Source organism: Lacimicrobium alkaliphilum (assembly GCF_002591895.1).
GTDB lineage: Bacteria > Pseudomonadota > Gammaproteobacteria > Enterobacterales > Alteromonadaceae > Lacimicrobium > Lacimicrobium alkaliphilum.
In genome coordinates, this window is the sequence record NZ_NISX01000004.1 from 114888 (window position 1) to 172558 (window position 57671).

General features: G+C 50.2%; 53 protein-coding genes (2 of these 53 cut by a window edge). 22 read left to right on the plus strand and 31 right to left on the minus strand.

The window, feature by feature from the left end; genetic code table 11:
• The 9 genes in view from rsxA to glpQ are tightly spaced (at most 27 nt apart) and all read left to right on the plus strand, a layout consistent with a single transcriptional unit that may run on beyond the window.
• A protein-coding gene (gene rsxA / locus CDA54_RS05285) for an electron transport complex subunit RsxA (protein WP_099033960.1) crosses the window boundary here: on the plus strand, nucleotides 1-557 show its 3' portion. 25 nt of this gene lie to the left of the window's left edge; only the last 557 of its 582 coding nucleotides appear in the window; the start codon falls outside the window, past its left edge; the stop codon is at nucleotides 555-557.
• Nucleotides 557-1111 carry an electron transport complex subunit RsxB gene (rsxB, locus tag CDA54_RS05290; RefSeq protein WP_099033961.1) on the plus strand — a complete coding sequence of 185 codons (555 nt, stop codon included), beginning with the start codon at nucleotides 557-559 and terminating at the stop codon, nucleotides 1109-1111. Before rsxA ends, rsxB begins: the two co-directional genes overlap by 1 nt.
• A gap of 27 nt (nucleotides 1112-1138) precedes the next feature.
• On the plus strand, nucleotides 1139-3223 hold the full coding sequence (rsxC, locus tag CDA54_RS05295) for an electron transport complex subunit RsxC (RefSeq protein ID WP_229748069.1): 2085 nt from the start codon (nucleotides 1139-1141) through the stop codon (nucleotides 3221-3223).
• Nucleotides 3220-4296, plus strand: a complete 1077-nt coding sequence (rsxD, locus tag CDA54_RS05300) for an electron transport complex subunit RsxD (protein ID WP_099033963.1) — start codon at nucleotides 3220-3222, stop codon at nucleotides 4294-4296. Before rsxC ends, rsxD begins: the two co-directional genes overlap by 4 nt.
• Nucleotides 4293-4949 carry an electron transport complex subunit RsxG gene (rsxG, locus tag CDA54_RS05305; RefSeq protein ID WP_099033964.1) on the plus strand — a complete coding sequence of 219 codons (657 nt, stop codon included), beginning with the start codon at nucleotides 4293-4295 and terminating at the stop codon, nucleotides 4947-4949. The genes rsxD and rsxG overlap by 4 nt, the downstream gene beginning before the upstream one ends.
• Nucleotides 4942-5634 (plus strand): electron transport complex subunit E, encoded by a 693-nt coding sequence (locus tag CDA54_RS05310; protein WP_099033965.1) that lies wholly within the window; start codon nucleotides 4942-4944, stop codon nucleotides 5632-5634. Before rsxG ends, CDA54_RS05310 begins: the two co-directional genes overlap by 8 nt.
• Before the next feature lie 10 nt (nucleotides 5635-5644).
• A complete protein-coding gene (gene nth, locus CDA54_RS05315) occupies nucleotides 5645-6280 on the plus strand; it encodes an endonuclease III (protein WP_099034091.1) in 636 nt (211 codons plus the stop codon).
• 10 nt (nucleotides 6281-6290) lie between these two features.
• Nucleotides 6291-6674, plus strand: a complete 384-nt coding sequence (gene gloA, locus CDA54_RS05320) for a lactoylglutathione lyase (RefSeq protein WP_099033966.1) — start codon at nucleotides 6291-6293, stop codon at nucleotides 6672-6674.
• Nucleotides 6675-6688: 14 nt separating this feature from the next.
• A complete protein-coding gene (glpQ, locus tag CDA54_RS05325) occupies nucleotides 6689-7645 on the plus strand; it encodes a glycerophosphodiester phosphodiesterase (RefSeq protein WP_229748070.1) in 957 nt (318 codons plus the stop codon).
• A gap of 13 nt (nucleotides 7646-7658) precedes the next feature.
• Here glpQ and CDA54_RS05330 read toward each other — a convergent pair whose 3' ends face one another.
• Complete coding sequence (locus CDA54_RS05330) at nucleotides 7659-8522, minus strand: flagellar protein MotY (protein ID WP_099033968.1); 864 nt, start codon at nucleotides 8520-8522, stop codon at nucleotides 7659-7661.
• Between the two features lie 167 nt (nucleotides 8523-8689).
• Here CDA54_RS05330 and rnt point away from each other — a divergent pair, with 167 nt between their 5' ends.
• The 3 genes from rnt (at nucleotide 8690) to CDA54_RS05345 (ending at nucleotide 11897) form a co-directional block, all read left to right on the plus strand.
• Nucleotides 8690-9325: a ribonuclease T gene (rnt, locus tag CDA54_RS05335; protein ID WP_099033969.1), complete on the plus strand. Its 636-nt coding sequence runs from the start codon at nucleotides 8690-8692 to the stop codon at nucleotides 9323-9325.
• A 12-nt stretch (nucleotides 9326-9337) separates the two neighbouring features.
• Nucleotides 9338-10084 carry a tRNA (N6-threonylcarbamoyladenosine(37)-N6)-methyltransferase TrmO gene (gene tsaA, locus CDA54_RS05340; RefSeq protein WP_099034092.1) on the plus strand — a complete coding sequence of 249 codons (747 nt, stop codon included), beginning with the start codon at nucleotides 9338-9340 and terminating at the stop codon, nucleotides 10082-10084.
• A gap of 103 nt (nucleotides 10085-10187) precedes the next feature.
• On the plus strand, nucleotides 10188-11897 hold the full coding sequence (locus tag CDA54_RS05345; protein ID WP_099033970.1) for a proline--tRNA ligase: 1710 nt from the start codon (nucleotides 10188-10190) through the stop codon (nucleotides 11895-11897).
• A 346-nt stretch (nucleotides 11898-12243) separates the two neighbouring features.
• On the opposite strand, the gene CDA54_RS05350 is transcribed toward CDA54_RS05345, so the two are convergent.
• The gene (locus CDA54_RS05350; protein ID WP_143452260.1) at nucleotides 12244-12567 is read right to left on the minus strand and encodes a hypothetical protein; all 324 of its coding nucleotides are present in this window, start codon (nucleotides 12565-12567) and stop codon (nucleotides 12244-12246) included.
• 74 nt (nucleotides 12568-12641) lie between these two features.
• On the opposite strand from CDA54_RS05350, the gene CDA54_RS05355 reads away from it, so the two are divergent.
• The 3 genes from CDA54_RS05355 (at nucleotide 12642) to CDA54_RS05365 (ending at nucleotide 15800) form a co-directional block, all read left to right on the plus strand.
• A complete protein-coding gene (locus CDA54_RS05355) occupies nucleotides 12642-13499 on the plus strand; it encodes an MBL fold metallo-hydrolase (protein ID WP_099033972.1) in 858 nt (285 codons plus the stop codon).
• Nucleotides 13500-13704: 205 nt separating this feature from the next.
• Nucleotides 13705-14832 (plus strand): patatin-like phospholipase family protein, encoded by a 1128-nt coding sequence (locus CDA54_RS05360; protein WP_099033973.1) that lies wholly within the window; start codon nucleotides 13705-13707, stop codon nucleotides 14830-14832.
• Nucleotides 14833-14915: 83 nt separating this feature from the next.
• Entirely contained in the window at nucleotides 14916-15800 is an 885-nt protein-coding gene (locus CDA54_RS05365; protein WP_099033974.1) for a GGDEF domain-containing protein, read from the plus strand.
• Nucleotides 15801-15848: 48 nt separating this feature from the next.
• Here CDA54_RS05365 and tilS read toward each other — a convergent pair whose 3' ends face one another.
• From tilS to rpsB, 18 genes are all read right to left on the minus strand, one after another.
• A complete protein-coding gene (tilS, locus tag CDA54_RS05370; RefSeq protein WP_143452261.1) occupies nucleotides 15849-17174 on the minus strand; it encodes a tRNA lysidine(34) synthetase TilS in 1326 nt (441 codons plus the stop codon).
• A gap of 44 nt (nucleotides 17175-17218) precedes the next feature.
• The gene (accA, locus tag CDA54_RS05375) at nucleotides 17219-18175 is read right to left on the minus strand and encodes an acetyl-CoA carboxylase carboxyl transferase subunit alpha (RefSeq protein ID WP_099033976.1); all 957 of its coding nucleotides are present in this window, start codon (nucleotides 18173-18175) and stop codon (nucleotides 17219-17221) included.
• A 116-nt stretch (nucleotides 18176-18291) separates the two neighbouring features.
• Nucleotides 18292-21759: a DNA polymerase III subunit alpha gene (gene dnaE / locus CDA54_RS05380; RefSeq protein ID WP_099033977.1), complete on the minus strand. Its 3468-nt coding sequence runs from the start codon at nucleotides 21757-21759 to the stop codon at nucleotides 18292-18294.
• Nucleotides 21760-22347 (minus strand): ribonuclease HII, encoded by a 588-nt coding sequence (gene rnhB, locus CDA54_RS05385; protein WP_373286077.1) that lies wholly within the window; start codon nucleotides 22345-22347, stop codon nucleotides 21760-21762. It abuts the gene before it with no gap.
• A complete protein-coding gene (lpxB, locus tag CDA54_RS05390) occupies nucleotides 22334-23488 on the minus strand; it encodes a lipid-A-disaccharide synthase (RefSeq protein ID WP_099033979.1) in 1155 nt (384 codons plus the stop codon). Before lpxB ends, rnhB begins: the two co-directional genes overlap by 14 nt.
• Nucleotides 23489-23497: 9 nt before the next feature.
• On the minus strand, nucleotides 23498-24268 hold the full coding sequence (gene lpxA, locus CDA54_RS05395) for an acyl-ACP--UDP-N-acetylglucosamine O-acyltransferase (protein WP_099033980.1): 771 nt from the start codon (nucleotides 24266-24268) through the stop codon (nucleotides 23498-23500).
• Between the two features lie 4 nt (nucleotides 24269-24272).
• Nucleotides 24273-24719: a 3-hydroxyacyl-ACP dehydratase FabZ gene (gene fabZ, locus CDA54_RS05400; RefSeq protein WP_099033981.1), complete on the minus strand. Its 447-nt coding sequence runs from the start codon at nucleotides 24717-24719 to the stop codon at nucleotides 24273-24275.
• Nucleotides 24720-25766, minus strand: a complete 1047-nt coding sequence (gene lpxD / locus CDA54_RS05405; protein ID WP_099033982.1) for a UDP-3-O-(3-hydroxymyristoyl)glucosamine N-acyltransferase — start codon at nucleotides 25764-25766, stop codon at nucleotides 24720-24722.
• A gap of 16 nt (nucleotides 25767-25782) precedes the next feature.
• Nucleotides 25783-26298 carry an OmpH family outer membrane protein gene (locus CDA54_RS05410; protein WP_099033983.1) on the minus strand — a complete coding sequence of 172 codons (516 nt, stop codon included), beginning with the start codon at nucleotides 26296-26298 and terminating at the stop codon, nucleotides 25783-25785.
• A gap of 46 nt (nucleotides 26299-26344) precedes the next feature.
• Complete coding sequence (gene bamA, locus CDA54_RS05415) at nucleotides 26345-28816, minus strand: outer membrane protein assembly factor BamA (RefSeq protein ID WP_099033984.1); 2472 nt, start codon at nucleotides 28814-28816, stop codon at nucleotides 26345-26347.
• A gap of 56 nt (nucleotides 28817-28872) precedes the next feature.
• Complete coding sequence (gene rseP / locus CDA54_RS05420) at nucleotides 28873-30222, minus strand: sigma E protease regulator RseP (RefSeq protein ID WP_099033985.1); 1350 nt, start codon at nucleotides 30220-30222, stop codon at nucleotides 28873-28875.
• Entirely contained in the window at nucleotides 30223-31422 is a 1200-nt protein-coding gene (gene ispC / locus CDA54_RS05425; RefSeq protein ID WP_099033986.1) for a 1-deoxy-D-xylulose-5-phosphate reductoisomerase, read from the minus strand. It abuts the gene before it with no gap.
• Nucleotides 31422-32285, minus strand: coding sequence for a phosphatidate cytidylyltransferase (locus CDA54_RS05430; RefSeq protein WP_099033987.1), 864 nt, complete (start codon nucleotides 32283-32285; stop codon nucleotides 31422-31424). Before CDA54_RS05430 ends, ispC begins: the two co-directional genes overlap by 1 nt.
• A 34-nt stretch (nucleotides 32286-32319) precedes the next feature.
• Nucleotides 32320-33048, minus strand: a complete 729-nt coding sequence (gene uppS, locus CDA54_RS05435) for a polyprenyl diphosphate synthase (RefSeq protein ID WP_099033988.1) — start codon at nucleotides 33046-33048, stop codon at nucleotides 32320-32322.
• 25 nt (nucleotides 33049-33073) lie between these two features.
• On the minus strand, nucleotides 33074-33631 hold the full coding sequence (frr, locus tag CDA54_RS05440) for a ribosome recycling factor (protein ID WP_099033989.1): 558 nt from the start codon (nucleotides 33629-33631) through the stop codon (nucleotides 33074-33076).
• A 21-nt stretch (nucleotides 33632-33652) separates the two neighbouring features.
• The gene (gene pyrH, locus CDA54_RS05445; RefSeq protein WP_099033990.1) at nucleotides 33653-34393 is read right to left on the minus strand and encodes a UMP kinase; all 741 of its coding nucleotides are present in this window, start codon (nucleotides 34391-34393) and stop codon (nucleotides 33653-33655) included.
• A 360-nt stretch (nucleotides 34394-34753) separates the two neighbouring features.
• The gene (gene tsf / locus CDA54_RS05455) at nucleotides 34754-35626 is read right to left on the minus strand and encodes a translation elongation factor Ts (protein WP_099033992.1); all 873 of its coding nucleotides are present in this window, start codon (nucleotides 35624-35626) and stop codon (nucleotides 34754-34756) included.
• A 105-nt stretch (nucleotides 35627-35731) separates the two neighbouring features.
• The gene (gene rpsB / locus CDA54_RS05460; RefSeq protein ID WP_099033993.1) at nucleotides 35732-36460 is read right to left on the minus strand and encodes a 30S ribosomal protein S2; all 729 of its coding nucleotides are present in this window, start codon (nucleotides 36458-36460) and stop codon (nucleotides 35732-35734) included.
• 296 nt (nucleotides 36461-36756) lie between these two features.
• Between rpsB and map the strand changes: the two genes are divergently transcribed.
• Genes map through dapD form a run of 3 tightly spaced genes read left to right on the plus strand, consistent with a single transcriptional unit; the run spans nucleotide 36757 to nucleotide 41007 of the window.
• On the plus strand, nucleotides 36757-37542 hold the full coding sequence (gene map, locus CDA54_RS05465) for a type I methionyl aminopeptidase (RefSeq protein ID WP_099033994.1): 786 nt from the start codon (nucleotides 36757-36759) through the stop codon (nucleotides 37540-37542).
• A gap of 10 nt (nucleotides 37543-37552) precedes the next feature.
• Nucleotides 37553-40201: a [protein-PII] uridylyltransferase gene (gene glnD, locus CDA54_RS05470; protein WP_099033995.1), complete on the plus strand. Its 2649-nt coding sequence runs from the start codon at nucleotides 37553-37555 to the stop codon at nucleotides 40199-40201.
• Nucleotides 40189-41007, plus strand: coding sequence for a 2,3,4,5-tetrahydropyridine-2,6-dicarboxylate N-succinyltransferase (gene dapD, locus CDA54_RS05475; RefSeq protein WP_099033996.1), 819 nt, complete (start codon nucleotides 40189-40191; stop codon nucleotides 41005-41007). The genes glnD and dapD overlap by 13 nt, the downstream gene beginning before the upstream one ends.
• Before the next feature lie 82 nt (nucleotides 41008-41089).
• Here the strand turns inward: dapD and recA are convergent, their stop codons facing one another.
• Nucleotides 41090-42145 carry a recombinase RecA gene (gene recA, locus CDA54_RS05480; RefSeq protein WP_099033997.1) on the minus strand — a complete coding sequence of 352 codons (1056 nt, stop codon included), beginning with the start codon at nucleotides 42143-42145 and terminating at the stop codon, nucleotides 41090-41092.
• A gap of 154 nt (nucleotides 42146-42299) precedes the next feature.
• Nucleotides 42300-42782, minus strand: a complete 483-nt coding sequence (gene pncC, locus CDA54_RS05485) for a nicotinamide-nucleotide amidase (protein WP_099034093.1) — start codon at nucleotides 42780-42782, stop codon at nucleotides 42300-42302.
• Nucleotides 42783-42808: 26 nt separating this feature from the next.
• Between pncC and mutS the strand changes: the two genes are divergently transcribed.
• Nucleotides 42809-45424: a DNA mismatch repair protein MutS gene (mutS, locus tag CDA54_RS05490; RefSeq protein ID WP_099033998.1), complete on the plus strand. Its 2616-nt coding sequence runs from the start codon at nucleotides 42809-42811 to the stop codon at nucleotides 45422-45424.
• A gap of 190 nt (nucleotides 45425-45614) precedes the next feature.
• Here the strand turns inward: mutS and CDA54_RS05495 are convergent, their stop codons facing one another.
• The 3 genes from CDA54_RS05495 to CDA54_RS05505 form a co-directional block, all read right to left on the minus strand.
• Nucleotides 45615-46235 (minus strand): transglycosylase SLT domain-containing protein, encoded by a 621-nt coding sequence (locus tag CDA54_RS05495; protein WP_373286078.1) that lies wholly within the window; start codon nucleotides 46233-46235, stop codon nucleotides 45615-45617.
• Nucleotides 46236-46335: 100 nt separating this feature from the next.
• Entirely contained in the window at nucleotides 46336-47934 is a 1599-nt protein-coding gene (gshA, locus tag CDA54_RS05500) for a glutamate--cysteine ligase (protein WP_099034000.1), read from the minus strand.
• Between the two features lie 99 nt (nucleotides 47935-48033).
• The gene (locus tag CDA54_RS05505; RefSeq protein ID WP_099034001.1) at nucleotides 48034-50883 is read right to left on the minus strand and encodes a M16 family metallopeptidase; all 2850 of its coding nucleotides are present in this window, start codon (nucleotides 50881-50883) and stop codon (nucleotides 48034-48036) included.
• Between the two features lie 250 nt (nucleotides 50884-51133).
• Between CDA54_RS05505 and CDA54_RS05510 the strand changes: the two genes are divergently transcribed.
• Genes CDA54_RS05510 through CDA54_RS05520 form a run of 3 tightly spaced genes read left to right on the plus strand, consistent with a single transcriptional unit; the run spans nucleotide 51134 to nucleotide 53135 of the window.
• Complete coding sequence (locus CDA54_RS05510) at nucleotides 51134-51877, plus strand: TIGR01621 family pseudouridine synthase (RefSeq protein WP_229748071.1); 744 nt, start codon at nucleotides 51134-51136, stop codon at nucleotides 51875-51877.
• Entirely contained in the window at nucleotides 51871-52242 is a 372-nt protein-coding gene (locus tag CDA54_RS05515) for a VanZ family protein (RefSeq protein WP_099034002.1), read from the plus strand. The genes CDA54_RS05510 and CDA54_RS05515 overlap by 7 nt, the downstream gene beginning before the upstream one ends.
• Nucleotides 52239-53135, plus strand: a complete 897-nt coding sequence (locus CDA54_RS05520) for a ketopantoate reductase family protein (protein WP_099034003.1) — start codon at nucleotides 52239-52241, stop codon at nucleotides 53133-53135. Before CDA54_RS05515 ends, CDA54_RS05520 begins: the two co-directional genes overlap by 4 nt.
• On the opposite strand, the gene CDA54_RS05525 is transcribed toward CDA54_RS05520, so the two are convergent.
• From CDA54_RS05525 to CDA54_RS05550, 6 genes are all read right to left on the minus strand, one after another.
• Nucleotides 53104-53604, minus strand: coding sequence for a phosphatidylglycerophosphatase A family protein (locus CDA54_RS05525; RefSeq protein ID WP_099034095.1), 501 nt, complete (start codon nucleotides 53602-53604; stop codon nucleotides 53104-53106). The genes CDA54_RS05520 and CDA54_RS05525 overlap by 32 nt on opposite strands.
• A 16-nt stretch (nucleotides 53605-53620) precedes the next feature.
• Nucleotides 53621-54586 carry a thiamine-phosphate kinase gene (gene thiL / locus CDA54_RS05530; protein ID WP_099034004.1) on the minus strand — a complete coding sequence of 322 codons (966 nt, stop codon included), beginning with the start codon at nucleotides 54584-54586 and terminating at the stop codon, nucleotides 53621-53623.
• A gap of 148 nt (nucleotides 54587-54734) precedes the next feature.
• Nucleotides 54735-55157 (minus strand): transcription antitermination factor NusB, encoded by a 423-nt coding sequence (nusB, locus tag CDA54_RS05535; protein WP_099034005.1) that lies wholly within the window; start codon nucleotides 55155-55157, stop codon nucleotides 54735-54737.
• 3 nt (nucleotides 55158-55160) lie between these two features.
• A complete protein-coding gene (gene ribH / locus CDA54_RS05540) occupies nucleotides 55161-55634 on the minus strand; it encodes a 6,7-dimethyl-8-ribityllumazine synthase (RefSeq protein ID WP_099034006.1) in 474 nt (157 codons plus the stop codon).
• Nucleotides 55635-56322: 688 nt separating this feature from the next.
• A complete protein-coding gene (gene ribBA, locus CDA54_RS05545; protein ID WP_099034096.1) occupies nucleotides 56323-57429 on the minus strand; it encodes a bifunctional 3,4-dihydroxy-2-butanone-4-phosphate synthase/GTP cyclohydrolase II in 1107 nt (368 codons plus the stop codon).
• A gap of 78 nt (nucleotides 57430-57507) precedes the next feature.
• Nucleotides 57508-57671, minus strand: the final stretch of a protein-coding gene (locus CDA54_RS05550) for a riboflavin synthase (protein WP_099034007.1). Its footprint extends 493 nt past the window's final position; only the last 164 of its 657 coding nucleotides appear in the window; the start codon falls outside the window, past its right edge; it ends in the stop codon at nucleotides 57508-57510.

The following is a 57671-nucleotide window of genomic DNA, read 5'->3' on the forward strand; positions in this document are numbered from 1 at the left end:
TCGGCACGGTGCTGGTAAACAATTTTGTGTTGGTGAATTTTCTCGGTTTATGTCCCTTTATGGGCGTATCAAATAAACTGGAAACCGCCATTGGCATGTCTATGGCCACGACTTTTGTACTGACACTGGCATCTCTGAGCAGTTACCTGATTGAGCACTATATTCTGATCCCCCTGGATATCGGTTACCTGCGAACGCTGAGCTTTATCCTGGTCATCGCTGTTGTTGTGCAATTTACCGAAATGGTCGTGCATAAAACCAGTCCCACACTCTACCGCTTGCTGGGCATCTTCCTGCCGCTGATCACCACCAATTGTGCGGTACTGGGAGTGGCTCTGCTGAACGTGCGTGAACAACATAACTTTGTTGAATCTGTCATCTATGGTCTGGGCGCCGCACTGGGCTTTTCACTGGTACTGGTTTTGTTTGCCGCCATGCGCGAACGGCTTGCTGCCGCCAATGTCCCTGCCCCCTTTAAAGGTGCTTCAATTGCCATGGTTACGGCAGGCCTGATGTCACTGGCCTTTATGGGCTTTACGGGTTTGGTTAAACTCTGATGTCGGTATTAGTTGCTCTTATCGCCATAGGTGCTCTGGCCTTAGTGTTCGGGCTAATTCTTGGTTATGCAGCCGTGCGTTTTAAAGTAAAAAGCGACCCGCTGGTGGACCAAATCGATGCAATTTTACCGCAAACCCAATGCGGGCAATGCGGTTACCCCGGATGCAGGCCTTATGCCCAGGCCATCGCTGAGGGCGATGAGATCAATAAGTGCCCTCCTGGCGGTGAAGCAACAATCAGACATCTGGCTGATTTAATGGGTGTAGAAGCCAAACCACTGGATAGCGCTCATGGAGAAGAAGACAACAAGAAAGTCGCCTACATCCGTGAAGATGAATGTATTGGCTGCACAAAATGTATCCAGGCATGCCCGGTAGATGCCATCGTCGGCGCGTCAAAGCAGATGCATACTGTATTGATTGAAGAATGCACCGGCTGCGATCTGTGTGTGGATCCCTGCCCCGTTGATTGTATTGATATGGTGCCATTGAAACCTACGGTCTCATCCTGGCGCTGGCAGTTAAACAGTATTCCGGTAAGAAACGTAGAGTAGTCACCATCTGATTTAATAGGATTTCCATTGCAGTCACTGATAGAAAAAATTCGCCAGGGCAGCTTCTCCGACTTTCCGGGAGGAATCCGTCCGCAACAGTTTAAAGAACTGTCTAATCAGAGTCCTGTTTCGCGCCTGCCGTTACCGGAAAAGCTGTTTATACCCGTAAAACAGCATATTGGTGTGGAAGGCCAGATAAAGGTGGCCATCGGTGATAAGGTCAGTAAAGGTGAGGCTCTGACTCAGAGTATGAATCCATTTGCCGTGCCGGTGCATGCCTCTACATCAGGTGAGATCACTGCAATTACCGAGCATGTTTCCGCGCACCCTTCCGGACTGCCAGAGATGACCATTGAGCTGACCCCCGATGGTGAAGAACACTGGGCAGAACTAACACCCATGCTGGATTACCGCCAACAGCCTAAAACCAAAGTTTTGGAGGCAATCTGCCAGGCGGGTATCAGTGGTCTTGGGGGCGCCGGTTTTCCGACTCACATCAAGGTTACGCCCAAAAAGGATATAGAATTCCTGATCATTAATGGCGTCGAGTGTGAGCCCTATATCAGCGCCGATGATCGCCTGATGCGCGAGCATAGCTGGCAAATACGCCAGGGGATAGACATTCTCTGCCACCTTTTAAACCCAAAGTATGTATTGATCGCCATCGAAGACAACAAGCCTCAGGCGATAAACGCCATGAAGGTGGCCTGTCAGGAAAACCCTGATTACATTATATGTTCGATACCCACGAAGTATCCTGCCGGAGGTGAGAAGCAGCTGATTCAGGTGCTTACTGACAGAGAAGTGCCCTACAATGGTCTGCCGGTGGATGTCGGTATAGTGATGCAGAATGTGGCTACCTGCTATGCCATTGCCGACGCCATTTTCACCGGCAAACCCCTGTTGCAAAGAGTCGTAACGCTGACCGGAAAAGCGTTGCAAAAACCGGGCAATGTCTGGGGGTTGTTAGGCACCCCGGTGTCACATCTGCTTGACCATGCGGGGTATACGCCTGGTAAGCGGAAAAAATTGATTATGGGTGGCCCGATGATGGGCTTCGAACTGGCCTCACCCGAAATACCGGTTGTGAAAATCACCAACTGTATCCTCGCTCCGGATGACAAGGAAATGCCTGAAGCTGCAGACGAACAGCCCTGCATACGTTGCAGTGCCTGTGCCGATGCCTGCCCTGCCGAACTGTTACCGCAACAGCTCTTCTGGCACGCTCAGGCTAAAGAGCTGGATAAGGCCAAAGACTATAATCTGTTCGATTGCATTGAATGCGGGGCCTGCGCGTATGTCTGCCCCAGCAAAATTCCGCTGGTACATTACTATCGTATTGCCAAAGCAGAAATACGCACCGAGGAAGACGAAAAACAAAAAGCTGACAAAGCCCGGGAAAGATTCGAATTCAGAAAACAACGTCTGGAACAGGAAAAAGCTGAACGCGAAGCCCGTCATCAAAGAGCCAGTGAGGCCCGAAAAGCTGCGATGGATAAGGATGGTGGCGATAGCCGTGCCCGTGTAGCAGCAACCCTTGCCAGAGCTAAAGCGAAACAAAATAGTGACCAATCTTCAACAGAAGCCACCGATAAAGTGGCTGCCGCAGTAGCTCGGGCAAAAGCGAAGAGGCAGGCAACCCAAAAAAGTGCCCCCGAACCGCATCAGACCGACAACACTGAACAGGATGATAAAGCCGCCAAAGTAGCAGCCGCCGTGGCCCGGGCAAAAGCGAAGAAGCAGGCAACCCAAAAAAGTGCCCCCGAACCGAATCAGACCGATAGCACTGAGCAGAATGACAAAGCCGCCAAAGTAGCCGCTGCTGTGGCCCGGGCAAAAGCGAAGAAACAGGCAACGCAACAACGTGCCCCTGAATCAACACAGACCGATAGCAATGAGCAGGATGATAAAGCCGCCAGGATAGCCGCCGCTGTCGCCCGTGCAAAAGAAAAGAAAAACAAGCGGAGCATTGATAAGCCTGAGCCTGAACAAACGCACCAGGACATCGATACACCGATGATCACCGCTGATAACGATAAGAAGCAAAAAGTAGCCGCCGCCATTGCCAGAGCCAAGGCCAAAAAAGCCCTGAAGGATAACAACTCATCATGAAGCTGTCTTTGACCAGTTCCCCTCACCAGTATCATCAACGCAGCACTGCTCAGTTAATGCGACTGGTTTGTTATGCCACGTTGCCCGGTTTTGCAGCACAATTGTGGTTTTTCGGCTGGGGCACGCTGATTCAGTTTGTTATCGCCGCTACCGTAGCACTGGCTACCGAAGCGCTGGTTCTGGAAATCCGTAAAAAGAACTTTGAGAAAGCATTGTCTGATTGCAGTGCCTTACTGACGGCATTGTTACTGGCTTTGTGTCTACCCACACTGGCCGAGTGGTGGGTAGCGGCCATCGGGGCGTTTTTTGCAATTGCGATCGTCAAACAATTATATGGTGGCCTCGGATTCAACCTGTTTAACCCGGCAATGGCCGCTTATATAGCGTTGCTGGTGTCTTTCCCGGTCGCCATGACCGCCTGGCTACCTCCCCAGGAGCTGGCCGCCAGAGGCTATGACTTTGTCGACGCCTGCTATCTGGTTTTGACCGGATTCACCGCTGAAGGGTATAGCCTGAATCAGATCCGCAATCTGGCCGATGGCTTTACCATGGCCACTCCGCTGGACAGTGTTAAAACCGATTTAGGTATGGGTCAGACCTATACCGAAGCGCTGACCAGTTCGCAATTCAGTGACGGGCTGGGCATCGGCTGGTACTGGATCAACCTGGCCTATCTGGCCGGTGGGCTGTTTTTAATCAAAGCCGGGGCGATTAAATGGCATATTCCGTTGAGTATGCTGCTCGGTATGGCACTTCTTTCCGGTATTCTGCATATCAGTAACAGCGATTTGTTTGCCTCCCCTGTTTTTCATCTTCTCAGCGGTGGCACCATGCTGGGTGCATTTTTTATCGCCACCGACCCCGTATCGGCGAGTACTACAGACAAAGGAAGATTAATTTTTGGTGCATCTATCGGTATCTGGATCATTCTTATCCGCACCTGGGGTGGTTATCCTGATGCGATTGCCTTTGCAGTGGTGCTGATGAATATGGCGGTGCCTCTGATAGATTACTACACCCGCCCGCGGACCTACGGCCACCGCCAGGTGAAAAACAAGGTGAGTAAACCATGACGAAGAGCATGCAAAAAAATGGTCTGATTCTGGCGGCATTTGCTCTGGTCACGACAGGACTCATCGCAATAACTGATGTGTTCACCAGCCCGGTTATTCAACAACAGCAACGCAATGAACTACAAAAGACGCTTAACAGTATTATTCCGCCGGACTGGCATGATAATGACCTGGAACATGACTGCACCAGGGTGATTGCGCCTGAGTTACTGGGTAACGCAGAGGAAAAAACCGTCTATCGCGCCAGACTTAACGGTCAGCCTCAGGCGCTGGCCATAGAGACCATGACACCCAATGGATACAGTGGTGATATCAGCCTGATAGTAGGCGTCGATATAGCTGGCAACGTCAGTGGGGTCAGAGTACTTCAACACAGAGAAACACCGGGACTGGGAGATAAAATAGAACGTCGTATTTCAGACTGGATTCTATCGTTTAATGGCAAATCCCTGACTCAGGAGAATCACAAAAACTGGGCTGTGCGCAAAGACGGTGGCGATTTTGATCAATTTACTGGTGCTACCATTACGCCCAGAGCGGTAGTCAACGCCGTAAAGAACACTCTGGAGTTTGTGGCTGGCCGTCAGGAAGCGCTGTTTCTGGCTGACAATCAATGTGGGCCACAAAGCATGTCGGAGAGCGAACATGAGTGAATATAAAACGCTGTCTCATCAGGGACTGTGGAAGAACAATGCTGCGCTGGTGCAGTTACTGGGGCTGTGCCCGTTATTAGCTGTAACCGGCACGCTGATCAACGGACTCGGTCTGGGGCTGGCGACAACGCTGGTGTTAATTGGCTCCAACACCACGGTTTCTCTGGTGCGAAACTGGGTTCCCAATGAAATTCGCATTCCCATTTTCGTGATGATTATCGCCGCCTTTGTCACCATAGTGCAGCTTTTAATGAATGCCTTTACGTTTAATCTTTACCAGTCGCTGGGGATTTTTATTCCGTTGATCGTGACCAACTGCGCCATCATCGGCCGCGCCGAAGCCTATGCGTCTAAAAATCCTATAAAATTCGCTGCCTTCGATGGACTGATGATGGGTATCGGGTTTTCAATGGTACTGATTCTGCTCGGTGCCATGCGCGAACTGCTCGGCTATGGCACGCTATTCGTCGGTGCCGAGTTTCTGTTGGGTGACTGGGCCCGATCTTTATTAATCACGGTATTTCAGACCGAGCATAATTTCTTGCTGGCTATTTTACCGCCGGGCGCCTTTATTGGTATGGGGCTGTTGATCGCACTCAAGAATACACTCGACAAACGCTTTCAGGAACTGGCACGGGCGCCGGAAAAAGTCGTAGAACGTGCCCGGGTCACAGCAGAAAACTAAAGGTCAGGCTATGAATAACCTCAAACGCAGAGAAATGCTCACCCGCCTGCGCGATGATAACCCCCATCCGACGACGGAACTTCATTACACAACCCCGTTTGAATTATTGATCGCCGTCATCCTCTCGGCTCAGGCAACCGACGTGGGAGTCAATAAGGCTACTGCCAGGCTATACCCGGTAGCCAATACTCCTGAAAGTATTCTGGCGTTAGGTGTTGAAGGGCTGAAAGAGTATATCAAGACCATTGGCCTGTTTAACGCCAAAGCTGAGAATGTGATCAAAACCTGCCGCATTCTGATTGAACAACATGACTCAAAGGTTCCGGAAGACAGAGCGGCACTGGAAGCGCTGCCCGGTGTAGGCCGAAAAACGGCCAATGTGGTGCTCAATACGGCATTCGGCTGGCCCACCATTGCTGTCGACACCCATATCTTCAGAGTCAGTAACCGGACGGGTCTGGCCAAAGGCAAAAATGTTAATGACGTCGAGCAGAAACTACTGAAAGTGGTACCCAAAGAATTTAAAGTGGACGTGCACCACTGGCTGATCCTGCACGGCCGCTACATTTGTGTAGCCAGAAAGCCCCGTTGCGGTGCTTGTCTGATCGAAGATCTGTGTGAGTTTAAAGAAAAGACAGAGCTCTGAAGGAGAACCCATGCGACTACTACATACCATGCTAAGAGTAGGAAACTTACAACGTTCAATTGAATTCTATACTCAGCTATTCGGCATGGAATTACTGCGTCAGTCAGACAACCCCGAATATCGCTACACACTAGCCTTTGTCGGTTATGGGGATGAGAAAGACCATACCGTGCTCGAGTTGACCTATAACTGGGATAAAGAGAGTTATCAGCTGGGCGAAGCCTTTGGTCATATCGCCATTGGCTGTGAGGATATTTATACACTGTGCAACAAACTCAAGTCTCAGGGCGCCGATGTATATCGAGAGCCCGGTCCGGTTAAAGGCGGCAGCACTGAGATTGCCTTTGTCCGTGACCCCGATGGTTACGCTATCGAACTGATTCAGCGTCAATGAAAAGTCCGCTAACAATGAGCCGGTTATGGGCGCTGAGCATTGCCTTATTCAGTCTCATTAGCATAGCCGAACCGCTGGTTATTGCCCATCGTGGTGCGTCAGGCTATCTGCCGGAGCATACCTTGGAAGCGGCCATTCTCGCCCATGCTCAGGGTGCCGATTATATTGAGCAGGATCTGGTGCTGAGCAAAGAGGGTATCCCCGTGGTACTGCACGATATCCATCTGGATACTGTGACCGATGTGGCCCGGCACTTTCCTGACAGAGCCAGAGAGGACGGTCGCTTCTATGTCATCGACTTCACGCTGTCAGAGCTTAAGCGTCTGCGTGTGCATGAACGCCGGAATCTGCAGGGGCAGCAGGTGTATCCGAATCGCTATCAGGGCGATGGCAGCTTTCGTATTGCCACGTTCGGTGAACAACTGGCGCTGATCCGCGAACTTAACCGCAGCACCCAGAAGCAGGTAGGCTGGTACCCGGAGATCAAGGCGCCGGCCTTTCATCGTAAGGAAGGCCTGGATATCAGCAAAATCGTGCTGACCCTGTTACGTGAACACAATCTGGATCGCCGCGATGCCAGGATTTTTTTACAGTGCTTTGATTTTTCAGAGATAAAACGACTACGCACTGAGCTGGGAGCGAGGCTGCCGATTATTCAGCTGATCGGTGAAAATTCCTGGCAGGAATCAGCTACCGATTATACCTACCTGCAAAGCGTTGCAGGGCTTAAAGACATTGCCCGCTACGCCCAGGGCATCGGCCCCTGGTTGCCTCAACTGGTCGACACCCGCACCGGAGAGCCGTTACCACTGGTCCGGCATGCTAAAACAGCCGGACTGGCGATACATCCTTACACTCTCAGAGTGGATGACCTGCACGGCGAGCTGACGTGGTCACAATGGCTCAGGGTATTACATGACCTGGGCGTAGACGGTGTTTTTACAGACTTCCCGGACCGTATACACCGATAGAGAGAATCTGAGTTTAAAGTCTGTCCATCCTGATCACCACGCGGCGGTTTTTTGCGCGGGAGAATTCATTGTCGTTTGGTGCAATATGGCGACGCTCACCATGACCTGTAACCTCAATCCTGTCATCAGGCACCCCCAAGTCAGCAAAATAGGTTTTCACCTTTTCTGCACGACGCACGGAGAGCTGTTCATTATGCCAGCGACCACCGTAGCTGTCGGTGTACGCGTCGAGCAACACCAGCTCAAGTTCCGGATCTTCTTTAAGGTACTCACCAATCATATTCAGCTTCTTTTTTGACTGGCGGGTAAATTCATCAGAATTTTTTTCATAGGTCAGCACTGAGTAGGCGATATCCTCAAAGCTGAACGGCAACAAATTCGCCACACATCGGGAAAAATTATAATACTGTTTCACAAAATTACTGGCATTCAGCCCTACCGCCACTTTGTCATAAGGGTTGTACCAGTCCTGATAATAAATTGTTGGCCAGTACCCTTTCTCCAGTTCAGACAAAATCGTCCAGGCCGCCTGCTCTGGCAAGTCGCCGTTAAATTGCTTACGAATAGGCATATCGGCAATTTCTTTTTGCATAGCACCGGGCATCCAGGAAGGCGGTATAGAATAGACCGCCGCCACCCCGTACTTTTTTGGCAACCGCTGCATCGCCAGTTCAAATTCCAGATTCAGTTCTTTACTGGCCTGGCTGGTAAACAACGCATCACCGTAACCCGGGATGGTATGGCTCAGGGTGCATTGCAGACGGGACTGGTTGAGTAACTGCCATTGTGAGTTGTTCACTTTGGCCGCATAGTGCCGGATACTGGCAGAGGTTGGCAAAACCAGCATTGCCATCAGCACCACAATACACTTTTTCATGCTTTTTCCTGTTATCTGCAGAGGAACTCAGCCCGTGATTACACACAGGTGATTGATTACACTATAGTCAGTATACTCATCTTATCGGCAACAGCGACCGTCACTTGATGGCAAAATTGCCCCGGAATTGACATAATGCCGCGCCCCACAGTTGCTAAAAGGTCACAATGACAGCGCCACATACACAACTCAAGCACAGATTCAGAGGTTATTTTCCGGTCGTTATTGATGTAGAAACCGCGGGCTTTAACCCTCGCACAGATGCCTTACTGGAGATCGCTGCGGTAACACTAAAAATGGACGACCAGGGCTTACTGCAAAAAGATCAGACCTTTCATCATCATATTCATCCTTTTGAAGGTGCGAATCTTGAGAAAGCGGCACTGGAATTTAATGGTATCGATCCTGACTGTGCGTTGCGTGGGGCCATCGAAGAAACCGATGCAATGAAAGACCTGTGTAAACAGATCCGCAAGCAACAAAAGCAGGCGGACTGTCAGCGCTCAGTCATCGTGGCGCATAACGCCGCCTTTGATCAGAGTTTTGTTAATGCCGCCATCGAGCGCTGCGCTATCAAACGCACCCCCTTCCATCCTTTTGTTTCGTTTGACACCACCAGCCTTGCGGCTCTGGCTCTGGGACAAACCGTACTGGTAAAAGCCTGTCAGGCAGCAGCGATTCCTTTTGATCAGAATGAAGCCCACTCGGCCCTGTATGACGCCTCAAAAACTGCGGATCTGTTTTGCATGATCGTCAATCGCTGGCAACAACTGGGGGGCTGGCCGCTCTCAGACCCGGCCTGAATGGACAAACGAATGACAACACCTGATCCGGGCTTATTGACTTTACCTGATGCTCTGCAGCCACTGGGCATAATCCACACCCCCTATAAACAGAAATTTGCCATTCCCCGCCAGCCCGGTCTGGTTAAAGAGGCAGTGGGTGAAATTTACTTTTTTGCGCCCTTTAACGACATCAACTGTTTTCGTGGTATTGAGCAATTTTCCCATCTGTGGATACTGTTTCAGTTTCATCAGACCCTAAACAAGGGCTGGAAGCCAACTGTACGGCCACCGAGACTGGGGGGCAATCAGCGTGTCGGCGTTTTTGCCAGTCGCAGTACCCACAGACCTAATGGTATCGGCCTGTCGGTGGTGGAATTTGAAAGCCTGAGCAGCCATCAGGGCCAGGTTTGTTTAAAGGTTAAAGGTGTGGATTTGCTCGATGGCACACCGATAATAGACATCAAACCTTACCTGCCCTACGCCGATGCACATCCAAACGCTGTTGGAGGTTTCGCCAGCGATCTGCCCTCATCTGTTGCTGTGCGTTTTTCGCCAGCTGCATTAACACAGTTACAGCAGTTCAGTGATGACCCTCAAAAAATGAAAAACCTGATTGAATCTGTACTGCAACAGGATCCACGTCCGGCCTACAAGGCCAGTCAATCCGGCCCTCAAGCTTTTGCTATATGTCTGGATAACCTCAACATTCACTGGCAAAGTGTAGAAAATAGCATTGAAGTGACGGGCATTGAGGTCATTTGTGCTGAAAAAGCATAAAAATCTGTTAACTATACTTCTGCCCTGACGGGGGGACTGTTAGAATGGCGCCCGATTTTTGGTCAAGGTACCACACAGGGGTACCCATTATTGAGTGATGCCTATGCGAAGCAGTCAGTATTTACTATCAACCAAGAAAGAAACACCAGCGAGCGCGGAAATTATCAGCCATCAGCTGATGATTCGTGCCGGTATGATCCGCAAGCTGGCTTCGGGTATGTATACCTGGCTCCCCAGCGGGCTCCGGGTACTTAATAAGGTTACCAACATTGTACGTGAAGAAATGGTCAGAGCCGGCGCACTGGAAATTTTGATGCCTATGGTACAGCCCGCAGACCTGTGGCAGGAATCCGGACGCTGGGACGAGTATGGTCCTGAATTATTGCGTCTTAATGACAGACACAAAAGGGACTTTGTATTAGGCCCTACCCATGAGGAAGTGATCACCAATCTGGTAAAACGGGAAGTCAGCAGCTACAAGCAACTGCCCCTTAATCTGTTTCAGATCCAGACCAAGTTCCGCGATGAAGTCCGTCCCCGTTTTGGTGTGATGCGCAGCCGCGAATTTATCATGAAAGATGCTTATTCTTTCCACCTGACTCAGGAGTCACTGGAAACGTCTTATCAGAATATGTTCCGGGCTTACTGTAACATTTTTGAGCGCATTGGCCTCAGCTACCGCCCCGTTATTGCCGACAACGGCTCCATTGGCGGCAGTATGTCACATGAATTCCATGTACTGGCCGACTCCGGTGAGGATGCCATTGCCTTCAGTACCGAATCAGACTTTGCAGCCAATGTGGAGATGGCAGAGTTGACCCCCAGCAACTCCGCTCCTGATGCTCCGCAGGGTGAAATGCATCTGGTAGAAACACCAAAGGCCACCACCATTGCTGAACTGGTTGAACAATTTCCTGTTGCGGTAGAAAAAACCGTTAAAACGCTGGTGGTCAAAGCCAGTGATAGTTGTGAAAGTGACCTGATTGCCTTACTGGTTCGCGGTGACCATGAGCTAAATGAAGTGAAAGCGGAAAAACTAGATCAGGTCGCTGCGCCACTGACCTTTGCCACAGAAGAAGAAATTCGTCGCAGCATTGGCGCCGGCCCGGGATCATTAGGCCCGGTTAATTTACCCATTCCCTTTATTATCGATCACAGTGTGGCCAGTATCAGTGATTTTGCCGCAGGGGCCAACATTGATGGTAAGCACTTTTTCAATATTAACTGGCAACGAGACGTTGAACCCGGAGAAAGCGCAGATATTCGCAATGTACAGGCAGGCGATCCTTCCCCGGATGGCAACGGAGTACTGGAAATTAAACGCGGCATCGAAGTGGGCCATATATTCCAGCTTGGTGATAAATATTCTCAGTCAATGAACTGTGGCGTACTGACTGAGTCGGGTAAACACCAGCCTCTGTCTATGGGCTGCTATGGCATTGGCGTCACGCGCATTGTTGCCGCCGCCATTGAACAGAACCACGACAAGTTCGGTATCACCTGGCCGGATGCCATCGCCCCGTTTAACGTGGCGATTATTCCCATGAACATGCACAAATCTCATCGTATTCAGGAAGCGGCCAATCAGGTTTACAATCAGTTGCTCGAAGCCGGAATTGACGTTCTGATTGATGATCGTAAGGAGCGTCCCGGTGTAATGTTTGCGGACATGGAACTGGTGGGTATCCCTCACCAGATTATCATTGGTGAACGCAACCTTGATGAGGAAAAGGTGGAGTACAAGAACCGTCGCAGTGGTGAGAAACAACTGATGGCGCTCAACGATATCGTCGGGTTTGTTAAAGGGCTTTAATCGCGCCCCTCCATCAGTTTAAAAATGTCGGTTAAAAGCCTAATGTCGGTCAGTTAAGGATACACGACCGTATAGATTGGGGTATAGAGAGACATCGACCTCCCTGTCTTTTATGTCTCTCGTCCCTTCGAGCCAGTTACCTTTGTAAGGACACAAAGGTAACCTAAAAGTCCTTCGCTCAGGACAGCTTTAGCTGGTCTGAAAGGCATTGGGCAGGGATGCCCAATGCAAAGGTCACTGGCACACCAGGGACGGTGTGTCATACCAGCAGGGACAGCCAGGTTATCGGCTTGACTGGGAAGCTTGAAGGGGTATAAAAAATGCCAGTCAGCTTAACTGACTAGCATTAGGTTATAACCTGCACTTCCACCATCCCTGGTGGTCGGCAGGTGAACTGCTCCTGCGTAACCTGCACTTCCACCATCCCTGGTGGTCGGCAGGTGAACTGCTCCTGCGTAACCTGCACTTCCGCCATCCCTGGCGGTCGGCAGGTGAACTGCTCCTGCGTAACCTGCACTTCCGCCATCCCTGGCGGTCGGCAGGTGAACTGCTCCTGCGTAACCTGCACTTCCGCCATCCCTGGCGGTCGTATTCCGGAGTGTTCGGGAACGTCTCTCAGGGGATATACAGATATTCCCCGGAATATACCTGACAAAAGCTGATCGCACATCCATGATGCTGTAACTTATACTGTTATAAACAGATAGATTCGATTTTGAGATTGGCGGCAGGTCAGATAAGAATATGAAATTAACCTTTTATGGTGTCCGGGGTTCAGTGCCCACGCCGGGGCCCGAGTACATCCGCTACGGCGGTAATACTGCCTGCGTACACATTGAACTGGCTGACGGCACGGATATTATTCTCGATGCCGGAACAGGGATCCGCAGCCTGGGTAAAAAGCTGATCAAACAGCAAGGCGATATTTATTTGTTACTGACCCACAATCATTGGGATCATATTCAGGGGTTTCCCTTCTTTGCCCCTATTTATGAACCTGACAGAAATATTTATATCACCCCGGGGCAAACCTCTCCGGATGCGCCCAATGCCATTCTGGAGCAAATGAGCGGCAGTTATTTCCCGGTAGATTATCAGACTCTGCCCGCCAATATTGTTATCCAGTCGATTCCGGACAACACCTCTGCCTGGTCCATTAACAGTGCCACCATTACCCGGAATAAAATGAACCACCCGGGCAATGGCAGTGCATTTTTAATTGAGGCTGACAATACACGGGTTGCCTATATCACCGACAATGAACTTTATCCTCCCTATAAGAAAACCACAGATTTTATGGATTGGGTCAGTTTTGCCAAAGACGCCGACCTGATAATCCATGATGCGCAGTATATGCTGTCGGATATGCCGAAAAAATCGGGTTGGGGCCATTCTGTTGCAGAAGAAGCCGTCAAACTGGCGATGGCCTGCCAGGCTAAACGTCTGGCGTTATACAGCCACGACGAGATCCGTACCGATGACGAGATTGAAGCACTGGAGCGCCACTGCCAGGACGTCATTGAAATCGGACAGATGGACCTGCAACTCTTTGCCGCTGCAGAAGGGATCTGCATCGACTTTGATACCAACCCTTCTGCATAATTGAAACTCACAGACCCGGGATTTAACGGTCCCGGTGTTTTGACGCTGAGTGACTATACCGGCACAATGACGTCAGGAGCGTTGCTGAACATCTGCAGAATGGCCGTCTGGCATAATTCACAGAGACACCGAATAATATACGGTCTGAAGCCAAGCCCTTGTGACTTGCGCATCATGGGTCGATTATCTGGATAAATTCTTACATATGCTGGAACGACATAGATTCTCTTTGCTGCTTAGCGGTGGTGGTGCACGTGCCGCTTACCAGGTTGGCGTGCTAAAGGCCATTACCCATTTACTGCCCCGCAGCCACAGCCTGCCCTTTCCTGTCATTTGCGGCACGTCAGCCGGCGCCATCAATGCAACGTCGCTGGCAAGTTATGCTTCCTGTTATCATCTTGGCGTCAGAAAGATGGAATGGGTCTGGAAAAACTTCCGCAGCGAGCAGGTGTATAAAAGTGACTTAGGTTCAGTGTTTGGCTATCTGCTGAAGAATCAGTTACAGGGCCTGCAGACGAAAGACAAACCGCGCCGGCCCACCAGCCTGCTGGACAATAGCCCACTGAACAGACTACTCAGACAAGACATGGCTTTTAGTCGTATTGACCGCAATATTCAGCGAGGTCACCTGAAAGCTATCAGCGTGACTGCGTCGAGCTACAGTACCAATGAATCGATCAGCTTTTTCCAGGGCGCGACTGATCTTTCATCCTGGCGCAGGGCAAAACGTCAGGGCATCATCACCCAGCTGAATGTCGAACACCTGATGGCCTCTTCCGCGATTCCGCTGGTATTTCCCAGCGTTCGTATCGAAGGAAATTACTATGGTGACGGATCTATCCACCAGCTATCCCCCCTGAGCACGCCTATACACCTGGGAGCGGAGAAGATCCTTGTAATTGGCGTGGAACAGCCCAAACCGGATAAGCAGCATCAGATTCAGCACCACCCGAGCAGCGCCATGATTGCCGGGCATCTGCTGGATACTATTTTTGCGGATACGCTGCATTCTGATTTGGAGCGCCTGTATCGTATCAATCATACCTTGTCGCTGCTGAGTGAAAAGCAACGCAAGGCCACCCATCTAAAACCCATTGATTGCCTCGTGATCAATCCCAAGGTCAATTTCAATGACATTGCGGCACAATACTATCAACGTCTGCCCCGGGGAGTACGCTCATTGATGCGGCTGATGGGAATTCGCCCGGACTCCGAGTCCAGTTTGCTCAGCTACTTACTCTTCGACGGCCCTTTTTGTCAGGCATTGATCCAACAAGGCTATGAGGACGGACTGCAACGCCAGGAAGAAATAGGCGCATTCCTGGAAATCTGACCCACATCTGGCACATCTTTTGCTCACAACTAAACCAAGAGTAATGCGTTTACCTGACGTCAAATATCCGGCAGGAGTGAGTTGTGGACCAGTTAGCCCCTTTATATAACAGCACCAATAAGGACCGATTCTTCCATTTTGGCGAATCACGGCGTTTACTGTCTGATAGCGATATGCTGACTATTCTCCAGCGCATGCTATCAACTCTGAATATCGATAAGCTCGCTGATATCGCCCTGACGGTGTTAGGTGAGCGTCTCACTGTAACAGGGTTTGAGATTCATGCTCCTGAGCAGGGTTATGCGGCGGGTCTCGCTGGCGTCTACCATCGCCAGCTGGAAGCCCCGCACCACATCGAACCGCATATCAGTATAAGCTATCGCTTTGCACACAGACCCTCTAATCACGAACAACGTCTGCTGCATGAACTGCATGATTGTATCGTCGCACCTTTGGCTCATGCTATGGGGCACGCCCGGCTGGCCACCATGGCCACCAAAGACCATCTTACAGGGCTGGGTAACCGTGCCAGTTTCGATGACGCTCTGCACCGCCTTATCAGCCACGCCAAACGTAATAACAACCGTTTTGGCTTAGTGGTACTGGATATGGACAGATTCAAGGCCATCAACGATGAATATGGGCATCAGGAGGGTGACAAGGTATTAATCAATGTGGCCAGAGCTATCAGCGATTGCCTGCGGGATACCGACTTTGCCTTTCGCTTCGGGGGTGACGAGTTTTGTTGCCTGATTGAACAAGCCGATCAAAAATCCATGCTTTGCATTGCCCAGCGTATTCGCCGCGCCATGGAGAGCTATCCTTTGCTGGTTAAGCATCGTGTCAGTTGTAGTATAGGAGTCAGCTTATATCGTGAGGGAGACAGCAGTGAGAGTTTATTTGAACGAGCCGATCTGGCCCTGTATCAATTAAAAGAAGCGCACTACAACAGCGTGGAATCTGCCTGAGCTCCTCTTCGATACGGCAACAATTTGCCGGTTTAACAGAGTATCCGGTCAGGCCATTGCCACCCAAACAGTGTGTTTGTCGCCACTCCCTGGCTGGTATTCATCTGCACCACCGTACCCCAGTGCGGCAACCAGAATTCCGTGATGTCTGAGTAAGGGTACCTGCGCTCTTTGCCAGGGCGGTATTTTCCACAAACGCATCCAGTGTTTAAGAGGCTTACTCACTTTAGCCCCGGCTGGCCGGAAGCGTTCTGACCAGCCACTGAACTCAATGCTAACAGGAGGTTCAACACGCAGACCTGTCCACTGTCCCCGCCCCGGGGGAACGGGTCCCTGGTGAAAACACAAACGACGGTCGTCACTGAGTATCACCTGCGCTTCACCGTTCCAGTTTACCGGCCTGGGAGCCTCTGCAGGTTTGCCTCTGAGCAAGTACAACGCCTGGTCGAAACGTCTTAACTGCCAGTCACCCCAGGTAATACAGGGACTGGCATCCTGACTGGCAGCGATCAGCTCCTCTTCCAGTCTGCGCAATATGGTCTGAGCAGGCATTTCAGCCCCCTGCTCTGCCAACCAGAAGCGGATAATCTGTTTACGCCATTGGCAAGAAAACCCTGCCAGCGCCGGCAAACTCAGCGTACCCGCTTCTCCCCTGACAAGCTCAAGATTGGCCTGACTCTGCAGGTCCAGCAATTGCTGCTGCTCAGCGCAGAGCCTGGCACTTCGGGCAACGGTCTTTTGCACACCCGGCCAGCGCTGCTCTAACAGCGGAATAATCTGGTGACGCAGAAAATTACGATCAAAGGTCAGATCCTGATTGGATTCATCCTCAATCCAACTCAGCCTGTGCACTGATGCGTACTCCCTGAGTTGTTGCAAAGAGCATTGCAGAAGAGGTCGACAATAGTCGAGCCCGTCATATCGCGAGTGCTCAGCCATAGCGCTCAACCCTTTAGGTCCGGCCCCACGTTTTAACTGCAGCAGCAGGGTTTCCACCTGGTCCTGCTGATGCTGGCCTAATAACACCATAGCCCCTTGCGGTATGCTCTCGCCAATCGCCTGATAGCGTGCTGTTCTGGCCCGGGCTTCCAGACTCTCTCCTTTGCTCTTGCTGATTGAGAGCCGGCGACTCACAAAATGTATGCCCATGGTTTTACAGACACCGGCACAATGCTCCAGCCAGTTATCGGCATTGGCACTCAGACCGTGGTGGATATGCACAGCCCCAGCCTGATGCTCAGGATGTCTGGCTGCAAAGCGTGCCAGCAAATGCAGTGCTACATGGGAATCCATACCGCCACTATAGGCCACATATATCGGCTGAGAGGCGGTCAGATAAGTCAGCAGACAATGCTCAAACTCTAAATAAAGCATAGGGTAAAAAAAGAGCCGCTGGCGCGGCTCTTCATCTGATTCTCTTAACAATATCCAAAAGACATCAGCCGCTGGTACCGCTCTTCCAACAGCTCCGGGATAGCCAGTTTCTGTAACTGCACTAATTGCTGTTTCAGGCAGGCCTTCAGACTTGCTGCTGTGCCGTCATAATCACGATGAGCACCGCCTAAAGGCTCATCGACGATGTTGTTGATCAGGCCTAGCTTCTGGATCTGCTGAGCACTGACCCCCATCGCCTCTGCAGCCAATGGCGCTTTGTCCGCACTCTTCCACAGAATTGATGCGCACCCCTCGGGTGAAATTACAGAATAGGTGCTGTACTTCAGCATATTTACCCTGTCGCCAACGCCGATAGCCAATGCGCCGCCTGAGCCACCCTCACCGATCACAGTACAAATAACCGGTACCTTAAGACCCGCCATCACTTTGAGGTTCTGAGCGATAGCTTCACTCTGGCCCCGCTCTTCTGCACCAACACCCGGATAGGCGCCAGGCGTATCGATAAAGGTGATAATTGGCAGATTAAAACGCTCTGCCATCTTCATCAGCCTCAACGCCTTACGATAACCTTCGGGTTTCGGCATACCAAAGTTACGCTTGATTTTCTCCTGGGTATCCCGTCCTTTCTGATGGCCAATAACCATCACCGGCAGTTCGTCCAGCATGGCTAAGCCACCAATAATGGCTTTATCATCGGCAAAGGCACGATCACCGGCCAGTTCATCGAAACCGGTGAAAATCCGTGGCAAATAATCAAGCGTATAAGGACGCAAGGGGTGACGGGCTAGCTGGGAAACCTGCCAGGCACCCAGATCACTGAAAATCTTGCGGGTCAGCTCAGCACTTTTTTCTCTGAGCTTGGTGATCTCTTCTTCCAGCCCGACATCGAATTCCCCACCCTGATTCACCAGGCGCAATTCTTCGATCTTGGCTTCCAAATCTGCAATTGGTTGCTCAAAACTCAGATAGTTCAAACTCATCCCACGACCTTAACACGTCTGAAATTCCCCTGTAGCAGGGAAAATAAAAATTCGACTGCCACCCCGGAGATGCCTCTGTGGCAATCCCCGGGCGGCGCTCCGGAGCACAGCACTGGCTAATGAAATGCCAGTCTGACCTGCTCCTCACCCAATATCTGTTGCAACTGATGCAATAAGTCATCATCCGGGGTTACATACCAACTCGCCGACACCACCAGTAACGCCTGTGCATGAGGGTGATAATAATCAAACTGAACCGGACAGGTTCCCCCCTGATACTGATTCAATAACCCTTTTAATTGGGTTACACGCTCGACACTGCATTGTTGTTGCTGAATTTGCAGTATAACCGCTTTGGCATTTTTTTCCCTGGCCTGGACAATGTCCATGACTTCACGGGCCGACATTGTATTGCCCCCCGAATACTCATCAAAGCCGACCTGTCCCGATACTACCAAAATTTTATCTTTTTGCAGCACAGCTTCATATTCTTCAAGCATATCCGGGAAAAAGCGCACATCCATTCTGGCACTTTTATCATCCAGTGTCACAATTGCCCAGCGACGGCCCTTTTTGTTAACCAATACTCTCATGTCAATGACCAGCCCGACCACTGTAGCACTGCCTTCTCGCCCCGTGGGTTTAATATCCACCAGACGACCATGACTGTAGTGACCAATTTCCTGTTGGTACTGGTTGATCGGATGGCCTGTCAGATACAAACCCAGCGTTTCCCGTTCACCCTCAAGCCACACTTTTTCCTGCCACTGCGGTACCTCGGCAAAAGCCTGCTTCACTTGCTCCGGTTCAGTATTCAGCAAGCCAAACATATCTTCCTGACCAAAGGATTGAGCCCTGGCATGTTGATCCGCTGCAGCAATAGCTTCAGGTAAACTGGCCATCAGTGACGCCCGATGTGGCCCCAGATGATCCAGCGCCCCCGCCAGCACCAGCTTCTCCAACACCCTTTTATTTATACGCTTGAGGTTCAGTCGTGCACAGAAATCAAACAGATCGGTAAAACTGCCATCCTTCTTCCTGGCATTGATAATCGCATCAATAGGACCTTCTCCGACCCCCTTTATGGCACCGATACCGTAAACTATCTGACCTTGCTCATTGACCGAAAATTTATACTGGCCGGTATTCACATCGGGCGGCAATACCGTCAGTTCCATGCGCTGACATTCGTCCACCAGGGTGACGATCTTGTCCGTATTGTCCATGTCTGCCGACATCACGGCTGCCATAAATTCAGCAGGATAGTGCGTCTTCAGCCACAAGGTCTGATAGGACACCAGAGCATAAGCGGCAGAGTGTGATTTGTTGAAACCATAGCCTGCGAATTTTTCCACCAGGTCGAAGATCTTCATTGCCAGGTCGGGATCAATATTATTTTTCGCCGCCCCGTCTCTGAACACCTCGCGCTGCTTGGCCATTTCCTCGGGTTTCTTTTTACCCATAGCCCGACGTAACAAATCTGCTTCGCCGAGACTGTATCCCGCCATCACCTGAGCAATCTGCATCACCTGCTCCTGGTACAGGATAATGCCATAGGTGGGTTCGAGTATTTCCTCCAGGCATTTATGCTGATACTGCGCATCGGGGTAGGATATTTCTTCACGACCATGCTTGCGATCAATAAAGTTATCTACCATGCCCGATTGCAGAGGACCGGGGCGAAACAAGGCCACCAGGGCGATAATATCTTCAAAGCTGTCCGGGCGCAGGCGCTTGATCAGATCCTTCATACCACGGGATTCAAGCTGAAATACCGCCGTCGTCTCAGCATTCTGCAATACCCTGAAACTGGGCGGATCGATAAGGGGTATGGCGGTGATATCAATATCTTTGCCCTGACCGGATTTGATCATATCCAGTGCCCACTGGATAATCGTCAGCGTACGCAGCCCCAGAAAGTCAAACTTAACCAGCCCGGCCGTTTCCACATCATTTTTATCAAACTGAGTTACCGGATACTGGCCATGCTCGTCGCAATATAAAGGTGAAAAGTCAGTGATTCTGGTCGGCGCGATAACGACACCACCGGCATGTTTGCCGGCATTTCGGGTAACACCCTCCAGAATACGGGCCATATCGATAAGATCACGGACTTCTTCATCCTGCTCATAGGTTTCCGGCAGGCGGGGTTCCACATCGAAGGCTTTGGCCAGGGTCATGCCCGGGTCGCCCGGGATCAGCTTAGAGATACGATCCACAAAACCATAAGGATGACCTAAGACCCGCCCCACATCGCGCACCACTGCCTTAGCGGCCATGGTGCCGAAGGTGATAATCTGGGATACCGCTTCACGGCCATAGAGATCCGCCACGTGATCGATCACCTCATCGCGCCTGTCCATGCAGAAATCCACATCGAAATCCGGCATAGAAACCCGTTCAGGATTAAGAAAGCGCTCGAACAGCAGGTCAAACTCCAGCGGGTCCAGATCGGTAATTTTCAGTGCGTAGGCCACCAGAGAGCCAGCGCCGGAACCCCTGCCGGGTCCAACCGGGATACCGTTATCCTTACTCCACTGGATAAACTCCATCACAATCAGAAAGTAGCCGGGAAAGCCCATCTGATTGATCACCTGTAGCTCAATTTTGAGCCGGTCATCATATTCGCCGCGCTTGCTCGCCCGCTCATTCGCTTCAGGGAACAGGAATTCCAGTCGTTCTTCCAGTCCCTGCTCAGACTTCATCACCAGGAAATCTTCGTCTGTCATATCCCCGGTGGGGAACTTAGGCAGAAAATATTCGCCCAGGCGCACGGTAACGTTGCAGCGCCTGGCAATCTCTACGGTATTTTGTAGTGCCTCGGGTATATCGGCAAACAGCTCAGTCATTTCCTCACTGCTGCGAAGATACTGCTGAGCACTGTAGCGTTTAGGACGGCGTTTATCGTCCAGCGTGTAACCATCATGAATAGCCACCCGAATCTCATGGGCATCGAAGTGCTGTGCTTCTATAAAGCAGACTTCATTGGTGGCAACAACAGGCAGCTGACGCTGAGCAGCAACCTTTACCGCCTGATGCAGATATTCTTCTTCACCCGGGCGACCCGTGCGTATCAGTTCAAGGTAATAATGATCAGCAAAATAACGCTGGTAGAAGTCGAGAATATTGTCAGCAAGCTCAGTATTACCCTTCGTCAGAGCGATTCCCAGATCGCCTTCCATAGCGCCTGAAAGCAGAATAATACCCTCACGATGTTCAGCCAGCCAGGTTTGCTCTATAACGGGCCTCTCCTGGATGTGTCCACGCAAATAGGCTCTGGAAATAAGCTGGGTTATATTCTGATACCCCTGATTATTCTTCGCCAGCAGCGTAAGACGATAAAGCTGTTCCCCCAGCCCTTCGCTCTGAACCCAGAAGTCGGCACCGATAATGGGTTTTATCCCGAGGTTATGCGCTTTATCATAAAAACGTACCAGACCACAGAGGTTCATTTGATCGGTAATTGCCACAGCTGGCATATTCAGCGAGTTGACCTTATCCAGTATCGGACCGGTTTTGTTCAGGCCATCCATCATAGAAAAGTCACTGTGCACCCGTAAGTGTACGAAATCTGGTTCAGCCATCTATATTGTCCTGCCGTTTTTCAATGCCTGCTGCACAGGTTTAAAACTGAGCCGATGCTCGGGAATAGGACCGCGCTCCGCCAGGCACTGAAGATGCGCTGCGGTAGGGTAGCCCTTATGACGGTCAAAACCATAGTCCGGATAACGCTTCGATAATTCAGTCATTTCTGTATCACGGGTAACTTTGGCCAGAATAGAAGCCGCTGATATGGCCGGGATAAGACCATCGCCTTTTACTATAGCTTCACTGGAATAGCGCCATTTCGGGCATCGATTGCCGTCAACTAATACATGTTCAGGCTGAATAAACAGCCCCTCCACTGCCCGCTCCATGGCCAGCATGGTGGCATGCAGAATATTCAGACGGTCAATTTCCGCCGGACTGGCTCTGCCGATAGCCCAGCACAGGGCTTTCTCTTTAATCAGGGCAAAAAAGTACTGGCGCTTTTTTTCACTCAGCGCCTTTGAGTCGGTCAATCCATCAATAGGGTACCTGGGATCGAGAATCACCGCCGCCGTTACTACATCCCCCACCAGTGGCCCCCGGCCCACTTCATCGACACCGGCAATAAGCCTATTTTTTTGCATCATTGGCCATGCCCAATACTCCGATAATCGCATCAGCAGCACGTTCATCAGCGCCGAGTTTTAACTGCCGGTGCAACGCCTCAAAGCGTTGAATAAGTGCCGGATCGCTCTTTTCCAGCATCGGTTGTAATTTGTCAGCCATATGCTGCGGAACTACCTGGTGCTGAACCAGTTCTGGAACCAGCTCTTCATTGGCTAGCAGATTGGGCAATGAGAACCATTGTGGTTTGTACATACGCTTGCCCATCTGGTAAGTCAGCCAGTTAAACTTGTACGCTACCACCATCGGCTTTTTGCATAACATCGCTTCCAGAGATGCCGTGCCTGAGGCCAGTAAAACCGCATCGGCAGCAATCATCGCCTGACGGGACTGACTATCCAGTACTATTGCCTGAATATTACACTCGCGAAGTCCGGCTTCAATCTGCTTCCGGCGTCTCTGACTGGCTGCCGGGATCAGTACCTTAAGGTCAGGATTCTGTTGCTTTAAAAGGCTCACCGTCTGTAAAAATGGTGGTAGCAGGCGTTGTACCTCTCCTCCCCGGCTGCCAGGCAATACCGCTAACACCTTATCTGAATCTGCAAGCCCCAGGCTTTGCCTCGCTGCCTGTTGATCCGGATTCAGCGGAATCGCGTCAGCAAGAGTGTGGCCGACAAAAGTACAAGGTACCTGGTGGCGATCGTAAAAGGCTTTTTCAAAGGGCAACAGGCTAAGCACCATATTGGTGGCCCGGGCAATCTTTACAATACGTTTTTCCCGCCAGGCCCACACTGTGGGGCTGACATAATGCACAGTGGGTATGCCATGGCTTTTGAGCTTCTGCTCAAGGCAGAGATTGAAATCCGGTGCATCAATACCTACAAAAACATCCGGGGAGTGTTGAGTAAAATACTCAACTAAAGCGCGGCGCACGGCCAGTAAACGCCGAATACGTGACAACACTTCCACCAGCCCCATAACCGACAATTCTTCCATGTCAAACAGGGTCTTACAGCCTTTTTCCTGCATTTGTGGTCCGCCAATACCCACAAATTCGGCCTCTGGCAGACGATTACGCAGGGCCTCAATAAGACCGGCACCTAAAATATCGCCGGAGGCTTCTCCGGCGACAATACCAATTCGGATAGCTGACTTTGTCATAAGCTAAGGTTAGCGGACTATGCCCCTGGATGAGTGAGTCAAAAATTCCACTAACAACTCCAGTTCCGGGGTTTGCTTTGTCATCTCTCGCAATTCCTGCAGCGCTTCTTCAGTTGTCTTACCACTGCGATAAAGCACTTTATAACCCCTGCGGATCTGCAAAATACTCTCTTTTGAGTAACCACGACGTCGCAAGCCTTCAGCGTTAATGCCATGAGGGCTAGCCCCCTTCCCCCCTACCATTACATAGGGAGGCAAATCACGCAGTAATATGGTGCCGGCGGCACAAAAGCTGTGGGATCCTACATGGCAAAACTGATGAACCCCTGACATGCCGCCCAATATGACCCAGTCGCCAACGTGAACATGGCCTGCCACACTGGCATTATTGGCAAAGATATTATGGCTACCCACCATACAATCATGGGCAAGATGGACATACGCCATCAACAGATTGTTATGGCCTATCTGAGTCAGTGAATTATCCTGAACTGTGCCTCTGTGCACAGTGACACACTCTCTGAAGGTATTACCATCACCGATTTGCAGACGTGTGGGTTCGCCAGCATATTTAATGTCCTGACAATCTTCACCGATTGAGCAAAACTGGTAAAAATGATTCTCTTTACCGATGCGTGTGGGACCTTTGATCACAACATGAGATTCAATTTTCGTGTTGTCACCAATTTCCACATCTGCACCGATGACCGTATAGGCACCAACCTGAACGTTGTTACCGAGTTTGGCGCTGGGATCAATTAGGGCTGTTTGGTGGATCACCTTGTTACATCTTCCTCATTGCACACATGAATTCGGCACTACAGGCCTCGGCACCATCCACACTGGCCACACCGGAAAATTTCCAGATTCCGCGCTTCTCTTTGATTAGCACCACGTCAAAGTCCAGCCGGTCACCAGGGACTACCGGACGCTTAAAACGGGCTTTATCGATACCGGCATACAGATACAAATCGTCTGAGTTTCCCGCTGTCTTAAAACCCAGAACCCCTGCTGCCTGTGCCAGGGCCTCAAGGATCATGACTCCGGGGAAAATAGGCTTGCCAGGAAAGTGCCCGGTAAAACAAGGTTCATTGAACGAGATATTCTTATAGGCCTTGATGGAAACACCCAATTCATACTCCGTCACCCTGTCGATTAACAGCATCGGATAGCGATGGGGCAATAATTCCATGATCTCTTCAATTTCGATACGCTTTAACCCGTTAGCCAACTAGCTGTCTCCTTTGCCTGCACTGTCGTGCTCTGAATAGTGTTTTTCAAGCTCTTTGACACGTTGGCCGAGTCGGTCAAGGTTACGCACATTTACAACGGCTTTGCGCCAATCCCGGCTAGGCTGAGAAGGCAATCCGGAAGAATACGCTCCCGCCTGACTTACACCTTTGGTCACCATACTCATTCCGGTAAAGTGAACATTATCGGCAATGTTGATATGCCCGGTAATGGCACTCAAACCACCGATAGTGCAATTACGCCCTATGTGGGTACTGCCACCCACCACAGTACAACCGGCAATGGCCGTGTTCTCGCCGATCATTACGTTGTGGGCTATCTGGCACTGGTTATCGATGATCACACCATCCGCTATACGGGTATCATCCAGTGCCCCCCGATCGATAGTGGTACTGGCACCAATTTCCACCCGGTCACCGATAATCACGCGGCCCAACTGAGGAATTTTAACCCAGTGGCCATTGTCATTAGCATAACCAAAACCGTCGGCACCAATTACCGCAGCAGACTGAATCAGGCAATTGCTGCCAATCTGTACATCGTGATAAAGGGTCACATTAGCCCAAAGCTTGGTATCGGCACCAATAGTGACATTCTTACCGATCACACAGCCTGCACCAATCTGTACCCGATCACCGAGCTTTACACCGGAATCAATAACGGCATTGGCACCAATGACGACATTCTGTCCAAGCTCAGCATCAACAGCGATCACCGCATGGGGCGATACGCTGTCGGCCGCTGCCGGGGTCGTGTCCATTAACTGAGCTAATCGCGCAAATCCCACATAAGGGTTGTTCATGACCAGCGCATTAACCGGACAAAACGCAACATCCTCAGCCTGCACAATCACCGCATCAGCCCTCGTGTCTCTGAGCTGACTACGATACTTGCTATTGGACAAAAAGGAAATCTGACCTTTACCTGCCCTGGCCAGGGTGGAAACGGCGTGAATAGTCACATCGCCGTCACCCTGAACCTCGGCACCAAGGTACTCCGCCAGTTGGCTGAGACTATAGGTTTTCATCTGCCAATGGGGCCTGTTATTTAATCTTACTCACCTGATCCACGACTTGCTGAGACAGATTATTGGCTTCTGCCATGTAAGCAACGGCGTTTGAGTTTAATACCAGATCATAGTTTTCTTTTTCAGCAATGCCATCAATAGCCTGCTTAATCAAACCCAGTAACTTGTCACGCTCTTCGCCCTGACGGGTCTGAATCTGCTGCTGCAGAGGCTGTGTTTTGCCAGCATACTCATCGCGCAAGGAAATCAGCTTGTCTTCCAGCTCTTTACGCTCGGCATCGCTCATAGTGGCGGCGTCACGCTCACGTTTTTCCATGTAATATTTAATGTCTTTTTCCATGCGACCGATCTCTTCGATCTGATCTTTAAATTCATTTCGGATATTTTCCTGAATCACTGCGGCCTGGGGCAGAGACTGGAAAACACCCTGTACATTGACCACACCAATTTTCTGCGCTGCCATGGCTGCAGAGCTAAGCATAGATGTACCTAATACGGCTGCGGCTAATACGCCTTTATTAAATTTATTCAAAATACTCTCCTTAAAATTATACTAAGCCAAATACAGGCCTATTTTATTAGAATGTCTGCCCGATGTTAAAGGAGAAGAAACGACTCTCATCGCCATCTTCCTCTTTAAGAATACGGGAAAAGCTAAAAATCATGGGCCCCATGGGTGAGAGCCACTGTACCGATAAACCGGCAGAAGCGCGGAAACGACCGATATCCGAGTAATCAGCAATCTTATTGCGCTCTGACTCGGCCAGGCTGTCATAGTTTTCTATTCTGAATTCAGTGTCCCACACATTCCCCACGTCGACAAACAAGCTGGTACGCACGGAATTATCCAGTTCTTCGTCGACAAACGGGGTCGGAACGATCAATTCCACACCACCAAGTACCATAGCATTGCCGCCAATAGCCCGCAGCCGGGTGGTATCGGTAATTGTGTCGGCATTCGGACCGAGCGGAATCTGACTGCCATCAGGGGCCGTTATCGTACTGGGCCGACGATAAATAGGCCGTGGACCAACGGTGTTGTTTTCAAAGCCGCGCAGTGAGTCACTACCGCCTGCTCTGAAGTTATCCCAGAAAGGAAGAATCTGATCATTACCATCGAGATCCCCATAGCCGTTGCCATAGCCCGCTTCTAATCTGGCCAGGAAGGACCAGCGCTGATCTCTGGACAAGGGGAAGTAGAACTTGGTATCGAAGCTCAGTTTAAAGTAATCTACATCAGAAAATGGTGCCGTCACTTTAGCCGTGGCCCGCTGCGACGAACCAGCCGTCGGAAATACACCGCGGTTCAGCGTACTGCGACTCCAGCCTGCACTGAGCTCATAGGTATTAAACTCAATGCCTGCGTCAGGATTGCTTGGGTCAGCAAACATGTCATAAAAACTTTTGATCTGCTCATAGGTTCGCAGTTGCGAGATCTCGTTGTACTTATACGAAACACCAAAATTAAGACGGTTATATTCATTTACCGGATAGCCGAAGTTTGCACCCAGTTGCCAGGACTTGTTCTTGTACTGCACCAGATTGGCGCTGCCAGCATCAAACTCTGAATAGAATAGTGTGCCACCCAGGCTGATACCATCAATGGTAAAATAGGGGTCCGTATAGGAAATGGTAGCACTTTGCTGATAGGAAACCGTATTCAGATTAAGCCCCAGCCGCTTACCTGTACCGAGGAAGTTGTCCTGCTGAATGCCGGCCTGCAGACTCAGTTTGGTGCGATCGCCATAACCAATGCCAGCGTTAAAGGAACCTGAGGGTTGCTCCTTAACATTGAAATTCACATCCACTTTGTCTTCTTCACCCGGTAGTCGTACGGTTTCAAAGTCGACTTCTTCCATATACGTCAAACGAGACATCCTGGCTTTTGAAGATTCCAGCGCTGTATTTGACAACCAGGCACCTTCCATTTGCCTGACTTCACGACGAAGCACTTCATCAGCAGTGACATCGTTACCATTGAAGTTAATCCGTCTGACATAAATGCGTTTGCCGGGATCAACCGACAGGGTCAGCTTAACGGTTTTTTCTTCGTCATTTATTTCAGGGATGGTGGTCACTTCAGGAAAGGCATAACCAAAGCGGCCAAGGTACTTGCTGATGAACTCTTCGGTATAGGTGACTTCGGCGAGATTATACATTTTCCCTTCAGAGAGGGGCAGAATGCGGCTTATATTCTCTTCCTGTCCGAGCAAATCACCAATCAGTTCCACCTCTGAAATCGTATATTGCTCACCTTCATCAACATTCAGCGTGATATAGATACCAGACTTGTCAGGCGTCATCGAAACCTGGGTAGAGTCCAGTGTATAACGCAGGTAACCACGGTCTTTATAATAACTCTCCAGCGTTTCCATATCACCGGTCAGTTTCTGCTTCTGATAACGGGTTTCTGAGAGAAAGTCCCACCAGGGGGTGTCAAAACGTAGCTCCACCTGTTCCAGCAATTCACCGTCACTGAAAACTTCGTTACCAACAATATTAATCTGTTTGATATCAGCGGCATCGCCTTCTTCAAACAGCAATTTCAGGTCAACCCGGTTACGGGGAAGCGGCGTAATGATGGCACTGACATCGGCGTTATACTTACCGATACTGTAGTAAAAGTCTTTCAGCCCATTCTCGATAGACGTCAGAACGGTCTTGTCCAACGGCTCACCTACACGAATATTGCTATCTTCCAGACTTTGCTGCAGTTGTTCATCCTTAATGTCTTCATTGCCTTCATAGTTGATCCGGCTGATAGTGGAGCGCTCGCGCACCTGAATGATTAACGTGCCATTGTCCCGCAGAACTTTAATGCTCTCAAAGTGCGTCGAGTCATATAGAGAACGGATCAGCTGAGAAATACGAAATGCGTTCAGCTTGTCGCCTACCTTAACAGGCAGGTAAGTCAGCGCTGCACCGAGAGCAACGCGCTGCAACCCCTCTACTTTTATGTCTTCCACTACAAATTCGCTGGCATTATCAGCCGATGCAAAGAAGGCCCCGGATAGCATCAACCCGGCTACAACTAACTGTTTCAACTTCATCAAAAATTCTTCATCCAAACTACTGGGTTTCTCGAAAAGCCCATATTGTTATTAGTCTACAAGCGAGCGATATCATTAAAAATTGCGACTGTCATTAACAGCAATAATAGTGCCCCACCTATACGAAACCCGATTTCCTGCACCCCTTCAGGAACAGGACGGCCCGTCAAAAGCTCAATAAAATAATAAAGTAAGTGGCCACCATCAAGTACCGGCAAAGGTAAAAGGTTAATAATACCGAGGTTGACGCTAATTAAAGCCAGAAAGCTTAAAAAGTACACCAATCCATAACCGGCGCTGACCCCCGCTCCCTGAGCAATAGAAATCGGTCCGCTTAAATTTTTAACCGACACATCTCCGCTTATCAGCTTGCCTATCATTTCGACACTGAGCACCATTAAGCGCCAGGTTTTATCGGCCCCTTCCACCAGTGCGCCTACTGGCCCAAACTGCCTGGTAATCCGATAGCTTTCCGGCCACGGCTCAGAACGCGGTACAATCCCAAGATACCCCTGGGATTCACCATTGACTTCACGACGTCCGGTCTGAACCTGTATATCCTTGTACTGACCTTGCCGCGACACCTGCAAGTTCAGATTTTCATCCGGACTTGCGCTGATAAAATCCACTATTTGTTCCCAATTCTGCACAGGAGTTCCATTTGCCTGCAGTATTTTATCTCCCACCTGCAATCCTCCCTGCTCAGCCGGAGAATCCTCGGCGATAAATGCCAGCTCAGTTGTTGCAGCCGGCCGATAGGGTTCCAGACCGAGACTGAGCAAAGCCGACTCCTTATCAGGGTCAAACTGCCAATCGCGAATATCCAGGCTGAGCGATTGTCCGCTCTGGTTGTGTTCACTGACCGTTATCTTCAGCGTCGAGCTTCCAATATGTGATACCAGTTCCAGATTAACCGCTTCCCAATCCGGCGTCTCCCTGTCACCCACCTGTAAAATTTGCATGCCGCTACGCACGCCGCCTTTTGCGGCAATACTCTCGGCAGGCACATTACCCACTACAGGTTTAACGGTTTCCACGCCCAGCATATACATACACATCAACGCAAAAACGGCAAAAATAAAGTTGACTATCGGCCCTGCCGCTACGATAGCAATCCGCCGCCCCACACTCTGGCGGTTAAAAGCTCGGGGTAAGTCTGCATCAGCAACCGGTTCAACCCGCTCATCCAGCATTTTGACATAACCGCCAAGAGGAACCGCCGCAATCACAAATTCAGTGCCGGTTTTATCCTTTCGGGACCAGAGCGGTTTACCGAAACCTATGGAAAAGCGCAACACTTTAACACCGCAGCGCCGCGCAACAAAGAAATGTCCCCATTCGTGAACAGCCACCAACACACCCAGGGCGAGAATAAAGAACAACAAACTCCACAAAAAACTTAGCATTTACAACCCCAGCGCCCGGTGTGACGTCTGACCAATCCATTCACTGGCCAGTATCCTGACTTCATTATCAAAGCCTATGATGTCATCAATACTATTAAGTTCACAGGGTCTGAGACGATCCAATACGCTACGATTTACCTCGGCAATACCGGTAAATGCCAGTTCACCGGTGAGAAATGCCTGCACTGCCACCTCATTTGCCGCATTCAGAGCCGTAGTCGCAGACTGGCCTGTTTTGCAACATTCTATGGCCAGAGCAAGATTCGGGTATTTGTTAAAATCCGGTTTATGGAAGGAAAAGTCCGCCAATTGCGCAAAATTCAGGGGTGCCACCCCGGATTCTATTCGCTCAGGGTATGCCAGCGCATGAGCTATCGGGGTACGCATATCCGGATTGCCCAGCTGCGCTAATACTGAACCATCATTGTATTGCACCATTGAGTGGATTACACTCTGCGGATGCAATACCACTTCAATTTGCTCTGCTGAAAGGCCAAATAACCAACAGGCTTCTATAAACTCCAGGCCCTTATTCATCATAGTGGCAGAGTCAACGGAGATTTTTTTTCCCATGCTCCAGTTGGGGTGAGCGCAGGCCTGAGCAGGTGTTACCTTGTTAAGTTTATTCTTGTCAGTATGCAAAAACGGGCCGCCCGAGCCGGTGAGCAGTATCTTTGTGATACCTGTGGACTGTGGTTCACCATAGACATAATCAGCGGGCAGGCACTGAAAAATAGCGTTATGTTCGCTGTCGATGGGTAGCAACTCTGCGCCCCCCTTGCTAACAGCATCCATAAATAATTGCCCGGACATCACCAGAGCTTCTTTGTTTGCCAACAATAATTTTTTACCGGCGCTGGCAGCCGCCATCGTCGGTAACAGCCCTGCAGCCCCGACAATGGCAGCCATCACAGTGTCAGTTTGCGGATGCGCACTGACCCAGGCTAATGCCTCCGGACCGGTGAGGATCTCACTGCTGATACGCCAATCTGATGCCAATTTTTTGGCCTGTGCGTAGTCATTCTTATCGGCTATTACCAGATAGTCAGGGTTAAACTCACGGGCCTGCTCCATCAATCGGTCCAGCCGCTTGTGTGCTGTAAGAGCGAACACCTGATATTTTTCGGGGTGTAGCCGGACCACATTCAGCGTACTTTCACCAATGGAGCCGGTAGAACCGAGCAGAGTAATTCGTTGCATCAGGTCATCCACAGCACATAGCATAAGGCGAAAATGGGGAACGCCGCTGTCAGGCTGTCAATGCGATCCAATATACCGCCGTGCCCCGGCAGCAATGTGCCACTGTCTTTGCAGCCAACACAACGTTTGAACATGCTCTCATTAAGATCGCCCAGTGCCGATACGGCGACTGTCAGACCGCCAATAAAAAGATGGCTCCAGATCATGCTGGCATTGACCTGATAATGCAGTGCAGCAAAGCCGATAATAGCAAACGACGCCGCAACGCCTCCGAGCAAGCCTTCCAGAGTCTTGCCCGGTGATACATTGGGTCTGAGTTTATGGCGTCCAAATTTAACCCCGATAAAAAATGCACCGATATCTGCCGCCCAAACGATGCCCAGCACATAAAAAATCAACGATGCACCATACAGGGTATCCACGTCGTAGAGTTGCGTGCGCAGGGTTACAATCGCCACCCAGGTTGGCACCAGAGTTAACATGCCGAATAGTCCGCGCATCGAGCGGCTGTTACGCCACACTGCCGTATACCTGGGATAAGCCAGTATCATCAGCAGTACCATTGTCCACCACAGCGCCGCGACCGCCAGAATAGCAAGATACACCGATGTCAGTTGCCCCTGCACCCAAATCTGCTGTACAGGAACCAGATAGGCCAGGAGAGTACAAATCGCCGCCACTAATACCGTATAGATGGCCTTGCCGGGACGGGTTTTGAGGCCCATCAGATTACCCCACTCCCAGGCACCGAGCACAACAATCAAACCAATGCAGAGTTCAAATCCCCGTAAGGGCAGAAACAAAATCGCGATCAGCGCCAGCGGAGCCAGCACCAGAGCTGTTATTACGCGTTGCTTTAACATTCAGGATGGTTCCCGTAGCCAGCAGAATTCCGGTTCATACTTCCACCTGCTCCGAAGTCATACCGAAGCGCCGCTGACGGGCTGCAAAATCCGATATTGCCTGGCTGAATTCGTGTTCATTAAAATCGGGCCACAGGGTGGGAGTAAAATACAACTCAGAATATGCCAGTTGCCAGAGTAAAAAGTTACTTACACGACTTTCACCACCAGTACGAATCAACAGATCCAATTCCGGCAGAGATGAGAGGCAGATATGGCTGTAAAAGGTACTTTCGTCGATGTCGCCGGCCTCTAATTGCCCCGCACGAACTTTCTCAGCACAGAGCCTGGCCGCCCTGACGATGTCCCAGCGACCACCATAATTGGCTGCAATATTGAGTACCAGTGACTTATTATCAGCGGTCAGCTTTTCAGCTGCACGGATTCGCTCTATCAGTTTGTCATCAAAGCGTTCGGTATCCCCGACCACTTTAAGCCTGACATCATTCTTATGCAGTTTCTTCACTTCACTTTTCAATACCAGATTGAAAAGCTCCATTAACACACCGACTTCTTCGGCCGGGCGATTCCAGTTTTCACTGCTAAAAGCGAACAGGGTCAGGGCTTCTATACCCTGCTTACGGGCAAAGCTAACGGCATTGCGCACAGATTCAACACCGGCCTTATGGCCGAAGGTTCTGATCTTGCCCCGTTGTTTTGCCCAGCGCCCGTTGCCATCCATAATAATGGCAACATGCTTTGGTATTGCAGAATTGGCTGTCATGAAAATCCCTTGAAACGAGCGTCGCTCAGATTTCCATCAGCTCTTTTTCCTTGTCTGCCAGTAACTGATCGATCTTACTAACAAACTCATCAGTCAGTTTCTGGATCCCTTCCTCAGCACTGTGTCCTTCGTCTTCGCCAATTTCTTTCTCTTTCACCAGTTCTTTAATATCACTATTCGCGTCGCGGCGAATATTGCGAATTGCCACCCTGCTTTGCTCTGCTTCAGCACGTACTACCTTGATAAAGTCCTTGCGACGTTCTTCTGTCAGCGCAGGCATGGGGATGCGAATCACCGTACCGGCACTCATGGGGTTCAAGCCGAGATCTGATTGCATGATGGCCTTTTCCACAGCCTGAGTGGCGCTTTTGTCAAACACCGTCAGCGCAAGCGTACGGGCATCTTCGGCCACAACATTAGCAACCTGATTTAACGGCGTATCAGCACCATAATAAGAGACCATAATGGAATCGAGCAAACTCGGGTGAGCCCGGCCAGTGCGAATCTTACCTAACTGACTCTTCAGCGCAGTAATACATTTTTCCATACGCTCTTGGGCGTCTTTTTTAATTTCATTAAGCATTGTTGTAATCCTGTTTTGCTTTTAAGCCAGATTTTTCTGGTGATCGATAAGCGTACCTTTTTCTTCACCCATTACCACATCTTTAAGGCAACCGGGCTTGTTCATATTGAACACTCTGATCGGCAGGTTATGATCCCGTGCCAGAGTAAAGGCGGCCAGATCCATCACCTTGAGTTCTTTTTCCAGTACTTCCTGATAACTCAGCTGCTGGTACATTACCGCATCCGGATTAGTAGCCGGATCGGAATCGAAAACGCCATCCACCTTGGTTGCCTTGAGCACGGCGTCAGCTTCTATTTCTATGCCCCGCAAACAGGCTGCTGAGTCGGTTGTAAAAAAGGGGTTGCCTGTGCCGGCAGCAAAAATCACCACCCGGCCAGATTTTAACAAACTGATGGCTTCGGCCCAGTTATAGGCATCACACACGCCGTTCAAGGGAATCGCAGACATCAGACGGGCATTCACAAAGGCCCGGTGCAGGGCGTCGCGCATTGCCAGACCGTTCATAACGGTAGCCAGCATACCCATATGGTCACCCACCACCCTGTTCATTCCGGCTTTGGCCAGACCCTCGCCACGGAATAAATTTCCGCCTCCGATAACCAGGCCAACCTGTACACCCAGTTCCACCAGCTCTTTAATTTCCTGAGCCATGCGATCCAGAACTTTCGGATCGATACCAAAACCTTCCTGACCCATCAGGGCCTCACCACTGAGTTTGAGCAATATGCGTCTGTAGGCGGATTTGGGATTAATACTCATTGATCAGTTGTTCCTGTATATAATGCGGTGAACCAATACCATTTTAAGCCTGACAGACTCAGCCCCCTTCGGCGCCAGTTCCTGTCCGGTTCGTCGCCGGTTAACATCGGGATAACCAGAGCAGACTTTGCCGAAGTGGTTTTCCCGACAACTTCGGCATACCGTCCGTCCCTGGACATCGCCGAAGAAAGGTTCCCGACAACTTCGGCATACCGTCCGTCCCTGGACATAAAAAAGCACCCCTTAAAGAGGTGCTCGTATTATACCCAAGAAACCTCAGAAAGCGAGTTTCAGAACCTCTGTGGTTCGAGGTCATCTGGGTGTCTTTGACATTGCCAGCAGACAAACGTCGCGGACCAATTATTTCTTGGCAGCGGCCATTTGTGCCTGCACTTCGGCAGCGAAATCTTCAGATTTCTTCTCAATCCCTTCACCAACTTCGAAACGAACGAAATTGATCACATCAGCGTTGCTTGCCTTAAGCAGTGCACCCACATTCTGAGAAGGGTCCTTGATGAAAGGCTGGCCGGTAAGGCTGATTTCACCAGTGAACTTGCTCATTCGACCGGCAACCATTTTCTCTGCAATCTCCGCAGGCTTGCCGCTCTGCATAGCGATATCGATCTGAATGGCTTTTTCTTTCTCTACCACATCAGCCGGAACCTGTTCAGGCTTAACGAACTGCGGGTTAGATGCGGCAACGTGCATGGCTACATCTTTAGCCAGCTCTGAATCACCGCCGTCCAGGATAGTCAATACACCAATTCGCCCACCGTGCACGTAGGCACCCAGGTTATCGCCTTCAATACTGACCACGCGACGAACGGTGATATTTTCACCGATCTTGGCAACCAGATTTTCGCGCGCTTCTGAAACCTTAATTCCGTCCAGATCCAGGTTATTCAGGGCATCAACATCATTAATTTTATTCGCCAGAGCCAATGCAACGATCTTGTCCCCGAACGCCAGGAAGCTGTCATCACGGGCAACGAAATCAGTTTCACAGTTCAGTTCAACCATCACCGCATTGTTTCCGTCGACTTTGGTCAGGATAACGCCTTCAGCGGCAATACGGCCTGCTTTTTTAGCAGCTTTGGCCTGACCGGATTTGCGCATATTCTCAATGGCCTGTTCAACATCACCATTGGTTTCTTCCAGCGCCTTTTTACAATCCAACATACCGGCACCGGTACGTTCACGAAGTTCTTTTACTAGGGCTGCAGTTACTGCCATTTCTCATTCCTCAGAAGATTTGTTCGTTGGACCACAAGGGGGCCTTGTGAGACACAGAGTCACAGCAGCGTAGTGTTCCGGGCCGCTGTGACAACTGTATGACGCTTATTCTGTTTCGACGAAATCGTCGCGCTCAGCCTGAGATTCCAGGTTCTGTTCACGACCTTCACCGATGGCGTCCGCAGCGGCGTTCAGATAAAGCTGAACAGCACGGATAGCATCATCATTACCAGGAATAACATAATCCACACCGTCAGGATCTGAGTTGGTGTCAACCACGGAAACAACTGGAATACCCAGATTTCTGGCTTCGGTAATGGCAATATGCTCATGTACCGCGTCAACCACAAACAAGCAATCAGGCAATCCGCCCATGTCTTTGATACCACCGAGACTGGATTCCAGCTTGTTCATTTCACGGGTCAGCATCAGCGCTTCTTTCTTGGTTACTTTTTCGAACGTACCGTCCTGAGACTTCTGTTCCAGATCTTTAAGACGCTTGATGGACTGACGAACCGTTTTCCAGTTGGTCAACATACCGCCCAACCAGCGCTTATTAACGTAGAACTGATCGCAACGAATTGCTGCATCTTTTACCGCATCGCTGGCAGCACGTTTGGTACCAACGAACAGAACTTTACCTTTTTTGGCTGATACGCCAGACAGGTAGTTCAACGCAGTGTTGAACAAAGGTACGGTCTTCTCAAGATTGATGATATGTACTTTATTACGGGCACCGAAAATGTAAGGTTTCATTTTCGGATTCCAGTAACGGGTCTGGTGACCGAAGTGCACGCCGGCTTGCAGCATGTCGCGCATAGATACGTTTGCCATAATTTTTCCTTATGGGGTTAGGCCTCCATATATCCCAGTTGTCGATCTGATCTACGTCAGACACCCCGAAAACTGTGTCGATATATGTGTGTGATTAAATAGTAACGTTTAAGCGAATTATGCCTGTTGATTGAACGAGGCTTAATTTGCGGGCGGCTTTATACCATAGACAGGCTATAAGATACAACTGATTGTTATGTGACAGTTGCATCTTATAGCCCCTGTGAACCTATACACAAGGCGGTTCAGAGGCTAGAATGCGCCCTGACTCTTGTAATGAATAAAGTGGAAAAACATTGACCGCCATTATCAAAACAAAAGATGAAATAGAAAAAATGCGCGTAGCTGGCAAGCTGGCATCAGAGGTATTGGAAATGATCGGCCCTTACGTGAAGAAGGGTGTGACCACCGATGAGCTTAACCAGCGATGCCATGATTATATTGTAAACGAGCAGGGAGCCATTCCGGCGCCACTTAATTATCATGGTTTTCCCAAGTCTATCTGTACCTCTGTCAACCATGTGATCTGCCATGGTATTCCCTCCGATAAAAAGCTTAAAGATGGGGATATCATCAATATTGACGTTACCGTGATCAAAGACGGCTATCACGGCGATACGTCGAAAATGTTTGTGGTAGGCCAGCCAAGTATTCTCGCTGAACGATTGATCAGAGTTACCCAGGAGTGCATGTACAAGGGTATCGAGCTCGTTCGCCCCGGAGTGCAGCTCGGTGATATCGGCTATGCCATCGCTCAGCATGCAGAGCAGCATCACTATTCAGTAGTGCGTGAGTATTGCGGGCACGGCATCGGTGCCGAATTCCATGAAGATCCTCAGGTCCTGCATTACGGTAAACCCGGAACCGGTGACGTTTTGCATGAAGGTATGTGTCTGACCATTGAACCGATGATTAATGCGGGAAAACGTCACTCTAAGTTGCTTAAAGATGAGTGGACGGTGGTCACCAAAGATCGCAGTCTCAGTGCCCAGTGGGAACATACCTTATTAGTTACCGCTAACGGATGTGAAATTCTGACCCTGCGCGGCGATGAGACTATCGATCGGATCATTAATCACTAAGGAGAGTCCCTTGTCGCTGCAGAGTCTGCTTAGCCAGATAAAACACATCAGTACGGCTGACAATATTGCTGCATTCAAGGCATGTATTGAGAACAGCCATCACTGGCTGGAGGACAATGCTTCTTTAACCGAAGTGGATAACCTGGTTCGGGGCCGTGCTACTTTCGTGGACGCTCTGCTGCGACACATCTGGCAATTACTGGACTTGCATACTTACCCCGATCTGGCGCTGGTCGCTGTCGGGGGCTATGGTCGGGGACAGTTGCAACCCTATTCGGATGTAGACTTACTGCTGCTCAATCATAAGCAACCCAGTGCAGAGACGAACGACAAACTTGGCCAATTCGTCACTCTGTTATGGGATATCGGGCTGGATGTGGGTCACTCTGTCCGAACATTATCAGAAACCATCAAACTGGCTAAAGACGATGTCAGTATCGCCACAAACCTGATTGAAGCACGCCTGCTCGCTGGCAGTAAAGAGACCTTCAACCGCTTACAGCAAAAAGTACAGGGTAAAGGCTTCTGGACCAGCAAAGACTTCTTTTTAGCCAAATACGACGAGCAACGGCAACGGCACGCCAAATTTAATGGCACAGCCTATAACCTAGAGCCTAATGTCAAAGAAAATCCGGGCTGTTTGCGGGATATTCAGACTATCGGTTGGGTGGCAAAAAAACACTTTAAGGTACTTAAAGGTAAGGAACTCGTAGAGCACAATTACTTTACCGCCAGGGAATTTGACGAGCTCATTGAGTGCCGTAATCACCTCTGGCGTATCCGTTTTGCCCTGCACCTGGAGGCCGGACGCAGCGAAAATCGGTTACTGTTTGATTTTCAGCCAGATGTTGCAAGACGCCTCGGTTATGGCGATGAAGGTAAGGTTTCCGTAGAAACGATGATGAAGGCCTTCTTTCGCACTGTCAGGCGGATTTCAGAGCTCAACGAGATGCTGTTGCAACATTTCCGCCAGGACATACTGGCTACCAAGGTACGCCGCTTTGAGCCGATTAATCAGGACTTTGCCCTCGCAGATGGATTACTTCAGGCCCGCCATGATGAGGTTTTTAATACCCCGGAAGAGCTGTTGAGCTTTCTGATTTTGCTGTCAGATACCCCTCAGGCACAGGGTCTTCACTCAGCAACACTGAGATTGCTGCGTAATGCCAGGCGCAACTTTCGCAGTCAATTTTTGTGTGAACGCCCCGGCTGTCGCGAACTTTTTATGCGTTTGCTCCAACATCCTAACTTTTTCTCATTTGCCTGGGATGTGGCCCACAAACACGGCATCATGCAGGCCTACCTGCCGGAGTGGAATCAAATTGTTGGTATGATGCAGTTTGATCTCTTTCATGCCTATACGGTGGATGAACACACCCACCGGCTAATCAAAAATATCTATCACTACAGCCAGAGTGAGGGGGCAAAAGACTTTCCCCGTTGTCACCGAATTTTTCAGAATCTGGACAAGCCTGAATTACTGTATATTGCGGCAATCTTTCACGATATCGGTAAAGGGCGTGGCGGAGACCACTCCAAGTTGGGCGCTGAAGATCTTGGAAAATTTTGTGAGTCCCACGGTGTAGGCAGGAAAGACAGAGAATTAGTAGTATGGCTGGTAGAGAATCATCTGCTGATGTCAGTCACTGCACAGCGCCGGGATATTTATGATCCAGAAGTGATCAACGAGTTTGCCGGTAAGATTCGTAATATAGACTACCTTGAGCATCTCTATGCCCTGACCCTGGCTGACATCCGGGCAACCAACGATAATCTCTGGAACGACTGGAAAGCCTCTCTTCTGAGAGAGCTTTACCTGATGACCAAAAAGGCACTTGAAAGCGGTCTGGAGTGCCAGGTCGACCTGAAAGCAAAAGTAGAAGAGCATCAGCAGGAAGCGCTTAACCTGTTAACCTCTATGGGTAAAGAATCCCAGCAGATTCAGCAATTCTGGGACCGGCTTGATTGGGACTATTTTGTCCGCTTTAAGCCAAGCCAGCTGGTCTGGCATGCCAGCGTCATCCTCGGTAATGAAACACTGGAACACAATCAGGTATTGGTAGAGGTCAGTGATGACACCTCTAAGGCAGGTACAGAGCTTATTCTGTATGGCCGCGACCGGGCCAGCCTGTTTGCACAGATTGCCTCTGTATTAGACAGTCGCAATTGCTCAATTCATGATGCGCAAATAATGAGTACACAGGATGGCTACGTATTCGACAGCTTTGTCATTCTTGAGGATGACGGCAGTCGCATCGCCTCATTATCTCGTCGTCAGAGCCTTAAAGATGCAGTATTAGCACAGCTTGAAAGACCAGGCAGTGCACACCAGAACAACCGTAAAATGCCAAGACGGATGAAGCAGCTCAATGTACCGGTAAAGATACGCTTCTTTACCAATCAGGCGAATATGACCCTGCTTGAGCTGGAGGCGCTGGACGCGCCAGGGTTACTGGCCACCATTTCTCAACAATTCGTAATCTGCGATCTATCACTGCATATGGCCAAGATTACCACCATAGGTGAACGGGCGGAGGATCTGTTTATTCTTACCAATAATCAGGACGAGGCCCTTACCAACGAACAGCAAGTCACATTGAAAAAGCAATTAATGTCTATTTTGAATCAACAAACACAGAGTGAAACATGTCAGAACTGAAATCCATCATAGAAAAGGCCTTCGAGCAGCGTAACGAATTGGATCCGCAGGATATGCAGGTGGCCGATGCGGTATCACAGGCAATTGCCATGCTGAACAGTGGCGATGCCCGGGTGGCCGAGAAAATAGCCGGTGAATGGGTGGTCCATCAGTGGTTGAAAAAGGCTGTACTGCTGTATTTTCGTCTGCACGACAACCAGTTAATTGAAGGTGCCGAGAGTCGCTTCTATGACAAGGTACCGCTGAAATATGCGGACTATACATCCCGTCAGTTCGCTGATGAAGGGGTCAGAGTGGTGCCTCCGGCGACGGTTCGTACCGGCTGTTATGTGGGTAAAAATGTCGTGTTGATGCCTTCCTATACCAATATCGGTGCCTACATCGATGAAGGTTCGATGGTAGATACCTGGGCTACGGTTGGATCCTGTGCGCAAATCGGTAAGAACGTGCACCTTTCTGGCGGTGTTGGTATCGGTGGCGTCCTGGAGCCGTTACAGGCCAACCCCACCATTATTGAAGATCACTGCTTTATTGGTGCCCGTTCAGAAATCGTCGAAGGGGTCATCGTTGAAGAAGGTGCAGTCATTTCCATGGGGGTATATATCAGCCAGAGCACCCGCATCTACGACAGGGAAACCGGTGAAATTCACTACGGCAGAGTACCTGCAGGTTCGGTGGTAGTGTCCGGGACTCTGCCCTCCAAAGACGGCAAGTGCAATCTTTACGCCGCCATTATTGTAAAGAAAGTCGACGCAAAAACCCGCGCAAAAGTCGGAATTAATGCGCTGCTAAGAAGTGCTGAATAAATTTAATCTATCTGGATTGAATAATAAACAAATGCCGGGCATTAGCCCGGCATTTTTATTTATAGCTTGCGCTGAATCAGTTTTACAACAGCTCTTTGGCTTCGCCTTTTCCACTCTCATCAAGGGCCGGTGCATCATCTTTTACTGTTTTTTTCAGCAACAGCTTGTCACGCAACAACTTATCCAGCTCGTTGGAAATTTCAGGTTTTTCTTTTAAGTAACGCACGCAATTGGCTTTACCCTGACCGATACGTTCACCCTTGTAGCTGTACCAGGCTCCGGCTTTTTCAACCAGTTTATTGGCTACGCCCAGGTCGATCAGCTCGGCTTCCTTGCTGATACCGTGACCGTAAAGGATCTGGAATTCGGCCTGTTTAAAGGGCGGTGCCACTTTGTTTTTCACCACTTTAACCCGGGTTTCATTGCCCACCACCTCGTCACCTTCTTTGATGGCGCCGATGCGGCGGATATCCAGCCGCACAGAGGCATAGAATTTCAGCGCGTTACCGCCTGTGGTGGTCTCAGGGTTACCAAACATAACACCGATCTTCATACGGATCTGATTGATAAAGATACACAGGGTATTGGAACGCTTGATATTGGCGGTGAGTTTACGCAGTGCCTGAGACATCAAACGAGCCTGCAAACCTACGTGAGAGTCACCCATTTCCCCTTCGATCTCGGCTTTAGGGGTCAGTGCTGCCACCGAGTCTACGACGACCATATCTACGGCACCCGAGCGCACCAGCATGTCACAGATTTCCAGCGCCTGTTCACCCGTATCAGGTTGTGATACCAACAGTTCATCCACATTGACGCCGATTTTGGCGGCATACAGCGGATCCAATGCGTGTTCTGCATCCACAAAGGCGCAGGTTTTGCCCATACGCTGTGCTTCAGCGATAGCCTGCAACGTCAGAGTTGTTTTACCGGAGGACTCCGGCCCATAGATTTCCACTACCCGGCCAAAAGGCAGGCCGCCGATACCAAGGGCTACATCTACGCCCAGAGAGCCGGTGGAAACGGCATCAATATCCAGTGCCTGATTATCACCCAGGCGCATGATGGCACCTTTACCAAATTGTTTTTCTATTTGCCCTAAGGCTGCGGAGAGGGCTTTTTCTTTGTTGCTGTCCATTGTCTTGCTCCTGAATTGGCCCCGGTGAAGGCTGGGGAAACCGTAATGATGGATTAACCGAATTATACTGTATGGTTATACAGTTACAAGCGCTATCCGTAAAGTTTTTTATGACCGCCTTTGATGACGGTCATGAATGCCTTATGCAGACTGATTATTTTAGCAATTCCAGCGCCTGCTGAAGCGCAAATTCGATACTTTGGCTACGGATTTCAAGCCGGTCTCCCACAAAGCGCTGATGCATACTCGTAACCTTATCCTTTGTGGAAAAACCAAACCAGACTGTGCCTACCGGTTTTTCCGGGCTGCCACCATCGGGGCCGGCAATACCACTTACGGCAATGGCCAAATCCGCCCCGGCGGCCTTCAGCGCACCAGTGGCCATCTGTTCAGCGACTGTTGCCGACACCGCCCCTTCCACAATAAGCGTGCTTTTTTCAACACCGAGCAATTCCTGTTTGGCCTCATCGGAATAGGTAATAAACCCACGCTCGAACCAGGCAGAACTTCCAGACACGCTTGTGATCGCGTATCCTATTCCACCACCAGTGCAGGACTCTGCACAGGTCAGCCGCCAGCCTTTCTCTTTGAGTGCCTGGCCGAGGTCGCTGGCCAGTTGCAGGGTTGATTCATTCAATTTTTTCATTCCTTATAACGTTTATTATGCCTTCTGATAATTTTGTCACGCAAGCCGGACTCGTTAACGAGCAAACTATCTCGCAGCATACCCCCATGATGCAACAGTATTTACGCATCAAGGCCGAGCACCCGAATATTCTGCTGTTCTACCGAATGGGGGATTTTTATGAATTGTTTTACGATGACGCCAAACGGGCCGCCGAGCTGTTAGATATCTCGCTGACGGCCAGAGGCAAGTCCGGCGGCGATCCCATTCCCATGGCCGGTGTGCCTTATCACGCTGTAGAAGGTTATCTGGCACGGCTGGTAAAAATGGGCCAGTCGGTGGCCATTTGTGAGCAAATTGGCGATCCGGCCACCAGCAAAGGGCCCGTTGAGCGCAAAGTGGCCCGTATTGTCACACCGGGCACTGTCACCGATGAAGCGCTGCTGGAAGAAAAACGCGAAAACCTGCTGGCCGCTGTGTGTCAGAGTAAAAACGCTCAGGGCCTGCAGGTTTTTGGTTACGCCACCTTAGAGCTGGCCAGTGGCCGCTTCAGTTTGTGCGAACTGTCCGATGAACAAGCGCTGCAGGCGGAGCTGCAACGCACTCAGCCAGCCGAACTGCTCTACCCTGAGGACTTTACTGCGGCTAATCTGATTGAAAGCCAAAAGGGCCTGCGCAGAAGACCCGCCTGGGAGTTTGATCTGCAAACCGCCATCACCCAGCTAAATCAGCAATTTGGCACCAGAGAACTGGACGGTTTTGGTGTGACTGACGCTCAAGCCGGTTTGTGCGCCGCCGGCTGTGTATTGCAATATGTCAAAGACACCCAGCGTGCTGCCCTGCCCCATATTCGTGCCATCAGCCTTGAAACCAATAGCGACACTGTGCAGATGGATGCGGCCACCCGCCGTAATCTGGAACTGACCCGTAACCTTGGTGGCGGCACCGACAACACCTTATTTGCGGTACTGGATAAAACCAGCACCGCCATGGGCAGCCGTTTATTGCAGCGCTGGCTGCACCGGCCATTGACCGATACCGCCATTTTACAACAGCGTCAGGAAATGATTGGCAGTCTGCTCGATGCCGACCTGGATGAACTGCGCAGTTACTTAAAACAGGTGGGCGATATTGAGCGGGTACTGGGGCGTTTAGCCCTGCGCAGCGCCAGACCGCGGGATTTTGCTCGTCTTCGCCAGGCCTTTGCCCAATTACCTTTATTGCAGGATTTTATCCGGACACTGGATTGTCAGCCGCTGCATAAACTGGCCACAGCAATGCCGTCGGTGCCGCAACTGCAGGAACTACTGCAACAAGCCATCATCGATAACCCGCCAGTGCTGATCCGTGACGGCGGGGTGATTGCGCCGGGCTATAACACGGAGCTGGATGAACTTCGGGCCCTGTCAAAAGGGGCCACCGATTATCTGGCCGAGCTGGAAGCCAGGGAAAAGGCCCGCACCGAAATTCCGAGCCTGAAAGTGGGCTTTAACCGGGTACATGGCTATTACATTGAGATAAGCCGCGGTTATGCCGAACAGGTGCCGCCTGAATATGTACGCCGCCAGACCCTGAAAAACAATGAGCGTTACATTATTCCCGAGTTAAAGGAATACGAAGATAAGGTACTCACCAGTCAAAGCCGTGCCCTGGCGCTGGAAAAACGCCTTTACGAAGAGTTATTTGATCTGCTGCTGCCCCATTTGTCGCTGTTACAGCAAGCCGGCGCGGCGCTGGCCGAGCTCGACGTACTGGCGAATCTGGCCGAGCGGGCTGCCACCCTGGATTATCATCGCCCCGAATTCAGCTCAAACAGTGGCCTGAATTATGACCGTGGCCGCCACCCGGTGGTGGAACAGGTCATGAATGAGCCTTTTATCGCCAATCCGCTGGCCATGAGCTCTGAGCGGCGCATGCTGATTATTACCGGGCCGAATATGGGCGGTAAATCCACCTATATGCGCCAGAGTGCACTGATTGTGCTGATGGCCTGTATCGGCAGTTATGTGCCGGCGGAAAACGCCTGCATCGGGCCCATCGACAGGATCTTCACCCGTATTGGCGCCTCCGATGATCTGGCCTCCGGCCGCTCCACTTTTATGGTGGAGATGACCGAAACCGCCAATATTCTTAACAACGCCACCGCCAATAGTCTGGTGTTGATGGATGAGATTGGCCGCGGCACCAGTACCTATGATGGTTTATCGCTGGCCTGGGCCACCGCCTGTTATCTGGCCGAGCGCATCAGCGCCTTTACCCTGTTTGCCACCCATTATTTTGAGCTGACCCAGTTGGCATCACAGCTTGAAAAACTCACCAATGTGCATCTGGATGCGGTGGAATACGATGAAGGCATCAGCTTTATGCACGCGGTGCAGGAAGGGGCTGCCGATCGCAGTTATGGACTGCAGGTGGCGCAACTGGCCGGGGTACCCAAAGCGGTGATCCAGGCTGCCCGGGTCAAGCTGCAGGAGCTGGAACAGCTGAATAACCGCAAAGAGGTGGTGGCCTCAGAAGTGGCCGCACCGGCTCAGCTTAATTTTGCGCAGATGGAAGATCCGCTGGCTATCGCTGTGGATCAGCTTAACCCCGATGAACTCAGCCCCAGACAAGCCCTGGAGGCCTTATATAAACTTAAGGCTTTGCGCAAATAGATTATTAACCACAGAGGCACAGAGAACACAGAGGTATTAACGGTTTAACCCCCTAGACTTCTCTGTACCCTCTGCCTGCCCAGCCCCTTTGCTTAACTGTTTCCTGAGGAATATACGCACTAATCTCAACATCAAAGGTTGCTGGGTGTCTCTGTGGTGAAAATTTCTATTGGTGGGGTTGGGGCCGAAACTACCCAAAAAACAACCGCCAGAGCCAGCTGCGGTCGAGATCTTCTTTGCAGGTTTTAAGCTGGGTGGCATAGCGGTAAGAACGTTCTTTGACCGTACCGGCAACTTTCTTGAGCCAGGGTTTGCGGTTATAGCTTTTACGCTGATAGCCGCCCCAGCCTTCGTGATAATTCAGATACTGAGCATAGGCATCCCATTTTGAAACACCATTTATTTGATGGGATTTACTGATAAACCAGCCCATAAAGTCCATGGCATCATCAAAATTGGTACGCGAAGACCAGCTGTTGCCGGTCTCCCTGACATAATCTTTCCAGGTAATGGTCTTGGCCTGAGAATAGCCATAGGCAGAGCTGACCCTGCCCCATGGGATCAAACCAAATAGAATGTAGTCTCTGGGGGGCAGTGCATCGTGGCGAAAAGAACTTTCCTGGTACATCATCGCCATGGGTACATGAATGGGCACCCCCCATTTCTCATTCATATCGGAGGCGGCTTCATACCAGTCGCGCTTTTCAAAGAAGATCTCACAAAGATTACTGCTATCTTGCGGAGGGGCACTGGCGCAGCCAGTCAACACAAAAATGATCGCACAAAACCCGGGCAGAAATTTTTTTAACAACACGTTGAACTATTCCCCGTTAACCCACTCATAAGTACTGTGTGTTTGGTTATGTGTGTCCCTGATAACCTTTAATGCCTGGCAATTGCCAGGCATTTTTTTATGCACAGCTTTTTGCGTTGTAGGCAAAATACCCCTGTAAAAATTCATCAAAGTTCTGATTATCTGCGGCTTCATCTTCTGCCTGTTGTACCAGTGAGTCACCAGCCATTTGCTGCAGTTCTGCCTCAGAGTGAAAGCTGTATTGATGCTGGGCCAGTCGCTTTTTGTATTGTACAGCCATCTCCAGCGCGTACTCACCATTATCCTGCCCGGAGTTAATCAGGTGATCCAGCATCCGCGCTGAGGGTGTTAAATCAGGATTAAGCAGTTTTTCATGTTCGGCGCTGACCGCTTTGCTGTAAACATCTGTGTCATGCACCTTATCCAGAATTGCGGCTATAGGCATCAAATCCTCAAAAAGCTGCAGGCCCCAGTCCTGCATCGATACTTTCTCGCCATTACGGCTTAATTCCAGCCCCGGCTTACGTCCCTCTTTGACCACTGCGGTGAGATTGGCATCCGTCTCGGCAAAGGCTTGTGGTGACAAATCATCGCTGGGGCAAATGGCACAATAGATCATCAGTACATCAAGAAAATAAAACTGATTCAGGCAAATCCCCACTTCACAGAAGGGATTCACATCCAGCGCCCTGACTTCAATATAACTGACACCGCGGCTTGCCAGTGCGTCAGTGGGCTTTTCCAGTTTACGGGTGGGCTGTTTGGGACGAATGGGTGAATAGAGTTCGTTCTCTATCTGCAACACATTGGCATTGAGTTGCTGATACTCACCGTCTTTTTTACCCGCATAGCGGGCAAAATCTGTAGAAGGTGTCTGAATCGCCTTGCGTAACGAACTGATATATTTATCCAGTTGGTTGTAGCAAATATTGAGATCCGACTGAGCCTTGTTGGTATACCCCAGGTCACTCATACGCAACGAGGTCGCATAAGGCAGGTAATAGGTGCCATTACCCAGCTTTTTCATATCCGTGGTGGCATTGGCGTTTTTAAGAAAAGAGCCGCAAAGGGCCGGAGATGCGCCGTACAGATAAGGAATAAGCCAACAAAAACGGCGGTAGTTGCGGATAAGGGCAAAATACGCTTCAGACACCTTATCCTGAGTTGCTTCGCCTTCGCCGGATGCTACCGACCAGGCCTGCCAGAATGACTTCGGCAATGAAAAGTTAAAATGTACCCCGGCAATCGCCTGCATCATACTGCCATAGCGATTTTTCAGGCCAGTACGATAAAGGGACTTCATCTTTCCCACATTAGAGCTGCCAAAATCAGCAATGGGAATACTGTCTTCACAATCAATGTAACAGGGCATACTCAATGGCCATAGCCGCTCTTCACCGATATTCTCATACACAAACTTATGAATATCTCTGAGCTGTGCCAGGGCCTGTCGCGGATCCTCATGGGGTTGAGTGATAAACTCCATTAACGCTTCAGAGAAATCCGTTGTTATGTGTTCATGGCATAATGCCGAGCCCAGAGCCTGAGGGTGCGGCGTTTGCGCCAGGCTACCGTCGGCTTCAATTCTCAGAGCCTCACGTTCTATACCATGAAGAATACCTTTAAGGCTCTTCGCCACCTCTGGTTGAGCCAGAATGGCGAGGCGCTCAGAATACGACTTTGATGTTTGCTGCAAAATAGATCCCGGTTTGGATACGCTCTTCAATAGTGGGGAGCATAATCATAAATTCAAGCCATGCAAAGCAGGCTCCTCTCACGGAACCCACTTTTCCTGTTACAAGGGTAAGGACAGGTCCTCGATTTCTCTGCCCAACGACTGCAACTGCGGCAGCAACTTCTGTTTGTCACCCACCACAATAATCTGCATGTTTTCAGTCTCCAGTTTTTCGCGACTGAGCTGGTTTAATTCCGCCAAACCAATTGTACGGATGATTTGTTGTTGTTCACGTACATAATCAGCGGGCAGATCGAAGGTCAGCAGGTGACGTAAAAAACGTGCCTTTTGCCCGGGGGTTTCATAATCCAGAGCTTCTCCCTGCAAATACGCCAGACGCAAAGTACTGAGTTCTTCCGACGTCATACCCTGCTGCTGATAGGTATCGATTTCTGTCAGAAATTCATTCAACGCATCACCGGTGTTTTCCAGCTTCACACTGGCGCCAGCCTGAAACCAGCCCAGGGTCTTGCCCCCTACAAAAGCGCTCGACGCGCCATAGGTGTATCCTTTGTCTTCACGCAGATTGAGGTTAATACGGCTGTTAAACATTCCCCCCAGCGGGAAATTCATCAGTTTGCTACGGAATTGCTCAGCAGTGGCATCATAGGGTTGATCCGGCTTAATAATGCGGAGCACTGCCTGTGCAGCACCAGGATGGTCAACCAGGAACAATCGAGGCTGTGGCTCAACAGCAAAATTGGCTATTTGCGGCAAACTATAATCTGGCCCCTGCCACTGTTTGAGAAAATCCAGGCTTTGCAGTGCTTTTTCTTGTTGAATATCTCCCACCAACACCAGTTTACTCATTACAGGTGAATAGTAACGCTGATAGAAAGATTTTATGTCCTCGAGCTCCAGGGCCTGGATGCTTGCCAGTGTTCCGGAATCAGGCAAGCCGAGCCGGCTTTCAGAGCCGAGCAAGAGCCATCGAACAGCACGGGAAGCGAGCGCTTCAGGCCTTTTCACCTGTTGCTGCAACGATTGCAACAATTGCTGCTTAATACGCAGAAAATCCTGCTCCAGAAAAGCCGGATTAAACAGCTTCTCTTCAAGTAATCGGAGTGTTTCATCGAGATTTTCAGTGAGACTGGACACGCTAATCTGGGTATACCGGCCACTGGCGCTAAAGCCTATGGAACTGCCGAGCTTGGCCAGCTCATTGGCGATTTCCTCAGTACTGTAATGTTGGGTAGACTCATTCATCATCTGCGCAGTCATCGATGCCAGGCCTGCCTTTTCAGCCGAATCAAGCAAAGGACCACCTTCCAGTGACAGATTGAGGGTTACTGTGGGTGTTTCGTCATTACTATGCCCCACCAACACCATGCCATTGTCAAATTCACTCTGCCAGAACTCAGGCAAACTGATCAGCGGCGCAGGGCCTGAACCAGGCACCTGACTACGATCAAACTGATCCTGTGGTGATTGCCATTCAGGAGCCTCTGCGCTGTCTACCGTCACATCGGGACGGGAAAACGAATAATTCTGCTTTGCCGCGGCCATTGCGGTTTGTCCCCTGGGTACAATGCTCAACACCACCGAAGCTTTGCCCTTGATGTAACGGTGGTAAACATCCATTACATCTTCAGCCGTAACATTGCGGTACCGGGCTAAATCATATTGCACCCGGTCCGGCTTACCTTCGAATGTTTCGTTGATCGCCAGCGTAGACACTTTGCCGGATACGCTCTGCAATCCAAAAATCGTCGAGGACAGAATTGACGCTTTTACACGGGTCAAATCATCTGGCTGCACCCCACGTTGTTCGAATTCAGTCAGGGTGGCATCGATACGCTGCTTAAGTTCGCTCAGATTAGCCGTACGCTGAGGGTGAGCCAGCGCTATCAACTGAAACTGACAGGCCAGTTCCTGACAAGGATGCCCCACTGCAGCATTCACTGCATAGCCGTCCTTAACCAGATTTTTGTAAAACAGTGAATTCTTTCCACCACCCAGGATATCCGACAACACATCCAGCGGCGCTTCATCTTCATGGCGCACATGTACCGTGGGCAGAGTGACCTGCAACAACGGCAGATGTACATTGTCTTCAATGGTGAGGTAACGATCTTCTGTCAGGGTCACCGGCTGCTTATCCATCTTCTCAACTTCGGGGCCACGGGGAATGCTGCCAAAATATTTTTCTATCATTGTCAGGGTGCGCGCCTCATTGATATCACCACCCACGGTCAGTACCGCATTATTAGGCCCGTACCAGCGATCAAAAAACGCTTTTAAGTCATCCACATTCACCCTGTCCAGATCTTCGGTATAACCGATCACCGGCCATGAATAAGGATGGCCATCCGGATACAGGGCTTCGGCGGTTTTTTCACTGCGCAGGCCATAGGGCTGATTATCAACACGTTGAGCCCGTTCATTTTTGACTGTTTCGCGCTGTACCTCAAATTTCTGCTGAGTCACAGCGGGCAACAAAAAGCCCATTCTGTCGGCTTCCAGCCACAACACTTTCTCCAGTTGATTGGCCGGTACGGTCTGATAGTAGTTAGTCCGATCAGAGTTGGTTGTACCGTTGAGATTGCCACCGGCTTCGGTGATCATTTTGAAATGTTGTTCATCCTCGACATGCCTGGAGCCCTGAAACATCATATGCTCAAAAAAGTGAGCAAAGCCGGATTTACCCAATTCTTCACGGGCAGATCCCACATGGTAAGTGACATCCACATGCACCAGAGGATCGGAATCATCAACGTGTAAAATTACCGTTAAACCATTATCAAGTTGATACTTTTTGTAGGCAATGCCGGTTTCGCCGTCCGCCGGAGTATGCTGTGTAATTAATGTTACACCCTCAGGCAGCACCGATGACTGAGGAGCCTGAGGCGATTGGACACAGGCGGCCAATGTAATCAGACACAATAATAAAAATAATGGCTTAAACGGCATTCTCAGGTTCCTCTTGATATCCGATGGTGTGCTTTACCTAAACAATCTAATCATGCCGGCTTGTCAGCTGACAACAAGGCAAAGCGTTATACTATGCCACTGAAATCTGCATTGTCAGATTGCTTGGGTATACCAGCGCTGTTTATACCAGAAACTTACCTCCTTTTGTTGTATATGCGCACATTTTCCCTAACAATTTGAGGCATCTTGCTATTCAGTGAACAATCCGTTGAAGAATAACGATTCGCTTTTGACAGCCAACATATATTCCGGGCAGGGTATTCCCCTTGTATATGAAGATCAGGATCTGATTCTGGTCAATAAGCCTGTGGGATTGGGCATGCATCAGGAAGGTGTAAATCAGAGTATTGTTACCCTGTTAGCTAACCAGTGCGGCCTATCGAAACTTTATCCTGTACACCGTCTGGATAAAATCACTTCAGGTTTATTGTTATTGGCGAAACACAAAGACAGTGCCCGGGAATTGTCGCAGCAGTTTGCTCTGCGCCAGATTGAGAAATACTATCTGGCCATTACCGATCACAAACCGGCTAAAAAACAGGGCAGCGTCAGCGGAGATATGAAAAAGTCCCGCGGCGGTGGATGGATACTGACACAGACCCGGCAAGATCCGGCCACCACCCAGTTTTTCAGTTGCAGTGCCTCAGCAGGTAAACGTCTGATACTGCTTAAACCTTTCAGCGGTAAGACCCATCAGATTCGGGTTATGCTGAAAAGTCTTGGCAGTCCGATTTCAGGTGACAAGCTTTATAAGGGTAAGGAAGCCGACAGAACCTATCTGCACGCCTTTGCACTGCGATTCAATAGCGCGGGTAAAGGGTTTGAGTTTATCCTTCCACCGTCACAAGGCGCACTTTTTTTAACGCCAGGTTGCACACAGGCAATTGGAAAATATACCCCTCCCTGGCAAATGCCCTGGCCATCTATCGGCAAGGGAAACAGGAGCAGAAGCAATACTGAGCCATTATGCTGAAGAAACTGATTAAAAGACCCTGGCTGTTTTATGCAACAACGGCCACTCTGATATTTTTCTGTATTATGCTGTGGATACCACCAGCTTACGTTTTTGTGGATATGAGCCTGGACAAGCAATATCACATTACGTTTTTCGCCGCTGTCACTTTGCTGGGCCGGTTAAGCCTGCACCTGAGTATTGCCTGGCTATTGTGTCTGGTGTTGCTGTTTGCAATGCTCAGCGAACTGTCTCAGCACTGGATACCCTATCGCCATAGCAGTTGGGAAGATTTACAGGCGAACCTGGCCGGCATTGGCATTGGTACCTTGCTGATTCTGTCTCCTGTTCTGCTGGCCTGGCTAAGGCGTATCCGCAAATCATGAAGATCGTACTGATGGGACAGGGAGCTATCGGCAGCTTACTCGCAGGCATCTGTGAGACAAAGCAACTGGACTATGCTGTCATCACCAGAAACCCAACCTGCCAGCCTGTTCAGTTAACCTTTGTGAATGATCAGTATCGCCAGTTCACGCCGCCCCAATTATTACCTACACAACTGCAGGGCGATGAACTACTGGTAATGCCATTAAAAGCGTTTCAGGTGGTGCCGGCAGTAACGCAGTTAAAACCTTATCTGAGCAGGCAAACACTGGTACTGCTGAATAATGGTATGGGTGTCACAGAACAGGTCAGCGAGATATTGCCAGACAACGCGCTGATCGCCGGAATCAGTAAGAAAGCTGTCTATAAGCAAGGCAAAAAGGTTTACGAAACCGCTGTCGGGACCACCGAACTTGGCTGGATTTCTCAGGCAGAAAAGTCGGGCAGCAAAAAAAGTCTGATACAAAAGCGCATTAATACGTTGCTCTCCCCCTGTTGCTGGCACCAGGTTTTACTGCCGCTGCAATGGCAAAAACTGGCCATCAACGCGGTTATTAACCCTCTGACTGCGCTTTACAACATTAACAACGGCGCACTGCTACGGCCAGAGTATCAGCAAGAAATTACTCAGCTGTGTGAAGAAACCAAAACCCTGATGAAGCACAAAGGCATTGCCGGCTGGAACAATAGTCTGGATGAGCTTAACCATGTTATCAGCAATACCGCTGATAATTATTCTTCGATGCATCAGGATATTGCCCACAACAGGGCCACAGAAATTGACTACATTAACGGCTATTTAGTCCGCCAGGGCCAACAAGCGGGCCTTGATATGACCGCCCATTACAGCCTCTGGCAACGCGTTAAAGCGCTGGAACAGGCAACCAGCCGATGAAGATAAGAAGATGCAGTAAACCACAGGCCACGACACCGGCCAGAATGTCATCAGCCATAATTCCGGCGCCTCCGTGAACATGCTTGTCCAGGTAACTGATTGGCCAGGGCTTGAAAATGTCCAGCATCCGAAACAGTAAAAAACCCACTAATAAGGTTAGCCAGTTCACTGGCACCGCAATCATGGTCAGCAGCATACCGGCTACTTCATCCCATACAATTGCACCATGATCATGAACCCCCATGTCCCGCGCAGTGCGGCCACAGATCCAGACTCCGGCAACGCAAGCCAGCAGGGTTACCAGCAAATAACCGGTCTGCCCGCTGAAAGCTAATAACCATACCAGAGGTAATGTCACCAGAGTTCCCATGGTGCCCGGAGCAACCGGCGACAACCCTGAACCAAAACCTAAAGCCAGAAAATGTGCCGGATGACTAAGTCGCAGATTCTGTAACGGATCCTGGTTCATACGCCAACCAGCCGGGTCAGTCACTGAAATGCTGGAAACCCAGCATGTCATAACTGACCTTTTCCTTGTCACGACGTAATTCCAGCTTTTCCTGCCCGCCGGTAATCTGGCCAATACAGGTTATGGGTTCACTGGTGGTTGACAAGGCATGCTGTAAATGACTTTTTTGCTCTTCAGGCACAGTAAACAGCAACTCATAATCATCCCCTGACGTCAGGGCATAACGAATTGCCTGTTCATTGACTACCGCATCCTGCATCGCGGGTGAAAAAGGCAGTTTATCTACCTGCAGGATAGCACCAACATTGGAGGCTTTGAGGATATGCTGCAGATCCTGAACCAGGCCGTCAGAAATATCGATACAGGATGTGGCGATCCGACGCAGCATTGTTCCGGCAAGTACTCTTGGTGTCGGACAATTCAGCCGGTTACTCAGATAATTCTTGTGTCTGGCAGCCACATCCATGCGCCCCTGCATCATATCCAGCGCTAACCCGGCGTCACCGAGTGTGCCGGTCACGTAAATCCAGTCTCCCGGTTTCGCACCACTTCTGGTGAGGGCCTGGTTTTCAGGCACAAATCCCTGAGCTGTAATTGTAATACTCAGGGGGCCTTTGACCATGTCACCACCGATAAGCTGAACCGAATAGTAATCCGTCAGTTCCTGCAGACCTAAGGAAAAACCGTTTAACCAGTTTTCATCCACTTCAGGCAATGACAGTGACAAACTCAACCAGGCTGGCTCCGCGCCCATTGCCGCTAAGTCGCTTAAGTTCACAGCGACGGCTTTATTGGCTATTGCGCGGCCTGGTGTATTGGTAGGAAAATGAACACCATCAATCAGCGTATCGGTAGTAACCACCAGAGACTGGCCCGCAGGTACAGACAGCACGGCGGCATCATCACCGATACCGATTTGTACATCACGACGCTGATGGCCCTTTTCCTTAAAAAAGGAATCAATTAGATCAAATTCTTTCACAATTTCAGTATCTGTCCGGAAACTAAAAATGCCCTGTTCAGAAACGAGGATTCTGGCGAGCGGTCGAGGCAGGAGGGCGCAGTGTGTAAATCATACCTGAGCACTGCCGCCACAGAGCGCGAGCCAAAAGACCGTTTATCAACGGGCACTAGATTTTTTCGTGTTTGCGCAATGTGCGAATGGCTTTGTCCAGCACACCGTTAACGAATTTATGGCTTTCTTCGGCACCGAAGGACTTGGCAAGTTCAATAGCTTCATTGACCACAACTTTAGCCGGCACATCGGGGCGCTCTAACAGTTCATAGGTCGCCAGTCTCAGCACCGCTTTTTCTACCGGGTCCAGTTCCTCAGGAAGGCGCCCCAGGTAAGGGCGAATGCGGCTGTCCAGAGTATCGTAATCATTGACCACGGCACGCAGTAGCTCCTGAAAATAGGCCATATCGACCTTGGTCATATCGGAAGTTGTGGCCAGGTGCAGTTCTATCTGCTGGGCCGGGTTTTTTGTCATCTGCCAGGAATATATTCCCTGTACGGCCAGCTCTCTGGCCTTATGACGAGCGGATGGCTTCACAGATTAAGCTCCCTTTATCTGATCAAGCACATTGACCATTTCCAGCGCACTCATTGCCGCCTCTGCACCCTTGTTACCGGCTTTAGTACCTGAGCGCTCAATGGCCTGTTCAATGCTATCGGTTGTTATCACACCAAATGCCAGCGGCAAACCAAATTCCAGGGAGACCTGAGCCAGCCCCTTATTACATTCTCCGGCAACGAATTCGAAGTGAGGGGTTCCACCTCGGATGACTGCACCAAGTGCAATAATGGCATCGAAGGAGCCCTGTTCGGCCAGTTTTTTTGCCACCACCGGCAGTTCGTAAGCGCCAGGCACCCTTACCAGAGTAATATCCTGCTCGTTGACTTCGCCAACCCGCTCAAGTACATCCAGCGCGCCGTCCACCAGGCTCTCAACCACAAAGCTGTTAAACCTCGACACCACCAGCGCAAACGTTTTGCCCGTGGCGCGCATGTTACCTTCGATAACCTTCATGCTAAATTCCTGCTACAAAAACGGCGCGTATGATAGCACAGCCACCAAAAACGCCATAATAATATCAGTCAGATTCTTCCCTGTGCCAGTTGATAAATCCCCTCTCACCAAACGGTGGAGTAGCCCGGATGTAGCGTCGCGGAATCCGGGATCAAGCATTAACCCGCTGAACCATGCCCCGTCATCCCGTACCCGATATGGGATCCCGCAAAGTCAGCCGTGCCGCAAGACTTCCCTCAAGCACCTGATAAAGATACCGGGGCAAGCCCGGCATGACAGGGATGTGGTTAATATCCTTTTTGGTGAATTTCTTGGTTACAAACCCGTATTCCGCTGCGCTTTATACAGGCTACAGAACTAGATACGGGAACGACAGTTTGTCATTCCCGAGTGCCGTTGTCGGGCCTGTCCAGCACCTTTGATAACACAGTGTTATTGATTGGCACATTGCTAATTCAATGGTTGCTGGGCATCCAGCAGCCTTTGAACATCCAAACGCACCACCTTAGCATTGAGTCATCAAAGATGCTGGACAAGTCCAGTGACCTTTGCGAAAGGCTAAATTAACCACAGAGGCACGGAGAACACAGAGGTAGAAAAAGTTTTGCCCGCTATACACCTCTGTGCCCTCCGTGCCTCTGTGGTGAACTGCTTTTTTGTGTTGTCCGTGGTTAACAATCGCACTTATTTAGCTAACATACTCCACCACTTCCAGACCGAAGCCGGACAGGGCGTGGTATTTCTTCGGTTTGCTGAGCAGGCGCATTTTACTGACCCCAAGTGAAGAGAGAATCTGACATCCCACCCCTACCGTTCTTGAGGTTCCCTGCCAACCTTGTGCAGGAGTCTGGTCGCCCTTGTCTTCCGCCTCAAACTGTTTGACTTTGGTGATCAGATCCTCGTTTGATTCCCGTTTACCAAGGATCAACAATACCCCGCCTTCTTCAGCAATACGCTGCATGGCCTGATGCAACCCCATACTGCGATCTAAAGCGCGCTGTGAAGTCAGCAGATCACCGAAGGTATCATGCAGATGCACCCTGACTAAGGTGGGTTTGTTCGGTTTCACCTCACCTTTACGCAAGGCAAAATGCACTTCGTCATCAATTTCATCCCTGAAGGTAACCAGGTCAAATTCACCAAACTCTGTGGGTAACCTGCATTCGGCAACTTTTTCGATAGTGGTTTCATGGAGGTTACGGTATTCAATCAAATCAGCGATGGTACCGATCTTTATGTTATGGCGTTCGGCAAACAGCTCCAGCTCCGGTCGACGGGCCATGGTGCCATCTTCGTTAAGGATCTCGACAATCACTGCAGCTGGTTCGGCACCTGCCAGCCTGGCTAAATCGACCCCGGCCTCAGTGTGCCCCGCCCGATTTAACACCCCGCCCTGCTTCGCAATGAGAGGAAAAATATGCCCGGGCTGGACAATATCTGTCGCTTTTGCATTGCTGGCGACTGCCGCCTTAATGGTCGTCGCCCGGTCTGCCGCAGAAATCCCGGTTGTCACGCCTTGTGCCGCCTCAATAGACAGAGTGAAATTGGTCGAAAATTGCGCTCTGTTGTTGTCCACCATTAGTGGCAGATTAAGACGATGACAGCGCTCTTGTGTCATTGGCAAACACACCAGACCACGGGCATGGGTGACCATGAAGTTGATGGCTTCGGGGGTAACATACTCCGCCGCCATAATAAGATCGCCTTCGTTTTCCCTGTCTTCATCGTCCATCAAAATCACCATTTTTCCCTGGCGAATGTCTTCGATGATCTCCTGTGTACTGTTTATCGGCATAAATTTCACTCAAAATTATAGGGTGTTGTTATCTGCCCCTGATGGACAGTGTAACTGTCATTATTATTGTTTTTAGGACTATTTCAGATATCCGTGCTGAGCCAGAAAGGCCATATCGATCTCTTTACCTGAATCAGCGGCCTTATCACCGAGCATCAATCGTTCGAGGTAGCGGGCAATCACATCCACTTCCAGATTCACTTTGCTGCCCTGGCGATACGTGCCAATATTGGTTTCCTGCA

What these genes read in the sequence shown, in the direction of transcription:
- CDA54_RS05355 (WP_099033972.1), top strand. Translation starts at nt 12,642, where the DNA reads ATGAAATTAACCTTTTATGGTGTCCGGGGTTCAGTGCCCACGCCGGGG.
- rsxD (WP_099033963.1), top strand. Translation starts at nt 3,220, where the DNA reads ATGAAGCTGTCTTTGACCAGTTCCCCTCACCAGTATCATCAACGCAGC.
- CDA54_RS05330 (WP_099033968.1), bottom strand. Translation starts at nt 8,522, where the DNA reads ATGAAAAAGTGTATTGTGGTGCTGATGGCAATGCTGGTTTTGCCAACC.
- tsaA (WP_099034092.1), top strand. Translation starts at nt 9,338, where the DNA reads ATGACAACACCTGATCCGGGCTTATTGACTTTACCTGATGCTCTGCAG.
- rnhB (WP_373286077.1), bottom strand. Translation starts at nt 22,347, where the DNA reads ATGCAAAAAAATAGGCTTATTGCCGGTGTCGATGAAGTGGGCCGGGGG.
- bamA (WP_099033984.1), bottom strand. Translation starts at nt 28,816, where the DNA reads ATGAAGTTGAAACAGTTAGTTGTAGCCGGGTTGATGCTATCCGGGGCC.
- frr (WP_099033989.1), bottom strand. Translation starts at nt 33,631, where the DNA reads ATGCTTAATGAAATTAAAAAAGACGCCCAAGAGCGTATGGAAAAATGT.
- tsf (WP_099033992.1), bottom strand. Translation starts at nt 35,626, where the DNA reads ATGGCAGTAACTGCAGCCCTAGTAAAAGAACTTCGTGAACGTACCGGT.
- CDA54_RS05520 (WP_099034003.1), top strand. Translation starts at nt 52,239, where the DNA reads ATGAAGATCGTACTGATGGGACAGGGAGCTATCGGCAGCTTACTCGCA.
- rsxG (WP_099033964.1), top strand. Translation starts at nt 4,293, where the DNA reads ATGACGAAGAGCATGCAAAAAAATGGTCTGATTCTGGCGGCATTTGCT.
- glpQ (WP_229748070.1), top strand. Translation starts at nt 6,689, where the DNA reads ATGAGCCGGTTATGGGCGCTGAGCATTGCCTTATTCAGTCTCATTAGC.
- CDA54_RS05360 (WP_099033973.1), top strand. Translation starts at nt 13,705, where the DNA reads ATGCTGGAACGACATAGATTCTCTTTGCTGCTTAGCGGTGGTGGTGCA.
- CDA54_RS05525 (WP_099034095.1), bottom strand. Translation starts at nt 53,604, where the DNA reads ATGAACCAGGATCCGTTACAGAATCTGCGACTTAGTCATCCGGCACAT.
- ispC (WP_099033986.1), bottom strand. Translation starts at nt 31,422, where the DNA reads ATGCAACGAATTACTCTGCTCGGTTCTACCGGCTCCATTGGTGAAAGT.
- rpsB (WP_099033993.1), bottom strand. Translation starts at nt 36,460, where the DNA reads ATGGCAAACGTATCTATGCGCGACATGCTGCAAGCCGGCGTGCACTTC.
- rsxB (WP_099033961.1), top strand. Translation starts at nt 557, where the DNA reads ATGTCGGTATTAGTTGCTCTTATCGCCATAGGTGCTCTGGCCTTAGTG.
- ribBA (WP_099034096.1), bottom strand. Translation starts at nt 57,429, where the DNA reads ATGCCGATAAACAGTACACAGGAGATCATCGAAGACATTCGCCAGGGA.
- pyrH (WP_099033990.1), bottom strand. Translation starts at nt 34,393, where the DNA reads ATGAGTATTAATCCCAAATCCGCCTACAGACGCATATTGCTCAAACTC.
- accA (WP_099033976.1), bottom strand. Translation starts at nt 18,175, where the DNA reads ATGAGTTTGAACTATCTGAGTTTTGAGCAACCAATTGCAGATTTGGAA.
- CDA54_RS05350 (WP_143452260.1), bottom strand. Translation starts at nt 12,567, where the DNA reads ATGTGCGATCAGCTTTTGTCAGGTATATTCCGGGGAATATCTGTATAT.
- mutS (WP_099033998.1), top strand. Translation starts at nt 42,809, where the DNA reads ATGCCTTCTGATAATTTTGTCACGCAAGCCGGACTCGTTAACGAGCAA.
- ribH (WP_099034006.1), bottom strand. Translation starts at nt 55,634, where the DNA reads ATGAAGGTTATCGAAGGTAACATGCGCGCCACGGGCAAAACGTTTGCG.
- CDA54_RS05310 (WP_099033965.1), top strand. Translation starts at nt 4,942, where the DNA reads ATGAGTGAATATAAAACGCTGTCTCATCAGGGACTGTGGAAGAACAAT.
- CDA54_RS05430 (WP_099033987.1), bottom strand. Translation starts at nt 32,285, where the DNA reads ATGTTAAAGCAACGCGTAATAACAGCTCTGGTGCTGGCTCCGCTGGCG.
- nth (WP_099034091.1), top strand. Translation starts at nt 5,645, where the DNA reads ATGAATAACCTCAAACGCAGAGAAATGCTCACCCGCCTGCGCGATGAT.
- lpxB (WP_099033979.1), bottom strand. Translation starts at nt 23,488, where the DNA reads ATGACAAAGTCAGCTATCCGAATTGGTATTGTCGCCGGAGAAGCCTCC.
- CDA54_RS05505 (WP_099034001.1), bottom strand. Translation starts at nt 50,883, where the DNA reads ATGCCGTTTAAGCCATTATTTTTATTATTGTGTCTGATTACATTGGCC.
- lpxD (WP_099033982.1), bottom strand. Translation starts at nt 25,766, where the DNA reads ATGAAAACCTATAGTCTCAGCCAACTGGCGGAGTACCTTGGTGCCGAG.
- CDA54_RS05345 (WP_099033970.1), top strand. Translation starts at nt 10,188, where the DNA reads ATGCGAAGCAGTCAGTATTTACTATCAACCAAGAAAGAAACACCAGCG.
- rnt (WP_099033969.1), top strand. Translation starts at nt 8,690, where the DNA reads ATGACAGCGCCACATACACAACTCAAGCACAGATTCAGAGGTTATTTT.
- recA (WP_099033997.1), bottom strand. Translation starts at nt 42,145, where the DNA reads ATGGACAGCAACAAAGAAAAAGCCCTCTCCGCAGCCTTAGGGCAAATA.
- gloA (WP_099033966.1), top strand. Translation starts at nt 6,291, where the DNA reads ATGCGACTACTACATACCATGCTAAGAGTAGGAAACTTACAACGTTCA.
- rseP (WP_099033985.1), bottom strand. Translation starts at nt 30,222, where the DNA reads ATGCTAAGTTTTTTGTGGAGTTTGTTGTTCTTTATTCTCGCCCTGGGT.
- uppS (WP_099033988.1), bottom strand. Translation starts at nt 33,048, where the DNA reads ATGACAGCCAATTCTGCAATACCAAAGCATGTTGCCATTATTATGGAT.
- dnaE (WP_099033977.1), bottom strand. Translation starts at nt 21,759, where the DNA reads ATGGCTGAACCAGATTTCGTACACTTACGGGTGCACAGTGACTTTTCT.
- dapD (WP_099033996.1), top strand. Translation starts at nt 40,189, where the DNA reads ATGTCAGAACTGAAATCCATCATAGAAAAGGCCTTCGAGCAGCGTAAC.
- CDA54_RS05515 (WP_099034002.1), top strand. Translation starts at nt 51,871, where the DNA reads ATGCTGAAGAAACTGATTAAAAGACCCTGGCTGTTTTATGCAACAACG.
- tilS (WP_143452261.1), bottom strand. Translation starts at nt 17,174, where the DNA reads ATGCTTTATTTAGAGTTTGAGCATTGTCTGCTGACTTATCTGACCGCC.